The sequence below is a fragment of the Snodgrassella sp. B3088 genome (genome assembly GCF_026535815.1).
Taxonomy (GTDB): Bacteria; Pseudomonadota; Gammaproteobacteria; order Burkholderiales; family Neisseriaceae; genus Snodgrassella; species Snodgrassella alvi_E.
Genome location: NZ_JAFNPG010000037.1, coordinates 1 through 57,671, shown reverse-complemented (window position 1 = coordinate 57,671; position 57,671 = coordinate 1). Strand labels below are relative to the sequence as shown.

The window sequence follows — 57,671 nt, the reverse complement described above, 5'->3', positions numbered from 1 at the left end:
TGTCTGTATCCCATTGAGTGCCTGTTAATCAGGGCGCTTCTGGTTTACAGTAAGTTAATAATTCAAAACGACTTATTCCTGATTTACCCTCTCGCAGTATCTGCCACCCAGTTGGCAGCGTTGGTAATGTATTACTTTCAAGATAGATATGTGCCTGAGGTCTCAGATGCGGGACAAGGGCCTGCATAAGGTCTGGCCACTGCCGCCATTGGTAAGGCGGATCGAGAAATATTATGTCAAACTGCCGGCTGTTAGTTGCGAGAAAATTCTGTGCATCTGTATAAATAAGTTCTACCTGATTGAAATTCAATTGTTCAAGGTTATTTTTTATTGCCTGTGCCACCAGACGATTTTTTTCTATCAGCGTAACGGTTTCAGCCCTTCTTGAAGCTGCTTCCAATCCCATTACGCCACTACCGGCAAATAAATCCAGTACTGCCATACCTGTTAAGTCTTGCCCCAGCCAATTAAACAGACGTTCGCGCACGCTATCTGCCGTAGGACGCAGACCTTCGGCGGTCGGAAATGTTAGTTTACGGCCTCGATGGGTACCGCCAATAATGCGTACCTGATTGCGATGCTGCTGAAGTATTCTGGCCATGTGAATTCATTCCGGTAAAAAAAGACTTTCAGGCATGCTGAAAGTCTTAAGTTTGTTATTTATTTTGAGAAGCCTGCTCTATTCTTTGGGTGCGGGAGATTCTATCTGTTCGGTATAGCCACACTCTTTTTGAGGACAAACTTTTTCGGTTCCGCGCCGTTTGGTGGTTTTGATGGTCAGAACCGGCCAACCGCATTGCGGACAGGGTTCATTAATGGGCGGATTCCACACGGCATAGTCACAATCGGGATAAGTATTGCAACTATAAAACAGTTTGCCATAGCGGCTCTTGCGTTCGATCAGGCTGCCTTTATGACACTTCGGACATTCAATTCCGGTATCTTTAGGTTTTTCCAAAGGTTCGATATATTTACATTTGGGATAATTGGCGCAACCAATGAATTTACCATAACGGCCACGCTTGTATACCAGTTGTCCTTCACATTTGGGACAGCTGCGCCCTTCAACGATGGTAGGTTCTTCTGCAGCTTTGGCAGCCTCTTCAGCAGTTTCATTCACGTTGCGGGTGTAATCGCATTCTGGATAACCGCTACAGGCAATAAAGCGCCCACGTTTGCCAAATTTAATCTGTAGCTGGTGAGCCCCACATTTCGGGCAGATTTCATCCAGATTTTCTGCTGTCAGCTCTGCGCGTGGGATGTCTTCCTTGGCTTTAACCTCTTTGTCAAAACCTTTCCAGAACTGTTGCATTACCGGCTTCCATTCTCGTTTGCCGCCTGCAATATCATCCAGCTGATTTTCCAGTCTGGCGGTGAAGTTGTAATCTACATATTGACCGAAGTGCTCGGTAAGAAATTTATTGACGACTTCACCGGTATCGGTGGGCAGAAACCGTTTTTGTTCTAGTGTGACGTACTCACGTTCTTTCAGTGTGGAAATAATGCTGGCATAGGTTGAAGGACGGCCAATGCCATACTCTTCCAGAGCTTTTACCAAACTGGCTTCAGAATAACGGGGTGGTGGCTGAGTAAAATGCTGTTCGCCAAATATTTTATCTACCGGCAAATCATCTCCTTCCTGCAATGGAGGCAATTTTTTGGCATTTTCATCATCTTCGCTATCGTCGACACCTTCTTCGTAAACGCTTAAAAAACCAGCAAATGTCTGTACCTGTCCAGTTACTCGAAAAACACCTTTTCCTACAACAATATCGACACTGGTGGTATCGAAACGAGCTGGTGCCATCTGGCAGGCCACCGCACGTTGCCAAATCATCTGATACAGGCGAAACTGATCAGAAGTCAGAAAGGGTTTCACTTCTTCTGGTGTACGGTAAACCGAAGTAGGCCGAATAGCTTCATGTGCTTCCTGAGCATTTTTCGATTTGGTTTTGTAGACCTTTGCTGTAGATGGTAAGTAGTCGCTGCCAATTTTGTTATCAATATAATGGCGTATTTCAACAACGGCATCATCTGACAAGCTGACGGAGTCGGTACGCATATAGGTAATCAGCCCCACTGCACCTTGCCCTACGTCTACACCTTCATATAATTGCTGGGCTGTGCGCATGGTACGGTCGGTAGTCATGCCAAGTTTACGCACTGCTTCCTGCTGCATAGTGGAGGTGGTAAATGGCGCAGCTGGATTACGGCTGCGCTTTTTCTTTTCTACCTTGGAAACATGTGCCGGCTGCCCCTGCAGGGCGCTGACTATTTCCTGCTGTTGAGTTTCATCTGGTATATCAAATTGCTCGAGTTTCTGTCCTTGCCAGTGTGTGAGTTTGGCGGTGAATTTGGTACGCGCTTTGTGGCTGTCCAAATGAACTGTCCAATATTCCTGTGCCGTGAAATCACGGATTTCTTGTTCGCGCTCGCAAATCATGCGTAATGCCGGGCTTTGTACGCGGCCAGCAGACAGACCTCGGCGAATTTTTTTCCATAATAAAGGTGACAGATTAAAACCAACCAGATAATCCAGAGCTCGCCGTGTCTGCTGTGCATCCACCAATGTTTGTGACAGCTCACGCGGATGAGCAACCGCATCCAATACGGCTTTTTTGGTTACTTCATGGAATACTACCCGCTTTGGGTGTAGGTTTTTGAGGCCACGCTTAGATTTGAGTATTTCCTGTAAATGCCAGGAAATAGCTTCACCCTCTCTATCCGGGTCGGTTGCCAAATAAAGTGCATCAGCTTCTTTTGCTGCTGACACAATCGCATCCAAATGTTTGGCATTACGGCTGACCAGCTGGTATTTCATGGCAAAGTCATTTTCCGGATCGACGGCACCACTTTTAGGTACCAGATCGCGCACGTGTCCATAGGAAGCGAGAATTTCAAAGTCGCTGCCAAGATATTTTTTCAGCGTTTTCGCTTTTGATGGAGATTCAACAATCAACAGGTTTTTTGCCATTCGCTCAGGCTCACATTCGTAATTTAAATATTTGTGATATGTTGGTAGTTTGTTTTATTCTAATAAATACAATCGGACAAAGCAAAAAGCTTTCAGACGTTCTGACTGAAAGCTTTAATGCCGTTTCGCTGTCAGTAATTTACTGCATCATGGCTTCACCATTAAGCGCAGCCATTAATTCATCACCAATGAGTACTGGCAATTCTGACCGGTGTGCCCACAAGACCAGTAAGGCCAGCACTTTAGCATGATCTACAGTGATGTCGTCATACGGCAAATTCATTAAAGCATTGAGTACGAATTCACGTTGTTCAGGATTGAGTGCACCATTCTGTTCCAGAAAATGTATTAGACCACGAACATCCAACGGGAGTGCATCCAGCTCTTCTTCATTAAAAATTCGGAATCCGGTACTGCTGCGCAAGGTATCGGCCGGAATCAGGGGTTCGAAACGCAGCTCGTCAAGACAAGTTAAGGCATCCCCTATCTCATCATCATTAAAACCCACCTCTTCCAAAAGTGCTCCTAGATCTTTACGTGGAGGAAAAGCATCAACGTCTTGAAAGTGCTCAATCAAAAACGCTATTACATCAATCATCTGCAATCCTTTCAAGATTTAATGCGTTGATAACAACCGCCCGGCAGTGCGGTAATCCAGCCACCTAGTTCCAGTGCCATAAGATTAGCATACACATCTGTAGCAGGGATGCCAAGTGTTGAGACCAGTGTATCTGGATGTACGATACCATAACCTAATCCATCCAGAATTTGTTTCTCCGGCGATGTGAGTGCTGATACAGCTGTTTTGTCTAATAAGATATCTTCAGTCTCTTCAACAAGCAGTACAGGTGTATCTGATTGAATAAATTGTGAAGATTGATGGCTATATGAATGCACTTGCGTTTTTTGCAAGAGGAAAGGGCACTCATGAAGTATATCATCTAGATTTTCAACCAGTTTGGCACCCTGTTTTATCAATGCATGACAACCTTTGCTTAATGGGTTATTAATTGAACCAGGTATTGCCATAACCTCACGCCCCATTTCACCGGCCAATCGCGCAGTAATCAGGGAGCCAGATTCGGTTGCAGCCTCTATCACTAGGGTACCATGGCTGAGGGCTGCAATCAGGCGATTGCGACGAGGGAAATTACCTGCCAAAGAACGTGTGCCTAGTGGAAATTCTGAAATTATACAGCCATGTTCGGCAATTTCAGCGGCCAATGATTTGTTGCGTGCCGGATACACGCGATCTATTCCTGTACCCCAGACGGCAACAGTAGTACCTTTGCCAAGTAAAGCACCTTGATGGGCTGCGGTATCTATACCATCAGCCATGCCTGATATCACAGCAATTTCTTTTTGTGCTAATGCCTTGGCAAAATCACGGGCAATACGCATTGCTTGTGGCGTAGCATGTCGGCTGCCAACAATAGCCAACGAAGGCTGTTGCAGATAGTGGATGTTACCACGAATAAATAATAATGGAGGCGGTGTCAAACCTTCAGAAAGCAGTGGTGGATAATCATTTTCAGCCAGCAATAATAAGCGTGCATTTTCATGCTTTTGCTCCCATTGCAGGGCGGCTTCAGCTGCTTTTTTAGCCTCCTCACTGCGCCAGTATTGACCGGCCCGAGAACGAATCAGGAAAGGTTTAATTTCTGCCACATCTGCGGCCAAAGCGATTTGTGCCGAACCAAAATGTTTTAAGATACGTAAAAATGTTTCACTGCCAATATAAGGTGTTAATGCCAGCTCAATCCAAGCATAGCGCTCGAGCTCATTCATTTACATTTTCTTTACAGTTTGTAATTTATCAATTATGACAAAGGATAATTTATATTACAATTGATTATTTAATGGCATTATTTGAATATTATTCCAATAGAATAATATTATTAAAATAAAAATCATAACATTTTAATTTTGTGTTCTATTTTAATATTCAATATTCTTTTCTGTTTTTTAAAAACATGATTTTGTAAATTTTTATCAAATTTTTATTAATTTATATTTATTTTTGTAAATTATTACTGTATATTTAATTTTGCGAATATCAATGTAGGTTGAGACTGATTAACTTTTTGGATCGAAAGTCTTGGATAATTATATGCCACTATCACTTAAATTTAAGGATTTTCTACATCCGCGTCCAGCACCTTCAGGAATCGATGTTAACTGTAAATTAAAACATTTTGCCATTATTACTTATGCAGTTGATGCACATAGATTTGCAGGATTATTTCCCCCTCGTTTCAAACTGGATACTATCTTTATTGATGGTCAGGAAAAAGGTTTGCTTTCAGTTGTGCCATTTATGGACATGGATTTTACATCAGCAGTTTATCCGTTTCCTGTATTCAGCATGGGACAGACCAATTACCGAATTTATATAATTGATACGACAACCGGCGAACGTTGTGTCTGGTTTTTGGGTACGATATTGGATTCGTGGACCATTATGGTACCTCGTCATATATGGAAACTACCTTGGCATCCGGGCAAAATGCGTTTTATTTGTGACTTTGACCAGCAATCAGGCTGCTATCGACATTATGAAATGCATACAAAGGCAAAGTGGGCGCCGGCTAGAGTACAATTAAAGCAGCAACCTGAACAACAATTTCATTTTCAAGGTTTTGCTGACAACGAAACGGCACTAGTCTATCTGACCCATCCATTGGCTGGTTTTTACTATCGACGTAATGGTAAATTGGGAACTTATCGGGTTTGGCATGATCGATTGGCTGTGAAACCAGCTACACTTGAATCAGCACAATTTGCTTTATTGAGCCGGATGAAACTGGTTCAAGAAGATGAACAACAACAGCCCTACAGTGTATTGCTTCAACCTATTAATGAATTTACCATTTATTTGCCACCCACTGCTTTATAAAATAATTGCAAATAGATAATAAAGTTAGTTGGGCAACGATTTGGAATTTGGCAGTAGATTTAGATTATCAGCTGCTAAATTGTTTATGAATAAATCTGATTGTTTTAATTTAACGAAAACGACCGGATTTAATGGTTAATCCCTGTTGAATTTTCGAAGCCAGACTATAATTGCGTAAGGCATGGGTTAATGCTACTGCTAGGGCATCTGCAGCGTCTGCCTGAGGTGTTCCAGACAGAGACAACATTTGTACCACCATATGCTGCACCTGCTCCTTAGCCGCCTTACCCTGCCCGACGACAGCCTGCTTTACCTGCAGGGCTGTGTATTCGAATACCGGTAGCTCACCTAATGTCAGTGCAGCTATGGCCGCTCCACGTGCCTGACCCAATACCAGTGTGGCCGCTGGATTAACATTGACAAACACCTGTTCGACTGCGGTCTGGGTGGGCTGATATGTGGCGATCACTTCGCGTAAATTCTGTACAATAACTCGGATGCGCTCTGCAAGTGTTGAGCCTACAACGGTTTTTATGCAACCAGAGGCAACATAGATGTGCTGGCGACCGATTACGTCAATTACGCCAAAGCCGGTTACACGGCTGCCGGGGTCGACACCAAGAATACGGATAGTGGATTGTTCAGACTGCTGTATTTGCATGTTTATACTGCTAAATCAAAGTAAATATGCTAAAAATAAGTGACAGACAATATAGCCTGTCAATTAATTTTATCTATTTGAATGAGAATAATGTTACCGTATATAGCCATTGTTTGTGGCTCATTTGCCGTGTCTGGTTTCGAACCATTGATTGGCCTGCTGTAATCTTTCTATTGTTCCTACATCCAGCCAGAAGCCATTGTAATATTCACCACTAACCAGATCATTTTGCATGGCTTTACGCAATAAAGGAGCCAGTTTTGCTCTGTTATGAGCCTGAATACCCTTAAACAAGGCAGGATGATATACACCTACTCCGCTAAAAGTTAATGCTGAAGTATTCGTCTGACGTTCGGTTATTTTTCCTGATGACAACAGATGGAAATCTCCTTCTGGATGATGAGATGGATTATCTACTAGCCATAAGTGAGCCAGATTACCAGATTGTTCTAATTCGTTACTGATTTCTAACGCCCCGACAAAATCAATATCAGTTAGTACATCTCCGTTTATCACCAAAAAAGGTGTATTGCCGAGCATAGGTAAAGCAGTAGCAATTCCACCTGCTGTCTCTAGCCCTCCTTCTTTTTCAGCAGAATAAGAAATTTCCAGACCATAAGCTTGCCCGTTTCCCAAAGAATTTTCAATTTGTTCTCCCAACCAAGCATGATTAATCACAATTTCTCGAAAACCTGCCTTCTGTAGGCGGCGCAAATGATGTTCGATTAATGGTATTCCACCTACTTTTAGTAATGGTTTTGGACAGGTATCTGTCAGTGGACGCATGCGTTCACCGCGTCCTGCGGCAAGAATCATGGCTTTCATGATGATTAAATTCCTTGATATTTTTGCAGCCTATAATACAACAGGCAAAGCGATCAGCTTTGCCTGAAAATTAAGGATGATAATTGATTAATGGGAACAGACAATCTAAATCAGATTGAGCTCAGTACCACTATTAAAGATTGCCGTTCCTTTTTCACCTTGCTCATATAAATTAATCCGCAGGCGCAAATCATTTGGTGAGTCTGATTGGCGTAAAGCTTCTTCAAAATCAATAACGCCATCAACATAAAGCTGAAACAAACACTGATCAAACGTTTGCATACCATCATTACCTGCTTTGGCCATCAGCTCTTTTATCTGCATTAGTTCGCCTTTGTAGATATAGTCCTGAACAGTGGCGGTGTTAATTAACAGGTCAATAACAGCCCGACGGCCTTTACCATCTTTTTTCACAGCCAGCCGCTGGCCGATGATGCAAACGAGATTCAGTGCCAAGTCCATCAGCACTTGCTTATGCTGTTCTTCAGGATAGAAATTCAGAATACGTTCAATTGCCTGATTAGCACTACTGGCGTGCAAAGTAAAGAAACACAAGTGACCGGTCTGCGCTAGTTTCAGTGCATAGGCCATGCTCTCATCACTGCGTACCTCCCCTACGCAAACAACATCTGGTGCTTCACGCAATGCACTTTGCATTGCATTGTCCCAGCTCAGAGTATCCACTCCGACTTCACGGTGGGTAATAATACTTTTCTTGGGTTTATGCACGTATTCTATCGGGTCTTCAATGGTGAGAATATGGCCGGCGGAATTGGCATTACGATAATCCAGCATAGCGGCCATGGTGGTGGATTTACCGCTACCAGTAGGACCAGCAAGAATAATCAGCCCGCGTTTTTTCATCACCAGCTCATCCAGCACTGGTGGTAAAAACAGACTCTGGGTGGTGGGGATATCGGTAGTAATCCGACGCAGCACCATACCCACCCTACCTTGTTCATGATAGGCATTAACCCTGAAACGCACACCATTTTTGGCAATAATGGAATAATTTAAATCCAGTTCTTGCATAAACCGCTGCCGCTGAACGGTTGTCATGGTAGACATGGCAATCTTAGCAGTTTCCTCGCCGGTTAAAGGTTTGGTTGGTGCGGGGGTAATTTTGCCATCGATTTTCCATGATGGTGGAAAACTAGGACTGATAAAAATATCAGCGGCATTCAGACGTACGGCTTCAACAGCCATTTTTTCCAGCACTGGATGAATATGAACTACTTCCCGTTCCAGTGTGACTGGAGCTGGGGTGCTGACGGCTGTAGCTGGAGCCGGTACTGCGGTAGAAGAATCTGTCATTGTTTTATTATGTATAGTTGTCTGGCGTGACTCGACAGTAGATGAAACCGAAGAGACCGGAATCTGTTCGTTTGCTGGTACAGATTTGGTTTCTGTTGCAGCTACAGGTGTTGCCTGCATCATTGCTATGCTTGTTTCTTTATCTGCCGGCCTCGAATCTGGTGTATTTTGTATCGGCATAACCGCTACATTTGCATCTGTTTTTACAGTATTTGCTGACGTTGCTTCTGCCTCGCTGGGAGAAGGTGTAGCTGTGGCTGATGCAGCGGTAGGATGTTGATAGTGGTTAACCATATCTGATAATAAATCAGACAAGCTGGACTCTTTTGAGGCGTCTTTCAGCATATCCATGGCAACACGCTTTCCTGAATAAAAAAACTATAAATTACTATCCTGCCAGCTGATCAGGACTGACCGCTTTAGATCGTGCTACATCTAAACTGATACGATTTTCACGCAGCAATTGTTGTAAACACTGGTCTAAGGTTTGCATACCAAATTTCTGCCCCGTCTGCAAAGTAGAGTTAATCTGAGCAATTTTGTTCTCACGAATCAGGTTGCGCACTGCCGGAGTACTGATCATGATTTCATGAGCTGCAACACGGCCATTGCCATCCTTAGTTTTCAGTAAAGTCTGAGAAATTACTGCCTGAAGACTTTCAGACAACATAGAACGCACCATTTCTTTTTCACCAGCAGGAAATACGTCCACAATACGGTCTACCGTTTTTGCTGCACCAGTAGTATGCAAAGTACCGAACACAAGGTGACCGGTTTCAGCAGCTGTCAGTGCCAGACCTATTGTTTCAGGGTCTCGCATTTCCCCTACCAGAATCACATCAGGGTCTTCGCGCAAAGCTGAACGCAGTGCATTAGCAAAGCTGAGTGTATGCTGATGAAGTTCACGCTGGTTTACCAACGATTTTTTACTCTGATGCACAAACTCAATCGGATCTTCAATGGTTAGAATATGGCCGGCATCGTGATTATTGATGTAATCAATCATTGCAGCCAAAGTGGTTGATTTACCGGAGCCGGTGGGTCCGGTTACCAGCACTAGTCCACGTGGCATTTCAGCAATTTTTTGAAAAATTGCTGGCGCTTTGAGCTCTTCCAGCGTCAGTACCTTACTGGGAATGGTACGCATAACTGCAGCTGGGCCGCGCTCGGTGTTAAAGGCATTGACACGAAACCGAGAGACATTGGGAAGTTCGAACGAAAAGTCAGTTTCCAGATTTTGCTGATAATCTTTACGTTGATAGTCGTTCATAATGGAAGCTATCATTTTACCTACTTCTTCTGCGCTCTGTTCGGGCAGATTAATACGGCGGATATCACCATTAACGCGTATCATAGGAGGAAGACCAGCACTCAGATGCAAGTCGGAAGCTTTGTTTTTAACGCCGAAGGCCAATAAATCGGTTAGCTGCATATTTACTCCGTTATGCTTGCCTGCGATGTGCAGGGACAAATTTCTGCTCTTATTTTAATCAAGTTGTCGAAGCTTTAAAATGAAAATATTTGTGATGCTGGAAAAATTTTTTCAAAGACAGCCGAATTGAATTCAAAAAACTGAAAAAAAACTATGTGATATGAAAAATTCAGATTCTCTGATTACACACTGGCGTGAGGTAATGGCTGAAATAGCCGGCATCCGCCAGCAAACTGAAGCGCCACAAAACGTTCAACTGATTGCGGTGAGCAAAACCTTTCCTGTCAGTGATATAGCCACACTGTATCAAGCTGGTCAGCGTGATTTTGGTGAAAATTACATTCAAGAGTTTAGTGATAAAACCAGCATGCTGTCCGAATACGATATTGTCTGGCATATGATCGGACACATTCAATCAAATAAAAGCCGGATTGTGGCAGAACGGGCACAATGGGTGCATACGATTGACCGTGAAAAAATTGCTTGCCGCTTAAATGAACAGCGGCCAGAGCACTTACCACCCTTGAATGTTTGTATTGAAATAAACATTGCTGCTGAAACAAATAAACACGGTATTAGTGCAAATAGCATGGAATTATTAAAATTGGCTATTTTCATCAACACCTTACCACGTCTAAAACTTCGCGGGCTGATGTGTGTAGCCAAAGCAAACTCTACCAAAACTGAATTACAGCAGCAGTTCGGTATGATGCAGACTTTATTCCAGCACCTGCATCATTCAGGATTCGCGGTTGATGTATTGTCTATGGGAATGAGTGCCGACATGCATACGGCTATTGCCAGTGGAGCTACTCATGTTCGGATAGGTAGTGCTATTTTTGGTCAACGTCACTATACACAGACAAAATATGATTAGTTAGCATTAACATTGATTACAAGACGGCCGGTAAGCTCTGCTCACCGGCCGTTTTTCTACTAAATTATTGTCAGTTTAATCAAGTACTGCTTCAGGCTATTTTTTCTGCCTTAAACCACTGTGACGGATGAGCAATTTCATCCTGAGCGGCTACAATTTGCAATTCATACTGCCGGCGTTTTAAAGTTTCCTGCATAACCGCATAGACAGCTGAAGTTGTATGTTCAAATGCTTCAAGCAAAGATTTACCAGAAAGAAAATCTGCCAGAAAAATTCCACTAGTCATATCACCTACGCCTACCGGTTGACGTTCACCAAAATCCACCAGCGGCCGGTGAATATGCCACGCTGAATCCGGCGTAACCAACAGCATTTCAAAGCGGTCGGTTTGATACCCAGCACGACTTAAATGTTTCACTAGCACAGCACGCGGACCTTTTGTACAAAGAGCCCGAGAGGCAGCAACCGCTTCTTCCACATTATGAATGCGTTGCCTGTTGTTCAACTCTTCAAGTTCAAACAGATTAGGCGCAATCATATCGCTCTGTGGCAGTGCTACATCACATAAGAATTCGGCCACACCTCCGGCAACAATACAGCCTTTTTCTGGATGGCCCATAACTGGGTCACAGAAATAAATGGCCTGCGGATTGGCCTGCTTCACTTTGCGGACAATATCAATAATGGCACTGCCTTGCTCGGCAGAACCCATATATCCACTTAATACAGCATCACAGTTTTTCAGTTCATCAATGGCCGCAATACCATCAACCACATCCAGTAAATGCTGAGCCGGCATCACTGTACCCTGCCACTGCCTGTACTGTGTGTGATTAGAAAATTGGACTGTATTTAATGGCCAAACATTAACGCCCAATCGGCGGATAGGAAATACCGTTGCGCTGTTACCCGCATGACCAAATACCACATGAGACTGAATTGAAAGTATATTTTTCATAATATTGCCATTTTACAATTTGATAATCTAAGAATTATCAAATGTGCTAAAAATCTGCTATGTAAGCAGACATATATAAATTTATGCCGATTATACGCAGATTATGCAAGCAGGAATAAATACTTACCTATCACAACACCTTAAATCACAATTTTTCTTTCTAACAACAATACATACCAATTGCCAACATAAAAATTATATTGTTTGCTTAGACCACCTTAATTTGAATATTTAATCAGGTTTTTCTGATAAATGTGCACTAGCATACATCAGCAGAAAAATACCTACTTTGCCGATTAAACATTAATTATTTAATTAAATTGTAATCGTAATTCCAGCATACTAAAACTTTTTCCTCCGCCGTAGGCAGCGCATTTTGCTTTCATTACCTAATTTGTTATATGCAGCATATATTATTATGCCTGTGAAATGGTTTTTCTTTTTTTAAAACTAAACCATATACAATGAGAACAAAAAACCAGCCGTTATAGCTGGTTTTTAAGAGCCCAAAAGAGATTATTCGTTGAAATCGAATTCACAAACATTGAAAAAGCTGCAAAATAATTCCATTGATTATTAGTGTATGACAAAAATCGTTTGCTTTATTTTTCGTTATCCACTTCATTACTATTTACTTGTTTTCAAGAACAGCAGCTTTTCTGACCAAGCGGACAAACTCATTGCGATAGCCTTGAGGATCGTTACCCTTGGCATTATTTGCCCAGTTAGCAATCTGCTCGTAAGAAGTCTCTGCAAGTTCTGGGTTATGGCGCAGTTTCTGTCCGAATGCTGCCACAGCCGCTAAGAAACGAGTTTCAACCCCTGCCTGCTCAAAAGAACTTCCTAATGCTTTCTTCTCTATTGGGAAAGAAACCATTTCACTTTTTTTACTGTCAGGCTCTTTCCAACGTAATTTGAGAAAAGCAATTTCTCCATTCTGAGCACCGGCAGAATCCGTTTTTTTGCGTTGATAACGCAAAGGATCAATACTTGGTTTGGCTCCGGCAAGAGTAAGCTCGTACAGCACTGTAACCTTTTTACCTGCACCTATATCACCAGCATCCACCTTATCATTATTAAAATCTCCTTGTTTCAACTGCCGTTTTTCATAACCAATTTGACGATACTCCAGTACTTGGCGAGGATTGAATTCAATCTGTGCTTTTGCATCTTTAGCCACAGTAACTAAAGTTGCACTCATTTCTTCCTGTAATACCTTTTGGGCTTCCTGTAAACTATCAATATAGCTATAGTTTCCCTTTCCTGCATCCGCAATCTGCACCATCATTGCATCATTAAAATTATCATCTCCAAAACCCAGTGTTGATAAGGTTATCCCTTTATCTTTTTCAGTGCTCACCAGTGCCTTTAATTCTTCATCATTGTTTATACCAACATTAAAATCGCCATCAGTAGCCAGTAATATGCGATTTATTCCACCTTTTACCTTGGCTTGTTCAGCTATTTTATAAGCCAGCTTCAGTCCTTCACCGCCAGCTGTACTGCCACCAGCCTCAAACTTATCAATTGCAGCCAGTATTTTGGCTTTATTGCTTCCTGATGTTGGTTCCAGCGCCACCCCTGCACTACCTGCATAAGTAACAATAGAGACTCTATCCTGCGGGCGTAATCTGCTCACTAATAATTTTAATGATTTTTTTAATAAATCTAACCTATCCGGCCCTTCCATCGAGCCAGAGGTGTCAACCAAGAATACCAGATTTGATGGCGGTAACTCTTTAAATTGGACGTTTTCAGCCTTGATATTTACCCTCAGCAATACCTTGTTTGGATTCCATGGACTGGGTGTCAGTTCATAAGTCGCAGCAAACGGGGAGCCTAGGAGAGGTTTCAATACTTCATTCGAAACATCCGGAAAATAATTAATAAATTCCTCAACCCGTACAGCATCAGGATGCGGCATTCTTCCATTAGCTATAAACCGCCGACTATTTGCATAGCTGGCCGTATCCATATCCAGACTGAATGTACTTACCGGCTCTGTAATCACTTGTTTTATAGGATTATCTGAATAATTTTTATACCTTGCTGTATCTGACTGATTATGTTCGTACACAGTCTGCATAAATATGCGTGAAGTTTCAGCCCCTTTAAAGCCAATTCTGGATTCATAATTTCCTATCTTAGGCGCTGCATTGACCGCTACCGGAACATCCTGCTTCACCCTACCTTTAGCATCATTTACTGTATGGACTGAACCACAAGCGCTCAATAACCCTACAACCCATGCCACGAGTAGACAACGTCCGGTTTTACTTAGCTGTGAATTTATTATCAACATAAATACCTTTATTTATCATTATTTATCAGATTAGATAATATATTTAACATATAGCTTAAATAAATTCCAACTTATGTAGTAATTTTAAATAGTATTTAGCTTTGAAATTATCAAATAAAATTATATTGTTGGCAAAACTACGCACAACTTTAAGACTGATTATTCAGTCCACAACTCTCTTTAATCATTTACCGGTATCAAGAAATCTTGAATATAATATTGAATTACATATTCAATATTCATTCGCTTCAAGCCTGGAATATTGTTGAATTCAAATTGTTAATATTTATAAATAAAAAGAGGAAATGAAATGAGTATTTATTTTCTGGGTGGCGGTAATATGGCAACAGCCATCGTTGCAGGAATGAGCAAACAAGGCGGCTATGATATCGAAGTGATTGACCGTAATCTGGAAAAACGCCAACATTTGAGCAGCTGTTATCAGGTTAGGTGTAGTGAAAAATTACCTAGCCTGAATGCTGATGACGTACTTGTACTGGCAGTTAAACCACAGGATATGCAGCAGTCAACTGCCGGTATTGAGTTAAACGGTGCTTTAGTGCTGAGTATCGCTGCCGGATTAACCATCAACACATTGAGCCAGTTTCTTCAAAATCACCACCGCATCATCCGCATTATGCCTAATACACCCTGTCAGATTGGCCTAGGTATTTCCGGTTTGTACGCACCATCTAATATTGATACAGCAGATAAAAATCTGGCCGAAAACATTATGCGTACCACTGGAGAAGTGGTTTGGCTGGACGAAGAAAGCGCCATTAACCGTATTGCTGGCATAAGTGGCAGTGGTCCGGCATATGTATTCTATTTTCTTAATGCTTTACAACAGGCTGCCATACAACAAGGATTCAGCACAAAAGAAGCTCATCAATTAAGTCTGGGCACATTCAAAGGTGCAGTTTCACTGGCAGAACAGTCTGGTACTGAATTTGTGCAATTACAGAAAAATGTCACCTCCAAAGGGGGAACCACTTTTGCCGCCACATCAGTATTCGACCAGCATCAGCTGTCACAGGTTGTGGCTGATGGCGTGGCAGCCAGTGTTGCCCGTGCAGAAGAAATGCAACAACAACTAGCTCCTTAAGGTAACTTGTGATCAGTAAAACTATTTTTCTGTTAGCCAGTGCCCTAGCCATCATGTGCTGGGTACGGCTTTTGCTACAGTGGGGAAATTTGCCTTTTTTACATCCGCTGGCGCAATTCAGTGTACGAACAACCAATTGGCTAATACGTCCTTTACGCAGAATCGTGCCACCTCTAGGGAGATGGGATATCGCCTGCGTTGTGGCTACCCTAATTATTTATTTTCTGGCTTCCGTTATTAATCTCATTACCACTTTCGGCTGGACACAGCCAGATATGCGTAGCATAGCAGCCAGTTTATTTTCCAGTGTTCTGTTTTCACTCAGAGCCATGTGTTACGCGTTGTTCATCGGTCTGGTATTACGAATGTTTTTAAGCCTGTGCAAGCCATATTCAGTGCTTTTATTGACCCTACAGCGCATTTTCACCCCTCTTACCCGCCCTTTTGCTGTACTGCGCTTAGGTAAATATGATTTTTCTGCGACAGTGATTCTAATTGTATTATGGCTATGTCTAGATTGGTGGTTACCGCTAGCAGCAAATAAAATTTCATACTGGCTGATTAGTGGATAGTGTTGTCTAATGCAAATTTACGAATAGATTATAAAAACATGCTATCATGCCCGAACTTTTTTAACAGCCTGACAACTGGTTTATGTCGTTCAAAAACAGAGCTAGTTGTCAATTCCTGAGCTAATTGCTTAAATGAGCTACGCAAAAGAAAGACTGTATAATGGCTAAACTCACTGAACAAGACATCCAAGCCTGGAACGGCCCTGAAGAAGAGTACATGAATGAAGAACATCAAGCCTTCTTCCGTGATTTGCTGCTGAAACTTCAGGATGAGCTGATTCACAATGCCAATAATACTGCCGGTCATTTGCAGGAACAATCTACCACTCCAGATCCGGCAGACCGTGCGACACTGGAAGAAGAATATGCTCTGGAGCTGCGTACCCGTGACCGCGAACGCAAACTACTTAGCAAAATTCAAGCCTCTTTACGTCAACTGGATGAAGGGGATTATGGCTTCTGTCAAGATACCGGTGAACCTATCGGCCTGAAACGCTTACTGGCTCGACCGACTGCAACTCTGTCTGTCGAAGCACAGGAAAGGCGTGAGCGAATTAAAAAACAGTTTGTGGACTGATACTGAATTGATAAGCACCAAAAAACGCTTTCTGAAATAGAAAGCGTTTTTTTATTTGCCGCCAGAAATATTGTTCCAACTATTCCGCTTATCAAGCTTGCAATTATAGGCAGTGTCTCAGACTTTTTTTGCCACCAGTAATTCCCATATCACCAGACAAAATCAAACCTAAAAAAATTAGATTTCTACAAAGCATTTACCCTGTAGCAGTAAAGCTTTTACCGGCGCAAAATCCTGACGATGCTGGGGTAATACCCCAAATTGCCGGAGAGCAGCCAAATGTGCGGCCGTACCATAGCCCTTGTGCCGGTCAAAACCATATTGAGGGTATTGCTGGTGCAACGCATACATTTCTGCATCCCGTGCCGTTTTAGCCAGAATCGAAGCTGCCGACACAGCAGCTATTTTCAAATCCCCTTTTACCACAGCTTCTGCCGGCAAGGTTAAATCAGCAGGTATGCGATTGCCATCTATCCAGACTTTGCTAGGAACAGTATGCAAATTCATCACCGCACGAGCCATCGCGCGCATAGTGGCAAACAGAATATTATACTGATGAATTTCACTGACATCGGCTGCGGCTACAGACCATGCAGTTGCCTGCTGTTTAATCTGTATCGCCAGCTCATCACGTTTTTTTTCAGATAATTTTTTGGAATCAGTGAGACCGGGTAAATCATAATTTGCCGGCAGAATCACGGCTGCGGCATAAACACTGCCCACTAAAGGGCCACGTCCAGCTTCGTCCACACCGGCATGAGCGGGTAATACACCTAAATCGAAGCTCATACCTGCCCCATAGCGTGCTGGAGCACAGCCTGTGCAGCTAGTTCGTCAGTGTTCAAACGCAACTGCTGATGCAGTGCCAAAAAATCTGTTCGCAAGCTTTCAATTTGCTGTGGCGATTCATACCATTGGATCACCGCCTGAGCCAGCTTCTGCGGAGTAGCATTTCCCTGTAAAAGCTCCGGCACCACACCTCTGTCTAACAAAATATTAGGCAGCCCAACATAAGGCACTTTAATTTTATGTTTTACATAAGCATAGGTTAATGGCGATATCTTATAACTGATTACCATTGGACACTGGCACAAAGCAACTTCTAGCGTGGCCGTACCACTGGTTACCAGAGTCACATCAGCAGCCTGACATGCCATTTCCGCATGCGCAGACATCAATCGTACTGGCAGTTTTTGCCATGCCGGCTGCGCCAGTAAAGTTTGCATCCGCTGACGCGTTGCTGCAGTAGCCAGTGGCATTAAAAACTCAGCCTGCGGATAGCGCTGGCGGATGATTTCGGCTGCCTGTAAAAACAATGGCGCCATAAAATCAATTTCACTCACCCGACTACCCGGCATTAATACAAATACCGGAGCCTGCTCAGGTAGTTTCAATTGCTGACGTCTGGCCTGACGATCAACCTGCAACGGCAATGTCTGCGCCAGTGGATGACCGACAAAACGCGCTCGCCCGCCTGCTTGTTGATATAATTCCGGCTCCATCGGAAACAAACACAGCACTTCATCAACTTGCCTGACGATTTTTTTTACACGCTTGCGCCGCCAGGCCCACACAGACGGGCTAACATAATGCATAGTGGCAATACCGGCATGTTTTAAACTTTCTGCCACACCCAGATTAAAATCCGGCGCATCTATTCCTACAAACACCTGCGGTCGAATCGTTTTCAGTTCATGAATTAGGCCTCGGCGAATGGCCAGAATTTCCGGAAGTTTTTTTACAACTTCTACAAAACCACGTACCGCCAGCTTTTCCTGATCATATAAACTGCGAATACCTGCAGCAAGCATACGCGGCCCACCGATACCCACAAACTGCACATTTGGATAGCGGGCACGTATGGCATTCATCAGATGGGCGCCAAGCAAGTCACCGGATGCCTCTCCAGCACACAAGGCTATGGTTAACGAGGGCAGTTCAGTTGCAGTTTTATTCATAGCGGGATAGCATAGTGATAAACAGCTCTCAGAGTCAGGCTTTAAAGATTACCAGTTTAACAGGCGATATCTACCTGTAAAAGGATAAGGCTATAAAAGCTAAAAGCCCAAGCAAAGGGCTTGGGCTTTTAATCTGGGGTGGCTGATGGGGCTCGAACCCACGACAACTGGAATCACAATCCAGGGCTCTACCAACTGAGCTACAGCCACCATTAAAACTTTTCAAACTTGGTGCGCCCGACAGGAATCGAACCTGTAACCCCCGGCTTAGAAGGCCGGTGCTCTATCCGGTTGAGCTACGGGCGCGTACTCTCAAATCTATCCGGATAAGGATTCAGTCGATGTGGTCGGGGTGGTGGGATTCGAACTCACGACCCTCTGCTCCCAAAGCAGATGCGCTAACCAGGCTGCGCTACACCCCGACGAGAGAGGCGAACTATACAGCTCTGAAAAACCATCGTCAAGAGGTAAACCTAATTTTTTTGCCATATTTTTGAAATATTGCCGATTTATGGTTGCACACAATCAATAAAAGCAGATGAAAGCAAGGCTAAAAAATGCGACAATGCCATTTTTCTGAGTTTCAGCTGCTGGTTGCCCGCCAACAGCCTCTTTATTTATCTTTCTGTCTGGAATTAGCTAATGACCGCTCAACTCATTGATGGCAAAAAAATTTCCGAACAAATTCTGCAAAAACTCGCGGGTCGTGTGCAGCAGCGGCTGGATAATCAGTTACGCCGTCCTTGCCTAGCGGTCGTACTGGTAGGCGAGGACCCAGCCAGTGCTGTATATGTGCGCAATAAAAAACGTGCCTGCGAAACCATCGGCTTTGAATCACGCAGTTATGAACTACCTACTCAAACCAGTGAATCAGAATTGCTGGCACTCATTGATGAAATGAATGCAGACAAGGGCGTAGATGGTATTCTGGTACAGCTACCTTTACCAAAACATATAAATGGTCAGCTAGTACTAGAGCGGATTGTGCCGCATAAAGATGTCGACGGATTTCATCCGTATAATGTAGGCCGTCTGGCAGTAAAGATGCCGCTAATGCGTCCGTGCACACCGAAAGGTGTAATGACCTTACTGGAAGCTTATCAAATTGATGTAGCCGGTAAAAAAGCTGTAGTAGTAGGTGCATCAAATATCGTTGGCAGACCGCAGGCTTTAGAGCTTCTGTTGGCTCGAGCCACGGTTACAGTTTGTCACAGCGCGACGCAGAATCTGGCACAGGAAGTCGCGGCAGCCGATATTGTTGTAGTGGGTGTAGGCCAGCCGAATTTTGTCAAAGGTGAATGGATTAAACCTGGCGCAATCGTCATAGATGTAGGAATAAATCGGTTGGAAAACGGCCAGTTATGCGGTGATGTAGCATTCGCCAACGCTAGAGAGCGTGCAGCAATGATAACTCCAGTGCCAGGTGGCGTCGGCCCCATGACAATCGCCTCTTTGATGGAAAATACGCTGCAAGCTGCTGAACTACACGATACTCAACTAAACTGAATTTCCTTCAGGTCTGATTCGGAAATCAAATGAGCAGCAAACCTGTACAGACAGCAATCAATTTTGCAAAACTGATCTGAAAACTCAGGTTAGCATTAACATTTTACCAATCAGTCCATTAGCCAACATATCTTCGTATAAACAACAGAATAAAACCAAATGGCGTAAAAAACGCCATCATAACCGGAAAACTCTGCCAAATAGCATGCGAATCCAGACAATGCTGGCACGATTAATGAAATGGCTGTTATGGTTTATTCAACAACATAAAGTGATATTGATTCAATGTATCAGTTTTTCATCGACACTTGGGCTGCACTGCGTATGCAGTTTTACCCTAAAACGCATTATCGTTATTCGCCGTTTGTCTTTATTGCCGTACTCTTGGCATTAGGCCTAATGAGTATTGCGAACATGTCACCCTTTCTCGGACATCAATCGGGTATCAGTGCTTTTATTATGGTATTAACTGTATTGCGCTGGGCGGTTCTGAGTTTTTCCATGCAATCTATTCTTAGCTACTACAACCGGCAGCCCGGACAATGGTATGGTTACATACTGGTCACGGAAGCACTAACTCTGCCCATGGTAGCTATACTGTACTTTCCACACGCATTAGCCATGCCCGGAATGGCGTGGATGATCTGGACCATAGTGGTTCAAGTAGGTGGTTTTGTCCGCATTAGCCAGCAGAATGTATTTAAAGTAGCCTTGGCTTATATTGTCTATTGTTTCATCACTTGTCTAGCCGGCAGTGTAATTCTATTAATTTTCAGCGGCATGGGTTGGTTAGATTTAAACACTATGGCACAGTCTTTCCAGCAAATGGTCACACTGCCTGCTGCCGAAAACGGCTTACGCTGAACAGATGAGGAATTAAGCTGGTTCCGCTATAATAATACATGGTGTTTTTAATGCGAATCAGATAATTGAATTAACCAATTTTGCATTCCAAACTTGAAATTTACCTAATCAGTTTTGTTGATTTGAAAAGGAATAAGCATGACGTTAAAAGTTGCCATTAATGGTTATGGCCGCATCGGCCGCCAGATATTGCGTGCCATCTATGACTATAACCTGCGCAACCAGTTTGAAATTGTCGCGATAAATGCCAGTGGCACATTGGAAACCAGTGCCCATCTGACAAAATTCGATACCGTTCATGGCCGTTTCACCGCAGATGTTTCATTTGATGATGATGCTTTAATTATCAACGGCGACCGCATCCGCTTTTTCGCTACTCGCAATCCGGCAGAACTGCCCTGGGGTGAATTAGGTATTGATCTGGTACTGGAATGTACTGGTGCATTTACCAGCAAAGAAAAAGCTAGCGTCCATATACAGAGCGGTGCTAAGAAAGTTTTGATATCCGCTCCCGGTGGTTCTGATGTAGATGCCACTGTAGTATACGGCGTGAATCATCAGGTACTCACACCAGAAATGACTGTAGTATCCAATGGTTCTTGCACAACTAACTGTCTGGCTCCGGTAGCCAAAGCTATTAATGACGGACTGGGCATGGTGAAAGGTTTGATGACAACCATTCATGCATTTACCAACGATCAGGTTCTGACCGATGTACGGCATAAAGATTTACGTCGTGCCCGTAGTGCAGTGGAAAACCTGATTCCAACCAAAACCGGTGCCGCCAAAGCTTTAGGACTTGTACTGCCGGAATTACAGGGCAAATTCGACGGCTTCTCTGTGCGTGTACCAACTATTAATGTTTCACTGGTAGATTTAACTTTTGAGGCAGCTCGCGACACCAGCATTGAAGAAGTGAATGCCATCGTTAAAGCGGCCAGTGAAGGCAGTATGCAGCATATTCTGGGCTATAATAGCCTACCATTGGTTTCAAGTGATTTCAATCACTTGCCTCAGGCATCTGTATTTGACAGTACCCTCACCAAAGTTACCAACGGCAATATGGTAAAAGTACTGGCATGGTACGATAATGAATGGGGCTTTAGCTGCCAGATGCTGAATACCGCCCGCGCTATGTTCAACATGGAAGTGACACCGTTCGCCTGAGCTACGCTCAGCATAATGGCAGGCTGTCTGAAACCATGTAGTTTTCAGGCAGCCTGAATACATTTATGTATGTCCTAACGCATAAACAAAATCACAAATCTTAGCGTATCACTATCCACGTAATATTAAGATCTGGTCGCTAAACCTGACACTTTTATTAATTTAAATTCCAAGCAAACAAATCGCTGATTCTCCATTTTGCTTCCTTGAGGCACAGATTATGCTTAACTATCATTTGCAACCCCACTCACTGACCCAGCATTTGTGGCATGTTCGTCTCAGTTTCACTCAGCTCGATAATCAGAATTTCACCTTAAGCCTACCCAACTGGCTGCCCGGTAGCTATATGATTCGTGACTTTGCCCGCCATATCGTTACTTTAACGGCCAGTTGCAACAACTCCCCCGCAACAGCAGAGCAGATAAACAAAAATACATGGTCTTGTAAAGGACTGGCAGGTAAATGGGAAATCAGCTATCTGGTTTATGCTTTTGACAGTTCTGTACGTGGATCATTTTTAAATACCGAGCGTGGCTTCTTCGATGGTGCATGCCTGTTTTTACGCCACAATCAACGCCAGCAGGAAGCTTGCCAGTTAATTATCAGCGGTCTGCCGGAAAACTGGGATATTGCTACCACTATGCCCGCGGCTTCATTGCCTCGGGTTTATCAGACTGGCAACTATCGTGCATTGATAGACTATCCGGTTGAAATGGGCTATCTGTTGCGTCTGCCCTTCACTGCGGAAGGCATCGAACATGAGATTGTCATTAGCGGACATTTTTCTCAGTTTGACCAGCAACGTCTCGTCCAAGATGTTGCTAGAATATGCGCCTGTGAAATAGCTATGTTTGACGCACCGCCACCTTTTGAGCGTTACAGCTTTCTATTGCACGTCGGCAATGGCATTTACGGCGGGTTAGAACATAGATCATCATCTGCACTGATGGCCGACCGGCATGATCTGCCGCAGACAAATGGCAAAAACAGCGAAGCTTACATTACTTTATTGGGATTATTCAGCCACGAATATTTCCATGCATGGAATGTAAAATCCATCATTCCAGCTGCATTTGCCAATAATGAATTGAACACCGAAGCCTATACCCATCTCTTATGGGCTTTCGAGGGCATCACTTCCTACTACGATGATTTGTTTCTGGTGCGCAGCGGCGTCATTACACCAGCTCAATATCTGCATTTACTAGCCAAAACTATTACACGAGTGCAGCAGGGAGCGGGACGACTTAAGCAAACTCTGGCTGAATCCAGCCTTACCGCGTGGACCAAATACTACAAACAGAATGAGAACAGTGCCAATGCCATTGTCAGCTATTACCAGAAAGGGGCTTTGGCTGCCATGTGCCTGGATCACCATATTCGCCAGCACACCAACCAGCAGAAAAATCTAGACGACGTGATGCGCGCACTGTATCAAGACTGGCGGCAGCGAGGATTAGGTCTGGCTGAAAATGAGTGGCTCAAAATCGCGCGCGACACAACCGGTATTGATTTAACACAAGTTTATCAGCAGTACATCATGACCACATCTGATTTACCTATGGCTGAAAAATTACATCAGACTGGTGTATCACTGCATTGGGCTGCTCTGCCACTCCAGCATGGGGGCGCTTACATAGAGGAGCCTACAGCCAGCGAACAGACTTGTGCCGATTTAGGTGCACGGTTTAAGCCTGCAACACTCGGAATCACCATGCAACAAGTATTCAATCAGGGTAGTGCAGAAAATGCTGGCCTGAGTGCCGGTGATCAGCTCATCGCACTCAATGATGAAATCATTACGGACTTTAGCACGCAGTGGGCACGTATCCATATTGGCGAAACGGTACGAATTCACTTTATCCGAGATGGCCTGCTGCGACAATCCAGCTTATTGGCTCAACCGGCAATAAACGATACAGCCCTGCTGAGTATTGACAATACACAGCTGTTACAACAATGGTTGCAGCCACAACGCCGAAAATAACCGCCAGACTGAAACAATAATTTTATTTTTACAAATATCCTAGATTTAATGCAAGCTGATTTACATCTGACTCTTGTCCTGCCCGGTTTACTGTGGCCGCATCAGGATATTATCGTGCCGGTAGTACCATTACCGGCATTGGATAAGTTACGCCGTTGGGGTCAATTTTCCGCAAAAACCTCTAGTAGAAGCCAGCTTTTCCGTCAGTACCTGTGGCAAGGTTCATGGGTACAACAGGTATGTGGGCAGTATAACCTTGATTCGAGTGGTGACAGCCTAATTGCCACACCCATCAGCCAGATAGCCGGAATGCATCAACTGCAATATATTGATGGAAAATCTCTTTCTTTATCCATAGAAGAAGCAAGCGCTTTCTGTAGTGTATTGAATAAATGGTTACAGGCAGAAAATTGGCAGTTTCATCCGGTAAAAGCCAATTTGTGGCTGTTGACCTCCTCACAAAGAATGGCATTTAGCGTGCCATCGATACTGGATCTCGGTGGCAGCATTAACTCAGAAGTAAAACCAACTGGTACCGATGCACCCTTAATTTTACAACGACAGACCGAACTGCAAATGCTGCTGTATCAGCACCCGATCAATCAGCAACGCAGTGCCCGCGGCCTGCCTACCATCAACAGCTTATGGTTTGAGCCAGACAGCGCAGGCACAGCAGACAACAAAATTCCGTTGTATACCAATAGCTCTTGGGCAGTTAATACACATGAGCTACCCGCTAATTATGCTGCATTAGCAGATACCGTGTTTGGCAAAGATAAAAATAAAATTGTGTTGTTTAATGATGTATTATGCACAGCCGTCAATCAGGGCGATGTATACCTTTATACCCAGATACTGCAACAATGGGAGCAGGACTGGTGGCAACCCTTGTTAAACGCACTGCAAAACAAGCAACTTCGGCAGCTAAATATTCATTGCGAAAACGGCCTGCTTCAAATACGTAAACCCTGGCTAAACTTTTTCCGGCATAAAGCCAAACCATTTAACGGATTAAGTCTATGAAGCCCGCCTGCATTGTTACCCGTCCGGTAGATACCCATGCCGAACAAACCCTACTAGCACAGGGCGTTGAACCCTTACTGGCAAGATTGTATGCCACACGCGCCATTAAAAATAAACTTGAAACGGAATCCAGCCTGTCTGCCCTGCTGCCATTTCATAATCTAAAGAATATTCATGCTGCCAGTGAACGCTTGGCACAAGCAATCACACGACAAGAAAAAATTCTGATTGTGGCTGATTATGATGCCGATGGCGCTACTGCCTGTGCTCTGGCTATGCGAGGCTTACAGGCCATGGGCGCCATAACTGACTTTTTCGTACCAAATCGTTTTGAGCATGGATACGGACTGACAGCAGAAATTGCTGAGCTTGCTGCTCAGGCCGGCGCCGATTTGCTGCTAACAGTGGACAATGGTATAGCCAGTGTAGATGGTGTACAGCGTGCACACCAACTGGGTATGGATGTATTGATTACCGACCATCACTTACCCGCCGAGCAATTGCCTGAATGCATTATTGTTAATCCTAACCAGCCCGGTGATGAATTTCCCAGCAAAGCACTGGCCGGTGTCGGCGTGATGTTTTACGTACTGATGGCCTTGCGTCACCATTTGCGTCAGCACAACCAGTTCAGCCAAGTTCCCGAACCAAATCTGGCACAATGGCTTGATCTAGTTGCATTAGGTACCGTTGCCGATGTCGTCCCCCTTGATCAGAATAACCGTATTCTGGTCGCACAGGGGCTCAAGCGCATGCGTGCCGATAAAATGCAACCCGGTATACGCGCCCTATTTCAGGTAGCCAAACGTAAAATACATCAGGCTCAGGCATTCGATCTGGGCTTTGCCATTGGTCCGCGGCTAAATGCTGCCGGCCGGCTGGATGATATGAGTTTAGGCATAGCCTGCCTTTTATCAGATGATATACACAACGCAGCAAACTTAGCGGAACAACTGAACGATTTAAACCAGGAGCGCCGGCAAATACAACGCAGCATGCAAGATGAGGCCAATTTGCAGCTAGCAGACATTAATACCGAAAGTAGTTTCAGTATTGTCGCCTATCACAACAGCTGGCATCAGGGCGTCACCGGCATTGTTGCCGGCCGTTTGCGCGAAACCTTTCATCGACCGAGCATTGTGTTTGCACAAGCTGAAAACGGCATACTGCGCGGATCTGGTCGCTCCATCTCTGGTCTGCATTTGCGTGATGCTTTAGATATGGTCAGCAAAAGACAACCGGAAATCATCCAGAAATTCGGCGGACATGCCATGGCTGCTGGATTAAGCATTGCCGAAACACAATTACCCGCTTTCCGGCGTGAATTTGAAACAGTATGCCGGCAACTTATCCAGCCAGCCGATCTGAATCAAACATACCAGACCGATGGTTCATTAGAACCCCAGCATCTGAATTTAGCCACAGCCCAGCAACTGGCAGCGTTGGTGTGGGGGCAAAGCTTTCCCCCTCCCTCTTTCTGCGACGAATTCAACGTTGTCAGCCAGCAATTTGTTGGCACTGGTCACGTAAAGGCAGTGTTACGCAAGAGCAACTGCGAATGTGAAGCCATGTTTTTTCGGTGCAACGTCACTTTGCCTGAACGTATTCGCGTGGTTTATCGGCTTATTGCCAATGAATGGCGCCAGCAACTTGAATTACAGCTATATGCAGATTACTGGGAAAATTGTACCTGAAGAGATATTGAGGCTGTTTAAATACATAAATTCACTTATAATTAGCACAATCAAACATTAACATGGCTTTTTTTGCGCTCCTGTATCTGTAATTGGCCATTACGCCACAAACAGATAGGCTAAAAGGAAGAGCAGCCAGATAAATGCACCATTAACTAAGTGTAAACTTAAAAAGAGATAAAGACAGGAATTAACTGGTATGAGTGTAGGATTGATTCGAGTTTTATATAAGCACCAGATTATCGATGCAGAAAAAGCTGAAAAACTGCGTCAGGAGCTTGAGCAGAAACGTCCAGTTATACCGATGCTGTTGCAGTCTGGTGTCATCGATGCTGACAAACTGGCCACCTTCCTGTCCAAGGTATTCAGTATTCCTTACCTCAATCTGGAACTATATAACCAAAGCCTTGTACCGCAGGACTTAATCAATCTGAAAATCATGCAGCAATATATCTGCGTGCCCATTTTCAAACGTGGCAATCGTCTGTTTCTGGCTGTATCTGACCCCACTTCCATTCAGCATTATCAGAAAATTGCCACAGATGCCGGCTGCATCCTGAATCTGGTTATTGTACGCGATGATCAGCTGCGTCAGATACTAGAGAATCTCGGACAGGAATCCACCAGCCTACTAGAAGGAATGGACACAGTTGGTGATGCTGAAGCAACAGGCAATAATGCCATGTCTGCCGATGATGAGGACGGTGAAAACGGACCTGTGGCCAGATTTGTCTTCAAAGTATTGAATGATGCACTCAACAGCGGCGCCTCAGATATTCACTTTGAATTTTACGAAGAAATGGCAAGAGTACGTTTTCGTATTGACGGGCAGCTACGGGAAGTAGTGCGTATGCCACTGAATATTAGAAACCAGATTGCCTCCCGTATTAAAGTGATGGCTAAACTGGACATTTCAGAAAAACGTATACCTCAGGATGGCCGAATACAGATTCAATTCCGCAAAGGTGCCAAACCGATTGATTTTCGTGTCAGCACCCTTCCGACCCTGTTTGGTGAAAAAATTGTGATGCGTATTCTGAATTCGGATGCTGCTACTCTGAATATCGAACAGCTCGGCTTCGAACCATTTCAGAAAGAATTACTGCTGGAGGCCATTCACCGGCCGTATGGTATGGTACTGGTTACTGGCCCAACCGGTTCCGGTAAAACTGTATCCCTTTACACCTGCCTGAATATTCTGAATACCGACAGTGTGAACATTTCTACTGCAGAAGATCCTGCGGAAATTAATTTACCCGGTATCAATCAGGTAAATGTAAATGATAAACAGGGACTGACATTTGCCGCAGCCCTAAAATCTTTCCTACGTCAGGATCCAGACATCATCATGGTGGGGGAAATCCGGGATTTAGAAACGGCCGATATTGCCATCAAAGCAGCACAAACCGGTCATATGGTATTTTCTACCCTGCACACCAATAATGCGCCTGCCACCTTATCACGTATGCTGAATATGGGGGTTGCTCCATTCAACATCGCAAGTTCAGTGAATCTGATTATGGCACAGCGTCTGGTTCGACGTTTATGCACCTGCAAAGCACCAGCCGAACGGCCACCAGAATTCGCACTCAAAAAAGCCGGTTTCTCTGATGAAGATCTAGCTAAAGAATGGACATTTTATCGGCCGGTAGGCTGTGAGCGCTGTAAAGGCAAAGGTTACAAGGGGCGCGCTGGTGTTTATGAAGTAATGCCTATCAGTGATGAAATGCAGCGAATCATCATGAACAATGGTAATGAAGTCGATATCAGTAAGCAGGCGCATAAAGAAGGACTGGTCGATTTGCGTCATGCTGGTCTGCTTAAAGTTATGGAAGGCATCACTTCGCTTGACGAAATTCTAGCCACCACCAACGATTAAATCCATCGCCTATTTATCTAATTAATACAATACTGTGAGAAAAACCATGAACAAACCAGTAGCAGTATCCAAAGCTAAATCTACCGGCATCAGCTACAGCTTTGAAGGAAAAAACATCAAAACTGAGCAGATTGTACGCGGCGAAGTAGTGGCAAAAGATGAGGCAGAAGCCCGTGCCAAACTTAACCGAAGACAGATTCGTGTAATTCAGATTAACAAAGTCAAAAAACAGCGTCAGAAAAAAATCAGTCCGGCGGATATAACAGTCTTTACTCGACAATTATCAACCATGATGAAATCCGGTTTACCGATGATGCAGGCTTTTGATATCGCAGCCAAAGGCCACTCAAACCCTGCTATGACCCAAATGCTGATGCAAATCCGTTCTGATGTTGAGCAGGGTACATCATTAGCTGATTCTTTTGCCAAATATCCAAAGTATTTTGATCGATTTTATTGCAATCTGGTACGTGCAGGCGAAACAGGCGGTGTATTGGAAGCCATATTAGATAAACTGGCCGTATACAAAGAAAAAACTCAAGGAATCAAGAAAAAGGTTAAAAGTGCTTTGACCTATCCGGTAGTAGTGGTAGTTGTCGCAATTGCACTGGTAATCGTCATGATGATGTTCGTTTTACCATCATTCGGTAAAGTTTACGAAGGTATGGGCGTTCCTCTGCCAGGACTTACACAATTCATGATGAATATTTCTAATTTCTTTGTCCACTTTGGTGTATTTATTATCATTGCACTCATTGCAGGTGTAATTGGACTAATAAAATGGTATCAGAACTCAGATGATTTGAAAAAACGTTTTGATTATATGTTATTGAAAATGCCCATTTTTGGCCAAATCGTACGTAAAGCCACAATTGCCCGCTGGGCGCGCACAACAGCAACCTTGTTTGCTGCCGGCGTCCCCTTAGTAGAAGTACTTGACTCAGTTGCCGGAGCAGCGGGCAATATCAAATATGAAGAAGCGACACAGGAAATTCGGGCCAAGGTTAATCAGGGTATCTCCCTCACCTCTGCCATGCAGGCTACTGAATTATTTCCCAATATGGTAATGCAAATGGCCTCTATTGGCGAAGAGTCCGGATCACTTGATGATATGTTAAATAAATCAGCCGAATTTTATGAAGAAGATGTAGATACTGCTGTTTCACAGCTATCATCTTTGATGGAACCCATTATCATGGTAGTACTGGGTTTGATCGTCGGTGTTATTCTGGTTGCTATGTATTTACCACTCTTCAACATCGGTAATGCAGTAGGTTAAGATCAGATGTTATCAGATACACTGTTTTTCTCCATCATCGCATTAATAACAGGTTTAGCTGTAGGCAGCTTTCTGAACGTAGTCATCTACCGTCTGCCGATCATGATGGAACGCAGCTGGCAGGCTGAAGCACGAATGGCATTGCAATTACCGGCAGAAAATTTTGCCCGTTTCAATCTTTGCGTACCCCCGTCAGCCTGCCCTCATTGCCAGCATAAAATTCGCTGGTGGCAAAATATACCATTGATAAGCTATCTTATCTTACATGGTCGTTGTGCTGCTTGTGCAAAACCGATTAGCTCTCGCTATTTCTGTGTTGAACTGCTTACCGGACTAGCGTTTGCCGCAGTAGTATGGCGCTATGATGTAACACCAGTTGCCGCCGGTGGTCTGGTTTTGACAGCTGCGTTGATAACATTAACATTTATCGATGCTGATACTCAGCTCTTGCCAGATCAGATTACTTTACCATTACTGTGGCTGGGATTACTGTTTAATTGGTATAGTGAATTTGTATCCTTATCTGCAGCTATATGGGGAGCAGTAGCAGGCTATATGAGCTTGTGGTCACTGTTTTGGCTATTCAAGCTCATAACCGGAAAAGATGGCATGGGTTATGGTGATTTTAAACTGCTGGCTGCTCTAGGCGCATGGATGGGTGCTGCTGCATTGCCATTAATTGTATTTATAGCTGCTATTGTTGGCATCATTGCCTCTTTGATACTCAAAGTTGCCCGCAGTCAGCCAATGGCTTTTGGCCCGGCTCTAGCCATCTCCGGCTGGATTGTTTGGATGGCCAACAGCCAAATTAGCCAGCTCATTCACTGGTGGTTGCAACTTTCTGGATTCGATGCATGACAATCTGGGTTGGACTAAGCGGTGGAATTGGTAGCGGTAAAACCACTGTAGCCAGTTGTTTTGCTAGCTTAGGTATACCAGTAATAAATGCCGATGAAATAGCCCATCAGCTTACTGCACCACATGGTTTGGCATTACCTGAAATCAAAAAACAATGTGGCAGCCAGCTATTTCTGGCAGACGGCAGTCTGGATCGGAACCAACTGCGTAACTGGGTATTTGCTGATTCAACTCATCGCCAACGACTGGAAAACATTCTTCATCCGCTCATCTGGCAAGGGTTGCAACAGGCCAAACAGCAAATTTCTCCAGACAAACAATATGGCATTATTGAAATACCACTACTGGCGGAAAAACCCGAATTTCAAAAACTGGTGCAGCGTATACTTATCATCGAAGCTCCTGTTAATCTTTGTATACAAAGAGTTCAGCTACGTAGTGGTCTAGACGAATCCGCAATACGTGCTATTATGGCGCAACAGGCTGACAGCAAGAGCAGAAAAGTTATTGCTGATGACACAATTACTAATGATGGCAACCGGCCACAACTTGAGCAGGAAGTCCTGAAGCTCCATCACTTCTATCAGGCTTTACCACCATCCACGTTATGACAGATATAATCCATTTCGAACATCCCTTGTCCGAGCGCGTGCGGAATTTTTTACGTATCGCCTACTTGTTCAGGCACTTTCATGAAGTCGTAGTACGCAAGGAAGTCTGGGCACATCACTGTGCATTGTTTTCACTGTTTGAAATCATGGAAGCTGCCGCGCGTGCCGAGCTCAAATTGGATATTCTACAGGAACTGGAACGTCAAAAAGGTCTGGCACGACAACGGGGTGAAGATGGTAAGGATGCACTGGAAACCATTCAGACGGCAATATCTAATCTACAGAATGTTCAACAGAAATTTGGACAACATCTGCGCGAAAATGAATGGCTGATGGCCATCAAACAAAGAATATTTGTACCTGGCGGTACCAGCCCATATGATTTACCCTCATATTATTACTGGCAGCAGAAAAATCCAGAAGAACGCGAAAGCCAGCTACGACAATGGATTCAAAGCCTGCTCCCAACTTATGAAGCCATCAGCCTACTACTGGAAATCCTGCGTCACAATAGTCTGTCGGTAGAGTGTGTAGCAAATGCAGGCAGCTATCAGCACAACAGTTTGGGGCAAAATATCCACTTGCTTGGTATTAATGTTGCCCAGCATGAAACAGCTTTGCCAGAAGTTTCTGCTAATAAATATTTCACCCATATTCGCTTTTTACAAGCATCACAACAACAGGCACGCGGATTAGTACTGACCACCGACATTCCGTTCACGCTCGTAATGTGTAGCTTCGATGCAGTAATCAAATAATGACTGAAAAAATCATCACCGTTACTTGTCCTACTTGTGGCCAAAACGTCGCCTGGATTACAGCAAACCGTTTCCGGCCGTTCTGTTGCGAACGCTGTAAAATGATTGATTTGGGAGCATGGGCCAGTGAAGGCTATAACTTGCCGGCAGATGAAGATCAACCTCTGAGCGAAGAACTCAAACCATCAAAGCATTAACCTATATTGATTACATTATCCCAAACACTTACAGATATTCATTCAACCTATGACATCCCCCGCTCTTAGCATTCATCAGGCAGTCAAAACCTACTCCAACGGTTTTACCGCCCTGAAAGGCGTCAGTTTCAGCGTTCAATCAGGTGAGTTTTTTGGCCTTCTTGGCCCTAATGGTGCCGGCAAAACCACCCTTATCTCTGCAATGGCAGGACTCAGCCGTCTGACTTCCGGTCACATCAGCATTTGCGGCCACGATGTACAACGTGAACCCAATACCACCCGTAAACTTCTTGGTGTTGTACCTCAGGAGCTGGTTTTTGATCCATTTTTCAGCGTGCGCGAAGCATTACTGTTTCAATCCGGTTATTTCGGCTTACATAAAAATGATGAATGGATTGATGAAATCATTACCAATCTTGGCTTGGCAGATAAAGCCAACACCAATACCCGTAACCTTTCCGGTGGCATGAAACGCCGTGTTATGGTGGCACTGGCACTGGTACACCGCCCACCCGTTATTGTACTGGATGAACCCACCGCTGGCGTCGACGTAGAATTACGCCAAAACCTGTGGCAATTCATTACCAGACTAAACAAAGCCGGCCATACCATCATTCTAACCACACATTATCTTGAAGAAGCACAATCATTGTGTAATCGGATCGCCATGCTGAAACATGGTGAAATTGTGGCATTAGATAGTACCCAGAATCTGCTGCACGCAGAAACCGATAAACAACTGGCCTTAACACTTGATCAAAAATTACCAGAAAATCTGCGTCAGCAAATTATCAAGGAAGATGGCTACAACTACCTTCTGAAACTTGCAGACTACAGCCAATTGGCCACTATGCTACAAAGCCTGCAAAACCAAAATATAAATGTCAGAAACCTACAAATACTAGAGAATGATCTTGAAAATGTTTTCCTGCGCCTCACCAGCGACCACATGAAAGATGAAAAATGAATATCACTGGTTGCTACACATTATTAAAAAAAGAAGTCTTGCGCTTCTGGAAAGTAGGGTTTCAAACCCTATCTGCACCTATTTTGACCGCTTTACTTTATCAGCTGATATTTGCACAAGTCATGAAAGGACGCCCAGATATCCTGCCTGGAGTTAGCTATACGGCCTTTCTGATACCGGGTTTGGCCATGATGTCCATGCTACAGAATGCCTTTGCCAACTCCTCCTCAAGCCTAATTCAGTCACGTATTACCGGTAATCTTATATTTATCTTATTACCACCTCTGGGTACAGCGGCATTCTTCTGCGCTTATGTTGGCGCCTCAATTTTGCGCGGATTAATGGTTGGCATCGGAGTAATTGCTGTCACTGCCTTTTTCGGTTTACCCATTCCACACCATCTTGGTTGGATAATCATCTTCGCCTTACTGGGCTGCGCCATCATGGGCATGTTTGGTCTGTTAGCAGGCATAGTCGCAGAAAAATTTGACCAATTAGCTGCTTTCCAAAACTTCCTGATTATGCCTTTAACATTTCTTTCAGGTGTATTTTATTCCATTAATAGCCTACCGTCATTCTGGCGAACCCTCAGCCATTTCAATCCGGTTTTTTACATGATTGATGGCTTCAGATATGGCTTTTTTGGCCAGAGTGACTCCTCACCATGGCTAGCACTTACCGTAGTGAGCAGCTTTGCCATTATTCTGTGTATTCTTGTCTGTGCCATCCTAAAATCTGGCTGGAAATTACGCAATTAGACAAACTAAAACGCTATAATAGCCGCCATTTATCACTAGCTTTTCTGGAGCCCGTCATGTTAACACCTGAAGAGGTAAAAACCATGATTGCCAATCTGTTACCGTGCGAATATCTCGAAGTAGAAGGAGATGGACACCATTTCTTTGCTCGGATTGTGTCTGGTGCCTTTACCGGAAAAAACCGTCTGGCTCGTCATCGCATGATAAAAGATGGTCTCGCACAACAAATTGCCAGTAATGAATTACATGCACTTTCCATCACCACAGCTGCAACACCGTCTGAATGGGCAGAAAAACAGCAATAAACAATATAGAAAAACCTATTTCTGCCAAATCTAGAGAATTAATATGGAAAAATTAAAAATCCGCGCTAATGGCGCATTAAACGGCGAAATCTTTATCTCCGGCGCCAAAAATGCAGCACTTCCCCTGCTGTGCGCGTCTTTACTGACAAGCGAAACACTGCATTTGACCAACGTACCAATGTTGCGCGATGTTAAAACTACCCAAAAGCTATTACAAGGCATGGGGGCACGTGTACTGACCGACAATATAGAGGAATTTGAAATCAACTGTAGCGGTATAAATAATACCTGTGCACCCTACGAATTGGTCAAAACCATGCGCGCCTCCATTTTGGTATTAGGGCCAACACTGGCACACTTTGGTGAAGCTCAAGTCAGCTTGCCGGGCGGATGCGCCATTGGTTCAAGACCAGTAGATCAGCATTTAAAAGGGCTCGAAGCCATGGGTGCCGAAATTACTATTGAACACGGATACGTCAAAGCTCGTGCCCAAAAATTAAAAGGTGCTCATATCGTCATGGATATGGTGACCGTCACTGGTACTGAAAACCTGCTGATGGCAGCCACCCTTGCAGAGGGTACTACCATTCTAGAAAATGCAGCTATGGAGCCTGAAGTCACAGACCTTGCCGATTGTCTCGTAAAAATGGGCGCCAACATTCAAGGCATCGGTACACCTACTCTGACCATTACCGGAGTGGAAAAACTGCATGGTTGCACACACCGCGTTGTGCCTGACCGCATTGAAGCCGGAACATTTTTATGTGCTGTAGCCATGACCGGCGGTAAAGTCGTACTACGAAACGCTGCCCCTAAAACCATGCAGGCGATTCTGGAAAAACTGAGTGAAGCTGGAGCCATTATAGAAGCCGGTGATGATTGGATCAGCATCGATATGCAACAGCCCCCCCGCGCAGTTGATATCCGTACCCTTCCTTATCCCGCATTTCCCACCGATATGCAGGCACAGTTTATGGTTATGAATACCATAGCCAACGGTAACAGCAAAGTGGTGGAAACCATTTTTGAAAACCGATTCATGCACGTACCTGAACTCAATCGCATGGGTGCCAGAATATCCGCTGAAGGCAACACAGCCATTGTAGAAGGTGTTGAGCAGCTATCCGGCACCACCGTTATGGCTACCGACCTGCGCGCATCAGCCAGTCTGGTATTAGCCGGACTGGTGGCCAGTGGTGAAACCATTGTAGAGCGTATTTACCATCTGGATCGCGGTTATGAAAATATCGAACAAAAACTGGGTGGAGTAGGCGCGATTATTGAGCGCGTCAGCGATTAAAAATTCACGAATATTAAAAGGGTGTACGGAAATTTTCGCACACCCTTTTTGTTTTTATTCGAATCGTTAAATAGCTCAATTACACCAGATTAATATTCATACTCTATAAAATATTTATAGAGTAAGCTTTTCATCAGATATTACAGGAACTAATTATCTGTATTTATAGCATGTTAAGAGAATTATAAAATATTGAGTTTGAGACTTCTGATTAATGCTAATTAAGAAATAAATCATACTGATACAGATAAATATCCTATTTTCATAAAATTTTCAGCAGTGATACACCAAATATCTGTCTTAAATCAAATAAGTAAAATGAAAACGATTTATCAGCCAACACAATAAAATTAGGATAGGAATGGAGGAAATCATATTTTAATCACTGCACATTTGAATCAACGGTTATAAGTTTTATCCCGCTACCTGTGCAGGATACTTCTGGTTATATCATGGTTGATTTGAATGTCGTGCAAGCTTTAAATCATGAAATCCACCATTTCTGGCAGTCTAAACATGGTTAAGCGTAGCGGTTTAAACCAGACTATCTGTTCTGGTTGCAAATTCAGTGTACGGAATTCAGCCGGAGAAAGCCACACTTGAACTCGCTGTTTATTATTATAACGGCACAGCCATAATCTTATTTGTGCACCAATAATATGTATTTCCTCCACTATAGCTGAATCTATGACATTACTTTGGTTTTCCGTTAATATTTGTATTTCTTGCGGACGCACATAGACAGTCACATTCTGGCGTGTCCGCTCACCAGTGGTGACAGGTTCACGATAGTGCCCTAGACACAATTGCCCCTGTTCGATACAAGCATCTTCAAATACATTTACTTCACCCAAAAACTCCGTCACAAAAACATTTTCAGGATGATCATACAAAGAAGCTGCTGCACCGCTTTGCTCGATTTTGCCCTGATTCATCACCACAATCTGATCGGCCATTTCCAGCGCCTCTTCCTGATCATGAGTCACCAGCACACTGGTGATACCCAATTGATGATGTATTTCTACCAGCCACTGGCGCAATTCCTTACGTACCTTAGCATCCAGTGCACCAAAAGGTTCATCTAGCAACAGCAATTTTGGTTTGGTAGCCAGAGCACGTGCCAGTGCAATACGTTGACGTTGGCCGCCGGATAATTGCTGCGGGTACACTTTGGCTAGCCATTCCAGCTGTACTAGCTTTAATAACTCTTCCACTCGTGCTGCTATTTCATCTTTATCGGGGCGTATACGTCGGGGCATTACTTTCAATCCGAAAGCAACATTTTCAAACACGGTCATATGGCGAAACAGCGCATAATGCTGAAACATAAAGCCTACTCGCCGTTCCCGTACATGCAGATTGCTGACCTCCTCATCCCCAAAAAAAAGTTCACCGGAATCTGCATATTCCAACCCCGCAATGATACGCAGCAACGTGGTTTTGCCACAACCTGAAGGTCCCAGTAAAGCGGTTAATGAACCATTAGGCACCTGTAGATTGATATCCTGTAATGCAGGATATTCGCCATAAGATTTATTCAAATGCTGGATACGGATACTCATAATCGCTACTCAATGCTATGTACCTGACTGTTTAATTGGTTACTGCTATACGTGCACGTTGTGCATCCCTATACATACGTGTCTGGCGCCAGTCGAGATACTTTTGCAACAGTAGTGTACATAAGGCCAGTAAGGCCAAAAGGCTGGATACAGCAAACGCACCTACCATGTTGTATTCGTTGTACATCATCTCTACCAGCAGCGGCATAGTATTGGTTTCGCCACGAATATGACCGGAAACCATACTTACCGCGCCGAATTCTCCCATTGCACGAGCATTTGTCAGGATAATGCCGTATACCAGCGCCCATTTCAGATTCGGTAAGGTGACATGCCAAAACATCTGCCAACCACTGGCACCAAGTATCAGTGCTGCCTGCTCTTCACTACTACCCTGAGCCTGCATTAATGGAATTAACTCCCGCGCCACAAACGGAAAAGTGACGAACAAAGTAGCCAATATCATGCCGGGAATAGCAAAGATAACTTGCACACCATGCGCTTCCAGCCAGCTTCCAAGCCAGCTATTGCTGCCAAACAACAATACAAACATCAGACCAGCCACAACTGGAGAAACAGCGAATGGTAGATCCAGTAATGTTGTCCACAACTGCTTACCCCGAAATGTAAAATGGGTTAACAGCCATGCCATAGCCACACCCAATACCACATTAATCGGTACCACAATCAGGGTAATCAACAGTGACAAACGCATGGCAGCCAGAGCTTCATCATCCAGCAAAGCAGCCATATATAGTTCCCAGCCCTTTGCCAGCGCATAACTAAATACGGATAATAAGGGTAGAAACAGCAATACACTCAGACACAAGAAAGTTATGCCAATAAGTAAATAACGCAACCATTTTGGCTCAGTGAGCAATGCATTGGTCTTCACGATACTCATCAGTAGCGCCCCTGTGTACGACTGCTTAAACGCCATTGCCATAAATTTAGTGTTAATAAAATAACAAAAGATATTATCAACATAAATAGCGCCACAGCCGCTGCGGCCGGTAAATCAAAAAGCTCAAATTTACTAACAATAATGAGAGGCAGAATTTCTGATTTAAACGGTACATTACCTGCGATAAAAATGACAGAACCATATTCCCCCGTTGCCCTTGCAAATGCCATTCCTGCCCCCATCACCAGTGCTGGCAATACTTCCGGCAATAATACCCGAAACACTATAGTGAATCTGGATGCGCCTAGAATTGCTGCGGCCTCTTCATATTCGCCCGATAATTCAGCCAGCACAGGCTGTACTGCTCGTACCACAAACGGCAAGCTAACCAGCAATAAAGCCAGCCAAATACCTGTGGGGGTAAAAGCTACCTGTAAGCCCATATTGGTAAATATTCTGCCTATCCAGCCTGTAGGAGCATATAAAGTAGCCAGCGCCACCCCCGTTACTGCTGTTGGTAAAGCAAAAGGCAAATCGACTAATGCATTAACCATATCCTTGCCCCAGAACTGATAGCGTACCAGTACCCAAGCAACTAAAGTTCCTAGCAGCACACTGGCTAGCATAGCCAGTAATGACATTTTCAGAGTGAGCCACACAGCTGCAAGTGTGCGTGGCTCAGAAATCACTCGTATAAAGCCAGACCAGCCCAAATCAGTCACAGTCCACACCAGCATGGCAAAAGGCAATAACACCAATAATGACAGCGATAGTACACTTACACCCAGACTAAGAGAGAATCCGGGCAATACAGATGGCTGTTTCATTAACAGCATAATTTTTCTCCCATATGCCCGACTGCTGTAAACATTACCGGCAACATTAAAGAAAAATATACCGGTAAATTGAAATCAGTCCTATTTAGGCTAAATACCTACAATAACGTGGCTAAAAATGACAAACAGAACAAAACAACAAAGACTACCGCATTCTGCTCTGCAATAGGCAGCCAACAATATAAAAGGCCGTACAGACAAATGAGAAAGAATATATTTTTGTAACTTAATAAGTCACAGTTATAACCCATTATCAGAAAAGCAGTATTGCTGACACCTGCACCACGTAATATCATGCAGACAGTTATTCAACATAAACATATCAATCTACAATAGCGAGAACACAATGCCAGCTTCTCTTCTGGATGAACAAAAAGATGCACCCTTGTCGGCTGACATCAGCTTTCTGATCCAAGCATTATTGAATATGCTGGCTCACGAAACCACCGTAGCCGTACAAACAGTACTAGGCGAGCTTATCGACGGCAAAGAACCGCAGATAACCATCCAGCAAGCTCTGCCATCGCTTGACTTACGGCAGCAGCAAGATCTCATCCGCGCATGTAGTCTGTTTGCACAGGTATTGAATATTGCAGAAGATGTACATCATGAACGGCGGCGTCAAACATATGAACAAAACAGTGAGCATTTTGGACGTACCAGCTTTAATCATGTCATCCGGCAGATTCAACAGCAAAAAATATCTACCACAGAATTGGAAACAACCTTACAACAGACCAGTATCAGTGCTGTACTAACTGCCCACCCTACCGAAGTACAGCGACAATGTATTTTGTGCTTTCACCGCCATATCCGCAGCATTCTCAATGAACGCAACCATCCACAACATCCACACAGCAAAGAACTGCAACAGCAGGCTGAAGCCATTATGCTGGCTCTTTGGCAAACCGACGAAACCCGTCATTTTCAGATCAGCGTAAGCGATGAAATTTACAACAGTATCAACTATTTTCCATTAAGTTTTTTTAAAGCCGTACCCGCACTTTACCGTAAACTACAATGCCAGCTTACCAGTATCTATCCGGATGTCAGCCTTCCTAATGTAATCACCATTGGTGGCTGGGTAGGAGGTGATCGCGATGGCAATCCATATGTCAATGCAGATACATTACAGGAAGCATTTTCCTTTCAGGCCAAAGCTTTATTTCAACATTACCACCAGTGTCTGGATGAACTCCATCAGCTATTGCCACTATCTTCCCGCCGTGTTCAGGTAAACAGCAGCGTACTACACATGGCAGAACTGTCACCAGATACCGCAACCGCCCACAAGGAAGAGCCGTATCGTCGCGCCATCGCTTACATACAGACTCGCCTTAGTGCTACCGGGCAACAACTTGGTTTACAACCGTACAATCAGCATTACTGCTTACCATTCTATCGACAGTCAGAGGAATTTCTGCAAGAGCTTAATCATCTCGCCAGATCCTTACAGGAAAATGGCAGTGCCCTGCTCAGTGAGGGCAAACTGGCAGATCTGATTCGTTCAGTTTCTTTATTTGGCTTTCATTTGATGTCTGTAGACCTGCGTCAGCATGCGGCCAAACACACAGAGGTAGTGACTGAATTATTTGCTCATGCTGATTTGGAAGATTTTAAAACACTGAGTGAAGCAGCCAAACAACGAGTATTACTACGCGAACTGAGCACTCAACGCCCGCTGTACAGTCCTTACATTCAGTACAGCAACGATGCCATGCGTGAACTGACTGTTTTTCAAACGGCTGCCCGCATCAAAAATGATTACGGTGAAACGGCCATTAATCAATGCATCATTTCGAATGCGGAAAGTGTCAGCGACATACTCGTAGTTGCCTTACTGCTGAAAGAAACTGGTCTGTTGAGCATCAACAATGAAAAACCCAGCAGCCGCATCAACATCGTTCCCTTATTTGAAACCATTGATGCCTTGCAGAAAAGCGTAGATATTATGGACAAACTGTTTAGCCTGCCCTGGTATCGCGCATTTCTACACAGCCGCAACAATTTGCAGGAAATCATGCTCGGATATTCCGACAGCAACAAAGATGGCGGTTACGTGACCAGTCAGTGGTCCCTGTATCTGGCGGAGTCCCAGCTAGTCAAACTGTTTGCTCACCATCATATCCGCCTACGTCTATTTCATGGTCGCGGTGGCAGCGTAGGTCGTGGCGGCGGCCCTTCTTTCGACGCCATCATGGCTCAGCCTGCAGGCAGCGTAGCCGGACAAATACGCATTACCGAGCAAGGAGAGGTGATTACCGCCAAATATGCTGATCCCACCAATGCCGAACGCAATCTGGAAGCGCTGGTTGCCGCCACACTTGAAGCCACCCTACTGCCCCCTCAGAACAGCGAGCCGGATAACCAAATCATGGATACCTTATCGGCTAGTGCATTCAGACACTATCGCAAACTAATTACCTGCCCCGGTTTCATAGAATATTTTTTACAAACAAGCCCAATACAAGAAATTGCCAGCCTCAATATCGGCAGCCGTCCTGCCAGCCGTAAAACACTGGCAAGAATTCAGGATTTACGCGCCATTCCATGGGTATTCTCATGGACACAGAATCGCCTCATGCTACCAGCATGGTATGGATTCGGCAGCGCGGTCACCGAACTAATTAATCAGGACAGCGCCAATCTGCAACGATTGCAACAGCAAGCACAACACAGCCCTTTTTTCCAGACCATGCTTTCCAACATGGATCAAGTAATGGCCAAAGCCGACCTCACCATTGCCCGGGCTTATGTTAATCTGGCTAGCAATCAAGAAGCTGCCCACACTATTTACAGCATGCTGGCTGATGAATTTGAGCGTAGCAAACAAGCACTACTTAGCATTCTGCAACGCCAGCGTTACTTAAGTGACAACCGAACACTCGCACGCTCACTTGCCTTGCGTATCCCCTACCTAAACGCCCTAAATTGGCTTCAGATACATCTGTTGCAACAACTACGTCATCAACCAGATAACAGCGAGCTACTCCAGCTCATCCACCTAACCATTAACGGCATTGCTCAGGGATTACGGAATACAGGCTGAAGCAAAAACCTGCGCAAACAATACACCTTTGTCTTGATTACTATTCAGCTTTATAAATATTCAGCATCGGTATTTCCTTAGTTTGCATTTCTGAGCTGAATAAGGTATTTAAATAAATAATTGGAAAAACAAAAGGCAACATAGATTACAAAACAGCAATATAGCCAACTCAGAGCAAAATCCGTCATAACCTAGTACTACTGGCTTGAAATAGCAGCATCACGACCCAATTTAATTAAATAATTCACCTTTTTGCAGAGGAAAAAATATGCAACCGGAAAACAACACCGAAAACGAAACTCAGGTAAACGAGAACACCGAAAACACCGAACCAATTATTGCGCCAGAGGCCACCATTGAAGATTTGCAAGAACGCATCAACGAGCTAGAAGGCCAGCTTAAAGATGAACAACTGCGTTCATTGGCCACTGAGCAGAATCTGCGCCGGCGCCATCAGGAAGAATTGGAAAGTGCCCATAAATTTGCCGGTCAGAAATTTGCCACTGCAATGCTGCCCGTTAAAGACTATCTGGAAATGGCTCTGCAAGATCAGAGCGGCAACTTTGATGCTCTTAAAATGGGTGTACAAATGACCCTTACCGAATTGCAAAAAGCTTTTGATCAATCCAATGTCAAAGAAATCGATCCCAAAGCTGGCGACAAACTTGACCCGCATCGTCATCAGGCTTTGCAAAGCGTTGAAAGTGAACAGGAACCCAATACTGTAGTTTCTGTAATGAAAAAAGGATATACCCTATCAGACCGCGTATTGCGTCCAGCTATGGTAACAGTAGCCAAAGCCGCCGACTCAGAATAAATCATCCGAATAAAAACCGTCTGACAGAAATTAATCAGACGGTTTTTATTGAAAAAATATCTGATATTATCTAGTTTTTTCTTATTATCTCCCTTTATTCTTTTCTCACTAATAAAAATTAAATAGATTCATTCATTATTGCTACAATTTGATTTTGCCAAATAAGCTATGAATATAATATAAACAAATCCTCTTAAATATATTCATTATTTTAGAAAGAGGAAAAACATGCGTTTAAAATGTTTTACAAGTCTGGTCATTCTAGCCATCACCAAAACTGCTCTAGCTCAAGAAATTCAATTACCACTTACTTTCATCAAAGATATTAATATTCCCGAAGTTGTATTAAAAATCAACGGCAAATCAGAAAAATTTATTCTTGATACAGGCTCTCAGACGGCACTGCATTTACCACTCAACACTTTAAAACAGCTTCCAGAAACAATCCAAATACCATCTACAAACAAAAGCTTGGATTTAAGCGGAAAAATTAAAGAATCAGATCAATTTCTGATCAAACATCTGAATATTAACGGACTCAAATTCCAAAACATTGAAGCGATTGAATTAAAGCCTTGGGGTTGGAATTATTCCAGCAATCCAGAACAGAAAAAACCGCCTGTGCCAGATGAAAGCATCCCTGTAGTTGGGTTAACACTTTTTCAAGATCACATCCTGACACTGGATATAGCTCACAGAAAAATAATTATTGATGATAGAAACAACCCAAACCGATTAAGCCACCAATGGACAGTTTTTCCTTATAAAATACATCCGAAAGAAGGCATAATTATCAAATTTACCGACCAGAAAAAGACATATAACCTGATTCTTGATACCGGAGCATCAATGTCTTTTCTTAAAGGCACATCAAGGTCGGACAAACTCAGTAATAGCAAAAAAATAACCACTGACAATACGGAAAAAACAACTCTGCGTTTGAATAAACGTGGTTATCCCATAACAGTTAAAATCTACCCAGACAACCCAACCATCCGAAAAATTCCTGTTCGTGCCGCCATCATGGATGGCATGCCGGCAGAATTCGAATCCGACGGCTTGCTTGGCATAGATTTTCTGCAAAAATACAGTGTCCGAATAGATCAAAAAAATCATCAGTTATGGATCAAACCAGCTATTTAAACACTAGGCTCGGTGTATAATTTTTTATCAGCTTAGGAGAGCTAATCAATTCATTTTTAATAAAAACACATTACAAGTATTAAACTTACAATGTGTTTTTATTTGTTAAATTTATTATCCACTCAATCCATTTTTTTACCGTTGAAGAGCGTCGTTTAAAAGTATTAAATGAATCTATTTCATAAAGATTGGATATTCGCATAATATCTATAATTTCTTTTTTTGAAGGCAATGTTTTATTATTTTTTAGAAATATTTCAAAAACTAATCTATATACTTTATGCTGAAAAATTAAGTTACAAAATGCTAACTGTCGTTCTTTGTAACTTAAACTCATTATTGACCTTCCTTTTTTAGTTAACCTATACGTAATCATCCTACTATTATCTATTTCATCCAAACTACAATATTTACAAATAAGTCCTAAATATATTGCTGCATTAGTATAATAACCCGTTTGACGTCCAGTAAATGCATAGTTAGCTGTAATTTCATTAAAACTCAGGTCTTTTGTGACCAATAACTCACAAATATTAATTACTCTTTCAAATTTATCGGCCTGAGGAAAAGGAAGTTTTGGTTCATCGAGTAAGGCTGTTTTTTGCATTATTGTTTCAATATCAGCAAAACTTATATCTGTACTCTCAATTGAATATTTTTTAAATTTAATCAACTTCAAAGAATTATAATACTCGGTATTCTGGAAAATATATTCATACAGATAATATATACCATTAGAATATACAAAAAATATAGAACGAATCGGTTTGCAAATACAGTTTTTCCATACCCTGTAAGGATAATATAATTGCCTGATTAAAAAATCATCCGATAAATCCAGTTTTGCTTCAATTAAAGATAGTGAATCTTTCCCCTCATAACCAGCATCAATTTCAATTTGTGATTTACTCACAAAAATTCTTTGAATTGAATGGCATTTATTTGTGTTATCTTTATCTATATCAATGATGAAATTAAATGATCCCGAGCCTGATCTTCCTGATACAGACGGAATAATATTATCTTCTTTCAAAAAATCCGCAATTATTCCAGATGCATAAGCACAACTCAATGCGGCCGCCTCACTTGTAATTCTCGAAGAATTAATACTTTGCAAATACTCTGGCAAATACATTCTTTGTATAGAGACATTATCTACATCTGACTCTATAGTATGATAGGTCATAAAATGACCAATAATATAGCTACCCCGAGTAATCGGTAAGATAGAAAGAGCGTTATCTGAAAAAATTTTGGGTAAATTAGCAAAATGATCAAATTTAGCCATTAAACGTGGTTCTTTTACAGTTCTTATTTGGTTTGCTTCTATCTTCCAAAAACCTTCTTTTTCTATTTTATTTAATATGTCATGTCGTTCAAATAGTATTTCCCATGCTTTACTAATACTTAGCTTATCAGATTTATCCATAGTTCCTGACAATAACCTCCTCCGTTTCCCCTCGCTTTGAAGCATCTGCACCAATCAAACGCCTAGCTGATATAATATCTATATTATATTTAGCATATTGTTTACAGATAAACTCCGTTGCAGAATTTGACAACATAAACTTAATACCTCGTTCATCCAGCTTATCACAATATTGACGCAGCTTTATTTGTGCTTCACGAGAGAATCCACCTTTAACATAACTGGTAAAACTAGCTGTTTCAGATACCGGATCATAAGGTGGATCTAGATAAACAAATGCATTTTCTGGAAGTTTATTTAAAATTTCGGCATAATCACCAGTGCAAATCTCTATTTCAGCTTCATTCAAATAACCACTTACCGCTCTTAGTAATGGCTCATTAACAATATTTGGATTTACATAACTGCCGTATGGGACATTGAATTCTCCTAAACGATTTACTCTAAACAACCCATTAAAACAAGTTCTGTTTAAATATATAATGCGTGCCGCTTTTTCAATATCGGATAAAAGCATATAGGTATTTTGATTTCTGTCCCATCTGCGTACCTGATAAAAATGGTCTTTATTATTTTGAAATTTCCTTAACCGTTCAATTAATGCATCAACATTATTTTTAATAACAGAATAGACTCGCATCAGATCATGGTTAACATCATTAATGCAGGCAAAATGCGGCTGCAAAGCAAAAAACAACGCGCCACCGCCAAAAAATGGTTCACAATAAATAGAATACTCTTCAGGTAATAAAGGAATTAAAGTATTGAGTAATTGACGTTTACCACCAGCCCATTTTAAAACAGGTAATATTAAGCTGTTATTAACGCTTTTCATATCCAATAACTTTCTATTTAATGTCGATTTATTTTGAACCTGGTTAAACAAAATGACATACCGTATCCGGTATGAACTAAAACTCCAATTCACACTTACTTACTATCTCATCTAATACACAATTTATATAATCAACAAGAAACTAAAGTAAAATATTGAATAAAATAGAAATTCAGAAATTTTATTTACAAGCTAATAAAATATTGGTACTTATTTCAACATCGAGCTTAAAAACGCCTGTGTCCTTGCATGTTGGGGATTAGCGAAAAAGCTGCTGGCTTCACCAGACTCTACAATTACACCTTTGTCCATAAACAGCACTTGGTTAGCTACTTCCCGCGCAAAACCCATTTCATGGGTGACCACCACCATAGTCATTTTGTCTTCAGCCAGCTGCTGCATGGTTTTTAAAACTTCACCGGTTAATTCAGGATCAAGCGCTGAGGTTGGTTCATCAAACAGCATAATTTGTGGCTGCATCGCCAGTGCACGGGCAATGGCCACACGCTGTTTTTGCCCACCCGATAACTGTGACGGATAACAATCCTGTTTGTTTTCTAAACCTACTTTACGCAACAGTTCTTGTGCCAATGGCACAATTTCGTCACGTTTCAATTTTTTCACCGTAACCGGTGCTTCAATCACGTTCTGTAACACCGTCATGTGCGGAAAAAGATTAAACTGCTGAAACACCATTCCCATACGAGCACAGATATTTTTTATTGTACGTTCAGGCGCATAATGAGCACGGTTGTGAATATTATTCTGTACTAGAAAATCATTTTCAATAGCAATGCTACCAGCATCGATTTTTTCCAGATAATTCAGACATCTAAGCAAAGTAGATTTACCCGAACCAGAAGAACCGATGATAGCCACCACTTCTGAACGTGCCACCTGTATATCCACACCTTTAAGCACTTCTACATTTCCAAAGGCTTTATAGATGCCTCGCGCGTCTATCATCAAATCAGTCATCGTAGCGTGCATAGCGTTTCTCCGCTTTCTGGAATCCCCAGGTCAGAATCAGGGTCATAATCAGATAGAATGCAGCCGCTACAAAAAACGGCATCAGATTAAATTCACGCTGTACCAGCTGATAAGTAACCCGCATTACATCCTGTAATGCCAACACATACACCAGCGAAGTATCCTTAACCAACGTAATGGTTTCATTACTCAGTGGCGGTAAGATTTTTTTCCACATCTGCGGCAACACAATGCGGCGCATGGTCTGGCCATAACTCATACCCAATGTTTTTGCCGCCTCATACTGCCCTTTACCTACACCCTGAATACCGGCACGGAAAATCTCGGCAAAATAAGCTGCATAGTTCAGCACAAATGCAACAATCGCAGTGGTGTAGGCAGGCAGCAAAATATTGACAGCCGGCAGAGCAAAATAAATAAAGAAGATTTGCAACATCAACGGCGTGCCACGCATCACCCAGATGTAAAAATTAACAAGGTAATCCAGCACCTTGACACCGGATAAGCGCAATAGCGCCAATACCAGCCCCAATGGAATAGACAGCAACAGGGTAATAGCAAACAGACTCAGGGTAATTTTTGCCCCAGTCCATAATTCAGGCAACATATTGAACACATAGTTCATGTGTATTCCTTAAAACAACAATAACGCTGCCTGAACAAACTCTATTCAGGCAGCGTTGATTCCAAGGCAAAGACAACATTTATTTGACGATGTCTTTACCGAACCATTTAGTTGCAATTTTAGCAGATGTACCATCGACTTTCATACTATCCAAGGCACTCTGAATTTTCTGTTCCAATGCCTGATCATTTTTTCGGAAAGCCACTGCGTATTGCTCTGTGCCAAAGTTATCACTCAGCACTTTGTATTCATTAGGCTTTTTGGATACATAATAACGGCCAACCACTTCATCCACCACCAAAGCATCTACTCTTTTGGCTGAAACATCCATTAAAGCTGTCACATTATCCGCATATTTTTTCAATTCTTTGAATGATTTGGCTACATTCGGTTCTGCTTCTACAGCGTCAACCGCACTGCTGCCGTCCTGTACGCCAACAATTTTGCCTGATAGATCAGCTTTGGTATTAATACCACCATCAGGGCGAACCACAATAATCTGATGATTATCCATATACGGCTTAGACAATAATAACTGCTGCTGCCGCTGTGGAGTAATAGTCAACCCATTCCATAACATATCTACACGCTTACTATTGAGCTCAGATTCTTTGGCACTCCAGTCAATCGGTTTCAGCTCTACAGTCAGACCGGCACGTTTGGCTGCTTCACGTGCCATATCAATATCAAAACCCACTAGCTCATTTTTTTCGTTACGGAAACCCATAGGCGGAAAGCTATCATCCAGTCCCATAACCACTGTTTTACCATTGCGCTCAGTTGAGTCAGAAGCTGTACCGGAAGCGGATTCTCCACCACAGGCAGCAAGCGCCACCGCAACCACAGAGCCCAGTAAAAATTTACGCATGGCGTTGTGCATATAATATTCCTGATTCAATATAAATAGATATTTGTGTCATACACTATACCGGAATTTCTTTACACTTTCATCAGTACGTGATAAATGTATTCTCTACGGCAAAACCACCTTAGGCTAATACACCAACCTTAAAAATTAACCAAATGAATAATATATATAATTTTTTAAATTATAGCTACTTCAAAACTCTTTTAATCCAAATCAAATAATTTTTTTCACTCAAAAGATTCAAGTAGTTAGACAAACAGCATTTATATTTAATATGCTTTTTTAGAGAATCATTCTACAGTCATATTGAATGTATTCATCCTAGCTGAAGCTGTTCATAACCTTCTATGAATTTTCCATATCAATATCTTTTTCTTTTCTCAAACAAATGATTTAAAAAAATTTTTCCAAACCAAAAACAACCTTTATGTAATCAAGCAGTTCAGAGCATGATTTAATTTTCTGTTTCTAAAAAAGTTAAAATAAGATTTATTGTTCTCAGGCAGCGGCTGATTGCACCGGATGATGTGCCATACGGAAAAACATTTTCCCTTCTTCTTCGATGCGGCGGATCGGCCATTGATACACCTCACTGAGTATATCGGACTGCATCACATTTTCAGGTGTACCTGAAACCACTATCTGGCCTTCATTCATCAGCACAATATAGTCTGAATGATTTGCAGCCATCGTCAGATCGTGCAACACCATTACCACCGAAAAATCGGCATGATGCTCGCGCAGATAATGCATTAAACGGTGCTGATGACGAATATCCAGATGATTACACGGTTCATCTAGTAATAATACCGGTGCATTTTGTAGTAATGCTCGTACCACATTGGCACGCTGCTGTTCTCCGCCAGATAAGCTGCCAATCCGTTGCTGCGCCAGTGCCCGCAAATCGAATACCTCTAGCAAATGATGTAATTTTTCAACCGGTGCCTGAGCTTTTTTAAACCAGCCACTGTGTGGATAACAACCAAGCTGAACATATTCTGTGACCGTCAGCGGCAAACTATATTGTCCATGCTGACCTACCCATGCAATCTGGCCACGTTTTAAATGACTGCTTACGGACTCACCGTGTACAGCTACTCCTGCTCCATGCAAACCTAACAATGCGCGCAACAGTGTAGATTTACCTGCACCATTTGGCCCAATAATGCTGGTATGTCGATTTGCCGGTATATCCAGATGTGGTACTGATAAAATGCAGCGGCCGCGTGGCTGCACCTGCACATTACGCACAGTAAACAAATTTTCCATATTTTGTTCCTAACGCCGTAACGGCTGTAAAAACAGCCACAGGAAAAACGGTCCGCCCAGTAAAGCAATCACAATACCTACAGGTAAATCCACCGGATAACTTAGCCATCGAGCGACACTGTCTACCAATAATAAAAATATGGCACCCAACCAAGCTGACAACATCATAATCCGACGTCTACTGCCACCGCGGCTGCGGGCCACCACATTTGGCACCATCATACCCAGAAAGCCAATAATACCGGCCAGTGAGACTGCGGCTCCTGTTAGTAGTGCGGCGCCGACCACAGTCCACATGCGGGTACTGCCTACCGCCACCCCCATACTAATAGCAGTTTCTTCGCCCAGCATTAAAATATCCAGCCGGCGCCCGACCACCACCAGTAAGCCCAAACCCAGCACCATCACTGCCAGCGCATACCAAGGTGAAGTAAACCCCGATTCAGCCAAACTGCCGGCCAGCCAGTTAGTAGCACTACGTAACACCATATCATCCGACATAAACAAAATTAGGCTCACCAGCGCGCCGCAAAAAGCACTGATTACAAAACCCATTACCAGCAAACCCAACGTACCGCCGCCAAGCAGACGATGTACCGTCAGTATCAGCAAGCATACCAAAAGTGCACCGATAAAAGCCGCTAAAGGTACCGTTACTGCACCCCAACCAAAAGCCAACACGGCTATTACCCCGAGTGCGGCACCGCCTGAAGTACCAATCAGACTTGGATCTGCCAGCGGATTATCAAATAAGGCCTGTAATGCTGCGCCGGAAGCAGACAATGCGGCACCTACAATCAGCGCCACCAGAACCCGCGGCAGTCGGATTCCAAGAGTGGTTTCATCCAGAGATTGTGGCCATTGCCAGCCGCCCATGCCTAGCCCGAGGCAAAACCAGCTCAGAAGCAGGCTGAATGTCACAGCAGCGATAAACCAAACTAATTTAGGCCAGAACACATCCCTGACAATCATCGAGTCAGGTGTGCTGGCCGTTTGCTGCACTTGCATCATAATTATTGTGCCAGTTGATAAAGTTTAGGAATCACTTGCGGCGTATTCAGACCGTAACGAAAAAGGTCATTAGAAGGCAGGAAAAAGATTTTCTGCTTTTTAGCTGCGGGAGAAGCTGCAATTTCCGGCCGTTTAGTTAATCCCTGTACTCCACCAACCAGTTTCTGATTACGGTCTGCAATCAAAATAATATCCGGTTTTGCTGCTAGCCAAGCTTCTCGCGACATCGGCTTCATACCTTCAATCGCCGCTGCTGCATTCACTCCCCCAGCTCTTTTAATCAGCTCATCTGCTGCGGTATTACGTCCAGACACAAAGCGTCCGTCGTAGCTTATCAGATAGCGTTTACCGGTTTTTGGCATCTGCTTTACCTGACTCAGCCAGCGGTCAGCCAAAGCGTTAGCTTCTTTGTTTTTTCCAATCAGCTGGCCAATCTGCCGAATACCAGCAGCATAGCCGTTTAAATCATCTTTGGGCGCAACGTTGATTGCTTTAACCCCTACTCGATTTAAATTGGCATAAATACTGGCGGGCTGAGCCATCCATGAACCCAGAACGAGTGTAGGTTTTTTGGCTACAATTGGCTCCACGCTCAGCCCGTGAAACAAACCGATACTAGGTACATTTTTTAAGGCCGGATTGGTTGAGGCCATTTCTCTGCCGACTATTTCCTTAGCTCCGCCCAATTCAACCACAACATCGGCTACGTCCGGGGTCAGTGTCACTATACGGGCAGCAAATGCAAACGGAAAAGCAGCGCACAGTGCCGCTGCCAACAGTAATTTTTTCATGATTTACCCTTCTGATTACAAGCAGTACATGGGCAGGTAAACTTATTTCTGTATATGGATTGATTCATACTCATATTTAATGCCTGCCTGCCCGAGCAATTTATTAGCCAGCTAGCAGACTATCCATAAGCTGATGCCAAGATTGCATTTCATCATTACCCTCTTCGCGGCGGCCGAAAATCTGTACCACTGTCTGACGATTTTTATCGAAACCTTCAATGCAGGTTACATAACCTTCACTAATCGGGCGACGCACTACCCATGTTTCCACAATATCTGTATCACGCAGATGTAAATCAAAACCTTCTTCCGGTACTTTAGCATCCAGTACATTCAGATACCCATGTGAACGCACCACATTATGCAATTTACCGGTCTGAATTTGTACCAGTCCACGGTTACCAACAAAAATCATAACTTCCTGTTTACTGGCCTGCACATGATTCAGAACCTGTTCCCAGACACTGCGATCGACCAGTTTAGTACATCCGGCTGGCGCATGACGATAAGACTGTTGCCGGTCTATTTTGAATGTTTCCAGTAAACCGCCAAAATGATGGACATCTTTCAGTTCATTCCAGCGCTCCTGAAAAGCCAGCTCCCGTTCTGGAGATAACGGTTCGGGTACGGTAACATTCACTTCTGGTGCAGGTAAAAATTCGGGCTTACCACTGGTTTTAAATTCATCAATCAAAGCCTGCCATGCGGCCAATCTAGTATCATCCCGCATAAATACCTTTTCGATATTCATGCCATATTCATCATAAAACTGAATAGAGCGCATGGTTTTGTCACCGATAGTCACAGTAGTGGCTAGGGCATGATGCCAGTTGTGCAGGAAAAAACGCAAATCCAGACCACCCACATTCAAAGCCAGCCCGCTACGCGCCGTAAGCGTAACATGCTCATATACGCCGATTTTTTCATGTACAGCAGCATCGTTACGCACCACGCTCAATACTTTGCCTAAAGTTTCCAGCTTCAGTACCAGTTCACGAATCTGGTTACCCAGATAAATTGAATCAGGCGCATCCGCCATTAAAGCACCTTCACTTACACCCAAATCAGCAGCAGCCTGACGCGGGAAATACATTCCTCCCTCGATGGTTGCTTTCTTATCCTGATATTGTTGCCATAAGCTCATGTTCGTTCCTTTACAAAGTTTTTATTGGTAGTAATGATTTAAAACGTGTAGCGCAATCCAACATTAAATGTCCGTCCTGGAGCTGAATAGAAATCTGCATTATCTTTGGTCAATTTGCTGGCATTACCATCACTCTGACCGGAAGTACCAGACTGGCTGTTGACATTTGGCATCATGTAGGCGATATCTGCCCAGTTCCAGTATTTCTTATTAAAGACATTGTTTATACCGGCATGGAAACTCAAGTGCTTAGTAGGTTTCCAGAAGCCGCCCAGATCAACCAATGCATAATTTCTGGATGGGTTGTAATAGCTTGTTCCTTTGGGTACGTCTTGTATATCGCTATTATCTTTTTTGGCTACATAAGTGAAATCCACATTAGCACCCCAGATTTCCTTATCATAGGCCAGACCCAGCTTCAGCTTAACCGGCATTACCGAATTCAGTGGTTGATCCACACCTTCCTGCCGGATAGACCCACGCGAATACGCCAATGATCCATTTACCTTCCAGTCTGGAGCAAATTTCCAACGTGCATAAGCCTCACCACCATAAATATGCGCTTTACTAAAGTTCTGCGCCTGCAATACTAGCATCTGTGTACTGCCAGGGCGGCTCCATACTGCATCAGCTGGGATTTTTACCTGTCCAGAGATATTCACGTAATCAATGAAGTTTTTATAGTGATTATCAAATCCCGCAATGCCATATTCAAACACATCATTTTTACCGCGCAACCCCAGCTCAAAATTATTAGCGGTTTCAGCCTTTAGATTCGGATTACCCCATGAGCTATAGCTGCCTGGGTTCCATGAAGAAGCCAATTGCTGTGAAGAAGGAGCGTTAAAGCCACGAGCATACTGGAAATAGGGTACCAATAGTGGATCAAAGCGGTAAGCAATGCCCAGACGCGGAGTCAGCGCACTTTGATGTTTTTTTCGTAATTCACCAATTTCATTGTTGATACCGGTAACAAATCCCTTTGAATCGGGTTTCATATGATAGTAAGACGCAGATAATCCCGGGCTAACAATCAGGTTACCCCATTGCAGATCTCCGTCTACATAAATACTGGCTCGTATGGTTTTGTTATCTGCATTAGGTTTTGAACGAGCATAATAGCCTTGCCAGTCGCTGGTCAGTTCATGATGAGCCACATTCAAACCATAGCGCCAGTCCTGCATCAGCTGAGCGCCATCAAAATGTGATGACCAGTCACTTGTCAGCCCCCATACTTTATCTTTATTGGTAAAGTCGAATACACAGCGATTATTCTGGTCAGGAATCATGCTGGTACAGCCTTTAACATAATCTCGATGCGTAGTGGAGTCGGTTTTAGTCTGCTGCCAGTAAATCTGCGTTTTACCTGAATGAATCAGCCCGTTATCACTGTGATATTCATGCCCGAGTGAAAATCGAGTTTTCTTATTATCATCTACACCCCGTACATCTGTATAGGAGCTATTCGCCTGTGATAAAGAATCAGTCCACTGATTGCGGTTTAGGTACTCTGCCGTAAAACTCAAGGTGTTTTTATCATTGATATCAAATTCATGCTTAGTCAAGAAATAGCGGCTATTGTGATCAACTGGGTCAGATTTGGTACGTAGTGCGCCACGGCCACCGACATTACCACGGTTATCCACCTCATCACCTTTTCGATAAGTGCCCAACACCATGCCGCGCCAGTTGCCACTTCTCAGCGCACCGGCTCCCGTCACTGCCGTAGATTTATCGACACTGTTATACTGAGTATCAATATAGCCGCCCTTATCCTCACCCTGTAAAATTTCTCCCGGTGTCAAAGTATGCATGGCTACAGCACCTCCTAAACCAAATCCACGGGCATTTTTACTGATATCCACACTACTGAGTGCAGAAACATCCATAAAATTACCCCGCCCGAAAATAGCATATTGTCCTGTATGCTTCATTTCATTCGCTTCAGGCAAATCAATACCGTCAATCGTCATACTGATCCGGTTGCCACTTAGCCCGCGAATATTCACGCTGTCATTTCCTTGCCGCGTACCCTGCGCATCTAGTACCTCCACTCCGGGTATGTCTTTCAGTGCCGTTTTTAAATCTACCGCTCCATGTTTTTCAATGGTTTCAGCCTTAACGGTCGTATCCTTAAACACACTGGGAGTAGCCCGTTTAGCCTCAACATTAATCGTGGGCAAATGAGCCTCGCCCTCCGCATAAACAGCTGCAGGGAAGCCGATACAGGTTACAGCTAGCGCAATTATCTTGGGTGAGCGACACATATAAAGTTAACCCCTTTTGACAAAAATTAATGCAAAGATGGCGCATTGTAATCAATAATGATTCTTTTATACAAGTGGTAATGGGAATTATTCTTATTAATTTACAGTCATATTAACACACGTCTTGGTGGAGATCATGTTGCATAATGCTGCATATAGCGGTTTCACACCTAAATACAGCTAAGCATGCTTTAATATAAGCAATTGAAAAATAGATGATTAAATAAAACCATTGTATATTTTTGTAATATTAATCTTTCTTTGGCGCTAAGTATACGACCACACCGGTATCTGCGTTTTGGGTTAGGCAAGATTCATTTTCATGCACAGAGAAACCATTATGCATAATATCACTTTATACTTTTTCCTAAGCCACTGGCATACATTCGATATTCAAGCCGACAACAAGAGTGCAGCTAAGATTATAAAATTTGAAATAATAAATTAAATATAACACTATTGACTAAACATACAGCTATTAATTGTTACAATGTGAATTTTAAAGTAAAATAATCCAATCGGAGTTAGCATAATCTAATATTAATGCTAACAATCTATCTTGCTATCAAATTGACATATGGTGACTTCATTGGAACATAGCACTGATTCACCCAAATTTTCGCTTAGACAAAAAATTGGTCTTTTTTTTTAATTATTTTATTACCTCTTATCAGTATTCGCCTAAGCCTATATTTGTATCCTTCCGCGCATGAACTGAACAACCTTGAGCAACAAAATATACAACTTTCGTTGCAGCAGCTAGAAATAGATAATCAGCCTGAAGGCCAAGAAAAAAAGAGTAAAATATGTAAAATCAGCCAACAAATTAAGAAAAATAATTTTTCACTTAAATATGACAGACTGTTTGCCCTAGGCGGTATGCTAAGCGGGGGCATATGTTTGTTTAGTGGTATATTAGCTTTATTTACCATTCAACGTCTGGGCAGGCAAGCCGGCAAATCGGCAAAACAGCTGCACGCTAATTTCAGCAAAGTTTCAAAAAAGATGCGGCTGATTTTTTTAGTATTGCCAACTTCCCTAATCTTGTCTTTTTCATGCAGTCTGTTTATTTTTACAGGTGGGGAAAGAACAATTCATATCATTGGTGCTCTGGTTATATGTATTGGATTATTCATCTCAGACTTGAATAGAAATCTTACAAAACATGATAATGAAATTTCTGAACTAAAAGGCATCCTTGTCACACCAGAAACCAATCCCAGAATCTGGAAGATTGTAACGCAAATTGCACATAAGCTTGAGATAAATACCATACCAAACAATATTGTGTTATGCATCGGTGGCGGTATAAGAGTCAGTGAAAAAGAAACTTATCTCTATCCAGAAGAAATACAATTAAACGGTTATACCTTATATTTAGATAGTACCTATATCAATTATTTTACGTTACCAGAATTGTGTAGTGTGATTGCTCATGAATTAAACCACATTGCTAATAATGATTTGACGTTGTCAGAAGACATCAGCCAACAAGTTAACAAATTAATCGGAACCATCACCACTTTATCCGATTCTAAAATTTTATTTCCGGCGTACTTATTATCAAATTATTTCTATTATTCATTCAGCAAAGCAATTAGAAAATGGAATTACTCTTTAATATACAAAGGTGATTTACAAGCTATCAAAGTGATACCTAAAGAGCATTTAGCTTTAGCCATAAGTAAAATCTACCTTTTACGAACACAAATTGATCAGGCTTTGAAAAATTATTCCTATAAAGCATACTCAACTGACTTACCTTTAGATTACGTAAATCAGTATGTTTCACAAACACAAACACCTCTGCTCAGGCAACTACTGGAGAAACCATCTTCTGCGTGTCAAGCCCAACCGAGTTTAGCGCGAAGACTTTCATGCATTAAATATCGTGAGTTAAACCACCTGAGTGGCCTGCTTGTTAGCATCAGCCCAACCACACTTTTGCGGGACCTTTTTAATCATGAATTGAATGAATTACAAACGGCATATAAGGTATATGTACCAAAAAAAGCTGAAGAAAACATCAATCAATTGAAAAACATTGCTAATCAGCATCAGAAAATCATTACCATTAAACAAGGCGGAATAATCAGATTAATACTGAGAATATTAATTGCCAGTATATTTATTATTATAACTTATGCCTTTTATAAAGGTATAAGTAATGATGCAGATCGGCTAAAGGCAGTAATTACTTTTTCTGCATTCAGTCTGTACTTTTTATATCGTTGCTACATTATGTACAGATATATTGGTTCAGTATTACTTACTTTAAAACCTCAGGGATTAGCCTTGCCCTGTTTTGATAAAATCATTCCTTGGGAACAAATATCTTTGTATTATGTAAAGAGTAATTATCACACACAGCTCGAACTTTTTCTCTCCCCAAATTATCAAATAGGTAAAATCAAACCTTGCTATGCAGATATAATATATAACCCCCAAAAAAAAAACATCAAGATAACAGCTTATGAAATCAGAGGTAAAATAAAACTAGCAGATTGCTTCCAGTTAATCACGGAGT

General features: G+C 43.0%; 50 protein-coding genes and 3 tRNA genes. 25 read left to right on the top strand and 28 right to left on the bottom strand.

Features of this window, described 5'->3' with window-relative positions; genetic code table 11:
- Positions 1 to 28: 28 nt before the first annotated feature.
- From rsmD to dprA, 4 genes are all read right to left on the bottom strand, one after another.
- Positions 29 to 601, bottom strand: a complete 573-nt coding sequence (gene rsmD, locus J3U75_RS10360; protein WP_267392029.1) for a 16S rRNA (guanine(966)-N(2))-methyltransferase RsmD — start codon at positions 599 to 601, stop codon at positions 29 to 31.
- Between the two features lie 78 nt (positions 602 to 679).
- Positions 680 to 2,974, bottom strand: a complete 2,295-nt coding sequence (gene topA, locus J3U75_RS10355) for a type I DNA topoisomerase (RefSeq protein WP_267392028.1) — start codon at positions 2,972 to 2,974, stop codon at positions 680 to 682.
- Positions 2,975 to 3,113: 139 nt separating this feature from the next.
- The gene (locus tag J3U75_RS10350) at positions 3,114 to 3,572 is read right to left on the bottom strand and encodes a DUF494 family protein (protein ID WP_267392027.1); all 459 of its coding nucleotides are present in this window, start codon (positions 3,570 to 3,572) and stop codon (positions 3,114 to 3,116) included.
- Positions 3,573 to 3,583: 11 nt separating this feature from the next.
- Entirely contained in the window at positions 3,584 to 4,762 is a 1,179-nt protein-coding gene (gene dprA / locus J3U75_RS10345) for a DNA-processing protein DprA (RefSeq protein WP_267392026.1), read from the bottom strand.
- A gap of 322 nt (positions 4,763 to 5,084) precedes the next feature.
- Here dprA and J3U75_RS10340 point away from each other — a divergent pair, with 322 nt between their 5' ends.
- Entirely contained in the window at positions 5,085 to 5,870 is a 786-nt protein-coding gene (locus tag J3U75_RS10340; RefSeq protein WP_267392025.1) for a DUF2071 domain-containing protein, read from the top strand.
- A gap of 109 nt (positions 5,871 to 5,979) precedes the next feature.
- On the opposite strand, the gene ruvC is transcribed toward J3U75_RS10340, so the two are convergent.
- The 4 genes from ruvC to J3U75_RS10320 form a co-directional block, all read right to left on the bottom strand.
- Positions 5,980 to 6,531 carry a crossover junction endodeoxyribonuclease RuvC gene (ruvC, locus tag J3U75_RS10335; RefSeq protein ID WP_267392024.1) on the bottom strand — a complete coding sequence of 184 codons (552 nt, stop codon included), beginning with the start codon at positions 6,529 to 6,531 and terminating at the stop codon, positions 5,980 to 5,982.
- Positions 6,532 to 6,651: 120 nt separating this feature from the next.
- The gene (murU, locus tag J3U75_RS10330) at positions 6,652 to 7,356 is read right to left on the bottom strand and encodes an N-acetylmuramate alpha-1-phosphate uridylyltransferase MurU (protein WP_267392022.1); all 705 of its coding nucleotides are present in this window, start codon (positions 7,354 to 7,356) and stop codon (positions 6,652 to 6,654) included.
- A gap of 105 nt (positions 7,357 to 7,461) precedes the next feature.
- Positions 7,462 to 8,670, bottom strand: a complete 1,209-nt coding sequence (locus J3U75_RS10325) for a PilT/PilU family type 4a pilus ATPase (protein WP_370387142.1) — start codon at positions 8,668 to 8,670, stop codon at positions 7,462 to 7,464.
- 388 nt (positions 8,671 to 9,058) lie between these two features.
- Positions 9,059 to 10,102, bottom strand: coding sequence for a type IV pilus twitching motility protein PilT (locus J3U75_RS10320; RefSeq protein ID WP_267392020.1), 1,044 nt, complete (start codon positions 10,100 to 10,102; stop codon positions 9,059 to 9,061).
- A 160-nt stretch (positions 10,103 to 10,262) separates the two neighbouring features.
- On the opposite strand from J3U75_RS10320, the gene J3U75_RS10315 reads away from it, so the two are divergent.
- Positions 10,263 to 10,979, top strand: a complete 717-nt coding sequence (locus J3U75_RS10315; RefSeq protein ID WP_267392019.1) for a YggS family pyridoxal phosphate-dependent enzyme — start codon at positions 10,263 to 10,265, stop codon at positions 10,977 to 10,979.
- A gap of 91 nt (positions 10,980 to 11,070) precedes the next feature.
- Here the strand turns inward: J3U75_RS10315 and pdxY are convergent, their stop codons facing one another.
- The gene (gene pdxY / locus J3U75_RS10310) at positions 11,071 to 11,937 is read right to left on the bottom strand and encodes a pyridoxal kinase PdxY (RefSeq protein WP_267392018.1); all 867 of its coding nucleotides are present in this window, start codon (positions 11,935 to 11,937) and stop codon (positions 11,071 to 11,073) included.
- 631 nt (positions 11,938 to 12,568) lie between these two features.
- The gene (locus tag J3U75_RS10305) at positions 12,569 to 14,239 is read right to left on the bottom strand and encodes a vWA domain-containing protein (RefSeq protein ID WP_267392017.1); all 1,671 of its coding nucleotides are present in this window, start codon (positions 14,237 to 14,239) and stop codon (positions 12,569 to 12,571) included.
- Between the two features lie 310 nt (positions 14,240 to 14,549).
- Here J3U75_RS10305 and proC point away from each other — a divergent pair, with 310 nt between their 5' ends.
- The 3 genes from proC (at position 14,550) to dksA (ending at position 16,493) form a co-directional block, all read left to right on the top strand.
- Positions 14,550 to 15,344: a pyrroline-5-carboxylate reductase gene (proC, locus tag J3U75_RS10300; RefSeq protein WP_267392016.1), complete on the top strand. Its 795-nt coding sequence runs from the start codon at positions 14,550 to 14,552 to the stop codon at positions 15,342 to 15,344.
- 8 nt (positions 15,345 to 15,352) lie between these two features.
- Positions 15,353 to 15,916 (top strand): YggT family protein, encoded by a 564-nt coding sequence (locus J3U75_RS10295; protein WP_267392015.1) that lies wholly within the window; start codon positions 15,353 to 15,355, stop codon positions 15,914 to 15,916.
- A gap of 160 nt (positions 15,917 to 16,076) precedes the next feature.
- Positions 16,077 to 16,493, top strand: coding sequence for an RNA polymerase-binding protein DksA (gene dksA, locus J3U75_RS10290; protein WP_100140828.1), 417 nt, complete (start codon positions 16,077 to 16,079; stop codon positions 16,491 to 16,493).
- A 177-nt stretch (positions 16,494 to 16,670) separates the two neighbouring features.
- On the opposite strand, the gene rnhB is transcribed toward dksA, so the two are convergent.
- From rnhB to J3U75_RS10265, 5 genes are all read right to left on the bottom strand, one after another.
- Positions 16,671 to 17,282 (bottom strand): ribonuclease HII, encoded by a 612-nt coding sequence (gene rnhB, locus J3U75_RS10285; RefSeq protein WP_100151381.1) that lies wholly within the window; start codon positions 17,280 to 17,282, stop codon positions 16,671 to 16,673.
- Entirely contained in the window at positions 17,279 to 18,451 is a 1,173-nt protein-coding gene (gene lpxB / locus J3U75_RS10280; RefSeq protein WP_267392014.1) for a lipid-A-disaccharide synthase, read from the bottom strand. The genes rnhB and lpxB overlap by 4 nt, the downstream gene beginning before the upstream one ends.
- A 134-nt stretch (positions 18,452 to 18,585) precedes the next feature.
- Positions 18,586 to 18,661: transfer RNA gene (locus J3U75_RS10275), tRNA-His, on the bottom strand.
- A 19-nt stretch (positions 18,662 to 18,680) separates the two neighbouring features.
- Positions 18,681 to 18,757, bottom strand: a tRNA-Arg gene (locus J3U75_RS10270).
- Between the two features lie 38 nt (positions 18,758 to 18,795).
- Positions 18,796 to 18,873: transfer RNA gene (locus J3U75_RS10265), tRNA-Pro, on the bottom strand.
- 220 nt (positions 18,874 to 19,093) lie between these two features.
- Between J3U75_RS10265 and folD the strand changes: the two genes are divergently transcribed.
- The 16 genes from folD (at position 19,094) to murA (ending at position 35,604) form a co-directional block, all read left to right on the top strand.
- Positions 19,094 to 19,957 carry a bifunctional methylenetetrahydrofolate dehydrogenase/methenyltetrahydrofolate cyclohydrolase FolD gene (gene folD / locus J3U75_RS10260; protein ID WP_267392013.1) on the top strand — a complete coding sequence of 288 codons (864 nt, stop codon included), beginning with the start codon at positions 19,094 to 19,096 and terminating at the stop codon, positions 19,955 to 19,957.
- A gap of 285 nt (positions 19,958 to 20,242) precedes the next feature.
- Complete coding sequence (locus J3U75_RS10255) at positions 20,243 to 20,821, top strand: hypothetical protein (protein WP_267392012.1); 579 nt, start codon at positions 20,243 to 20,245, stop codon at positions 20,819 to 20,821.
- A gap of 138 nt (positions 20,822 to 20,959) precedes the next feature.
- A complete protein-coding gene (gap, locus tag J3U75_RS10250; RefSeq protein ID WP_100151384.1) occupies positions 20,960 to 21,988 on the top strand; it encodes a type I glyceraldehyde-3-phosphate dehydrogenase in 1,029 nt (342 codons plus the stop codon).
- A 220-nt stretch (positions 21,989 to 22,208) separates the two neighbouring features.
- Positions 22,209 to 23,975, top strand: coding sequence for a M61 family metallopeptidase (locus tag J3U75_RS10245; protein ID WP_267392011.1), 1,767 nt, complete (start codon positions 22,209 to 22,211; stop codon positions 23,973 to 23,975).
- A gap of 48 nt (positions 23,976 to 24,023) precedes the next feature.
- A complete protein-coding gene (locus J3U75_RS10240; protein ID WP_267392010.1) occupies positions 24,024 to 24,998 on the top strand; it encodes a hypothetical protein in 975 nt (324 codons plus the stop codon).
- On the top strand, positions 24,995 to 26,692 hold the full coding sequence (gene recJ / locus J3U75_RS10235) for a single-stranded-DNA-specific exonuclease RecJ (RefSeq protein WP_267392009.1): 1,698 nt from the start codon (positions 24,995 to 24,997) through the stop codon (positions 26,690 to 26,692). Before J3U75_RS10240 ends, recJ begins: the two co-directional genes overlap by 4 nt.
- Positions 26,693 to 26,891: 199 nt before the next feature.
- The gene (gene pilB / locus J3U75_RS10230; RefSeq protein ID WP_267392008.1) at positions 26,892 to 28,571 is read left to right on the top strand and encodes a type IV-A pilus assembly ATPase PilB; all 1,680 of its coding nucleotides are present in this window, start codon (positions 26,892 to 26,894) and stop codon (positions 28,569 to 28,571) included.
- 46 nt (positions 28,572 to 28,617) lie between these two features.
- On the top strand, positions 28,618 to 29,850 hold the full coding sequence (locus J3U75_RS10225; protein WP_100156468.1) for a type II secretion system F family protein: 1,233 nt from the start codon (positions 28,618 to 28,620) through the stop codon (positions 29,848 to 29,850).
- Between the two features lie 6 nt (positions 29,851 to 29,856).
- Positions 29,857 to 30,708 carry a prepilin peptidase gene (locus tag J3U75_RS10220; protein WP_267392007.1) on the top strand — a complete coding sequence of 284 codons (852 nt, stop codon included), beginning with the start codon at positions 29,857 to 29,859 and terminating at the stop codon, positions 30,706 to 30,708.
- Complete coding sequence (coaE, locus tag J3U75_RS10215; RefSeq protein ID WP_267392006.1) at positions 30,705 to 31,319, top strand: dephospho-CoA kinase; 615 nt, start codon at positions 30,705 to 30,707, stop codon at positions 31,317 to 31,319. The genes J3U75_RS10220 and coaE overlap by 4 nt, the downstream gene beginning before the upstream one ends.
- A 5-nt stretch (positions 31,320 to 31,324) precedes the next feature.
- Complete coding sequence (gene zapD, locus J3U75_RS10210) at positions 31,325 to 32,077, top strand: cell division protein ZapD (protein WP_100140881.1); 753 nt, start codon at positions 31,325 to 31,327, stop codon at positions 32,075 to 32,077.
- Positions 32,077 to 32,274 carry a DNA gyrase inhibitor YacG gene (gene yacG, locus J3U75_RS10205; RefSeq protein WP_267392005.1) on the top strand — a complete coding sequence of 66 codons (198 nt, stop codon included), beginning with the start codon at positions 32,077 to 32,079 and terminating at the stop codon, positions 32,272 to 32,274. Before zapD ends, yacG begins: the two co-directional genes overlap by 1 nt.
- Before the next feature lie 49 nt (positions 32,275 to 32,323).
- Entirely contained in the window at positions 32,324 to 33,241 is a 918-nt protein-coding gene (locus J3U75_RS10200; RefSeq protein ID WP_100140842.1) for an ABC transporter ATP-binding protein, read from the top strand.
- A gap of 2 nt (positions 33,242 to 33,243) precedes the next feature.
- Positions 33,244 to 33,999: an ABC transporter permease gene (locus J3U75_RS10195; RefSeq protein ID WP_100140882.1), complete on the top strand. Its 756-nt coding sequence runs from the start codon at positions 33,244 to 33,246 to the stop codon at positions 33,997 to 33,999.
- 56 nt (positions 34,000 to 34,055) lie between these two features.
- A complete protein-coding gene (locus J3U75_RS10190) occupies positions 34,056 to 34,304 on the top strand; it encodes a BolA family protein (RefSeq protein WP_267392004.1) in 249 nt (82 codons plus the stop codon).
- A 43-nt stretch (positions 34,305 to 34,347) separates the two neighbouring features.
- On the top strand, positions 34,348 to 35,604 hold the full coding sequence (gene murA / locus J3U75_RS10185; RefSeq protein WP_267392003.1) for a UDP-N-acetylglucosamine 1-carboxyvinyltransferase: 1,257 nt from the start codon (positions 34,348 to 34,350) through the stop codon (positions 35,602 to 35,604).
- Between the two features lie 479 nt (positions 35,605 to 36,083).
- On the opposite strand, the gene J3U75_RS10180 is transcribed toward murA, so the two are convergent.
- Genes J3U75_RS10180 through cysT form a run of 3 tightly spaced genes read right to left on the bottom strand, consistent with a single transcriptional unit; the run spans position 36,084 to position 38,906 of the window.
- Complete coding sequence (locus tag J3U75_RS10180; protein ID WP_267392002.1) at positions 36,084 to 37,166, bottom strand: sulfate/molybdate ABC transporter ATP-binding protein; 1,083 nt, start codon at positions 37,164 to 37,166, stop codon at positions 36,084 to 36,086.
- 31 nt (positions 37,167 to 37,197) lie between these two features.
- Entirely contained in the window at positions 37,198 to 38,070 is an 873-nt protein-coding gene (cysW, locus tag J3U75_RS10175; RefSeq protein WP_267392001.1) for a sulfate ABC transporter permease subunit CysW, read from the bottom strand.
- On the bottom strand, positions 38,070 to 38,906 hold the full coding sequence (gene cysT, locus J3U75_RS10170; protein ID WP_267392000.1) for a sulfate ABC transporter permease subunit CysT: 837 nt from the start codon (positions 38,904 to 38,906) through the stop codon (positions 38,070 to 38,072). Before cysT ends, cysW begins: the two co-directional genes overlap by 1 nt.
- Before the next feature lie 346 nt (positions 38,907 to 39,252).
- Here cysT and ppc point away from each other — a divergent pair, with 346 nt between their 5' ends.
- The 3 genes from ppc (at position 39,253) to J3U75_RS10155 (ending at position 43,915) form a co-directional block, all read left to right on the top strand.
- Positions 39,253 to 41,955, top strand: coding sequence for a phosphoenolpyruvate carboxylase (gene ppc, locus J3U75_RS10165; protein WP_267391999.1), 2,703 nt, complete (start codon positions 39,253 to 39,255; stop codon positions 41,953 to 41,955).
- 268 nt (positions 41,956 to 42,223) lie between these two features.
- A complete protein-coding gene (gene grpE / locus J3U75_RS10160) occupies positions 42,224 to 42,772 on the top strand; it encodes a nucleotide exchange factor GrpE (protein ID WP_100140849.1) in 549 nt (182 codons plus the stop codon).
- A 228-nt stretch (positions 42,773 to 43,000) separates the two neighbouring features.
- Positions 43,001 to 43,915: a hypothetical protein gene (locus tag J3U75_RS10155; protein ID WP_267391998.1), complete on the top strand. Its 915-nt coding sequence runs from the start codon at positions 43,001 to 43,003 to the stop codon at positions 43,913 to 43,915.
- 85 nt (positions 43,916 to 44,000) lie between these two features.
- Here the strand turns inward: J3U75_RS10155 and J3U75_RS10150 are convergent, their stop codons facing one another.
- The 10 genes from J3U75_RS10150 to J3U75_RS10105 all read right to left on the bottom strand — a co-directional run bounded on the left by J3U75_RS10150 (position 44,001) and on the right by J3U75_RS10105 (position 55,144).
- A complete protein-coding gene (locus J3U75_RS10150; protein ID WP_267391997.1) occupies positions 44,001 to 45,344 on the bottom strand; it encodes a type II restriction enzyme in 1,344 nt (447 codons plus the stop codon).
- On the bottom strand, positions 45,337 to 46,179 hold the full coding sequence (locus J3U75_RS10145) for a DNA adenine methylase (protein WP_267391996.1): 843 nt from the start codon (positions 46,177 to 46,179) through the stop codon (positions 45,337 to 45,339). The genes J3U75_RS10150 and J3U75_RS10145 overlap by 8 nt, the downstream gene beginning before the upstream one ends.
- A 210-nt stretch (positions 46,180 to 46,389) precedes the next feature.
- Positions 46,390 to 47,145 (bottom strand): amino acid ABC transporter ATP-binding protein, encoded by a 756-nt coding sequence (locus J3U75_RS10140; RefSeq protein WP_100151409.1) that lies wholly within the window; start codon positions 47,143 to 47,145, stop codon positions 46,390 to 46,392.
- A 4-nt stretch (positions 47,146 to 47,149) separates the two neighbouring features.
- Entirely contained in the window at positions 47,150 to 47,794 is a 645-nt protein-coding gene (locus J3U75_RS10135; protein WP_100140851.1) for an amino acid ABC transporter permease, read from the bottom strand.
- Between the two features lie 79 nt (positions 47,795 to 47,873).
- The gene (locus J3U75_RS10130) at positions 47,874 to 48,674 is read right to left on the bottom strand and encodes an amino acid ABC transporter substrate-binding protein (protein WP_218966221.1); all 801 of its coding nucleotides are present in this window, start codon (positions 48,672 to 48,674) and stop codon (positions 47,874 to 47,876) included.
- Between the two features lie 486 nt (positions 48,675 to 49,160).
- Positions 49,161 to 49,931, bottom strand: a complete 771-nt coding sequence (locus tag J3U75_RS10125; protein WP_267391995.1) for an ABC transporter ATP-binding protein — start codon at positions 49,929 to 49,931, stop codon at positions 49,161 to 49,163.
- A 9-nt stretch (positions 49,932 to 49,940) separates the two neighbouring features.
- Positions 49,941 to 50,903: a FecCD family ABC transporter permease gene (locus J3U75_RS10120; protein WP_267392046.1), complete on the bottom strand. Its 963-nt coding sequence runs from the start codon at positions 50,901 to 50,903 to the stop codon at positions 49,941 to 49,943.
- 41 nt (positions 50,904 to 50,944) lie between these two features.
- The gene (locus tag J3U75_RS10115; protein ID WP_267391994.1) at positions 50,945 to 51,733 is read right to left on the bottom strand and encodes a heme/hemin ABC transporter substrate-binding protein; all 789 of its coding nucleotides are present in this window, start codon (positions 51,731 to 51,733) and stop codon (positions 50,945 to 50,947) included.
- Between the two features lie 103 nt (positions 51,734 to 51,836).
- Complete coding sequence (locus tag J3U75_RS10110) at positions 51,837 to 52,877, bottom strand: ChuX/HutX family heme-like substrate-binding protein (protein WP_267391993.1); 1,041 nt, start codon at positions 52,875 to 52,877, stop codon at positions 51,837 to 51,839.
- Positions 52,878 to 52,915: 38 nt separating this feature from the next.
- Positions 52,916 to 55,144 (bottom strand): TonB-dependent hemoglobin/transferrin/lactoferrin family receptor, encoded by a 2,229-nt coding sequence (locus tag J3U75_RS10105; protein WP_267391992.1) that lies wholly within the window; start codon positions 55,142 to 55,144, stop codon positions 52,916 to 52,918.
- A 693-nt stretch (positions 55,145 to 55,837) separates the two neighbouring features.
- Here J3U75_RS10105 and J3U75_RS10100 point away from each other — a divergent pair.
- Positions 55,838 to 57,671, top strand: a 1,834-nt coding sequence (locus J3U75_RS10100) for a hypothetical protein (RefSeq protein WP_267391991.1), incomplete at its 3' end; no start/stop codon positions are given.

Coding starts and splice junctions, on each gene's coding strand:
- rsmD (WP_267392029.1), bottom strand. CDS start 601: ATGGCCAGAATACTTCAGCAGCATCGCAATCAGGTACGCATTATTGGC.
- topA (WP_267392028.1), bottom strand. CDS start 2,974: ATGGCAAAAAACCTGTTGATTGTTGAATCTCCATCAAAAGCGAAAACG.
- J3U75_RS10350 (WP_267392027.1), bottom strand. CDS start 3,572: ATGATTGATGTAATAGCGTTTTTGATTGAGCACTTTCAAGACGTTGAT.
- dprA (WP_267392026.1), bottom strand. CDS start 4,762: ATGAATGAGCTCGAGCGCTATGCTTGGATTGAGCTGGCATTAACACCT.
- J3U75_RS10340 (WP_267392025.1), top strand. CDS start 5,085: ATGCCACTATCACTTAAATTTAAGGATTTTCTACATCCGCGTCCAGCA.
- ruvC (WP_267392024.1), bottom strand. CDS start 6,531: ATGCAAATACAGCAGTCTGAACAATCCACTATCCGTATTCTTGGTGTC.
- murU (WP_267392022.1), bottom strand. CDS start 7,356: ATGAAAGCCATGATTCTTGCCGCAGGACGCGGTGAACGCATGCGTCCA.
- J3U75_RS10325 (WP_370387142.1), bottom strand. CDS start 8,670: ATGACAGATTCTTCTACCGCAGTACCGGCTCCAGCTACAGCCGTCAGC.
- J3U75_RS10320 (WP_267392020.1), bottom strand. CDS start 10,102: ATGCAGCTAACCGATTTATTGGCCTTCGGCGTTAAAAACAAAGCTTCC.
- J3U75_RS10315 (WP_267392019.1), top strand. CDS start 10,263: ATGAAAAATTCAGATTCTCTGATTACACACTGGCGTGAGGTAATGGCT.
- pdxY (WP_267392018.1), bottom strand. CDS start 11,937: ATGAAAAATATACTTTCAATTCAGTCTCATGTGGTATTTGGTCATGCG.
- J3U75_RS10305 (WP_267392017.1), bottom strand. CDS start 14,239: ATGTTGATAATAAATTCACAGCTAAGTAAAACCGGACGTTGTCTACTC.
- proC (WP_267392016.1), top strand. CDS start 14,550: ATGAGTATTTATTTTCTGGGTGGCGGTAATATGGCAACAGCCATCGTT.
- dksA (WP_100140828.1), top strand. CDS start 16,077: ATGGCTAAACTCACTGAACAAGACATCCAAGCCTGGAACGGCCCTGAA.
- rnhB (WP_100151381.1), bottom strand. CDS start 17,282: ATGAGCTTCGATTTAGGTGTATTACCCGCTCATGCCGGTGTGGACGAA.
- lpxB (WP_267392014.1), bottom strand. CDS start 18,451: ATGAATAAAACTGCAACTGAACTGCCCTCGTTAACCATAGCCTTGTGT.
- folD (WP_267392013.1), top strand. CDS start 19,094: ATGACCGCTCAACTCATTGATGGCAAAAAAATTTCCGAACAAATTCTG.
- J3U75_RS10255 (WP_267392012.1), top strand. CDS start 20,243: ATGTATCAGTTTTTCATCGACACTTGGGCTGCACTGCGTATGCAGTTT.
- gap (WP_100151384.1), top strand. CDS start 20,960: ATGACGTTAAAAGTTGCCATTAATGGTTATGGCCGCATCGGCCGCCAG.
- J3U75_RS10245 (WP_267392011.1), top strand. CDS start 22,209: ATGCTTAACTATCATTTGCAACCCCACTCACTGACCCAGCATTTGTGG.
- J3U75_RS10240 (WP_267392010.1), top strand. CDS start 24,024: ATGCAAGCTGATTTACATCTGACTCTTGTCCTGCCCGGTTTACTGTGG.
- recJ (WP_267392009.1), top strand. CDS start 24,995: ATGAAGCCCGCCTGCATTGTTACCCGTCCGGTAGATACCCATGCCGAA.
- pilB (WP_267392008.1), top strand. CDS start 26,892: ATGAGTGTAGGATTGATTCGAGTTTTATATAAGCACCAGATTATCGAT.
- J3U75_RS10225 (WP_100156468.1), top strand. CDS start 28,618: ATGAACAAACCAGTAGCAGTATCCAAAGCTAAATCTACCGGCATCAGC.
- J3U75_RS10220 (WP_267392007.1), top strand. CDS start 29,857: ATGTTATCAGATACACTGTTTTTCTCCATCATCGCATTAATAACAGGT.
- coaE (WP_267392006.1), top strand. CDS start 30,705: ATGACAATCTGGGTTGGACTAAGCGGTGGAATTGGTAGCGGTAAAACC.
- yacG (WP_267392005.1), top strand. CDS start 32,077: ATGACTGAAAAAATCATCACCGTTACTTGTCCTACTTGTGGCCAAAAC.
- J3U75_RS10200 (WP_100140842.1), top strand. CDS start 32,324: ATGACATCCCCCGCTCTTAGCATTCATCAGGCAGTCAAAACCTACTCC.
- J3U75_RS10190 (WP_267392004.1), top strand. CDS start 34,056: ATGTTAACACCTGAAGAGGTAAAAACCATGATTGCCAATCTGTTACCG.
- murA (WP_267392003.1), top strand. CDS start 34,348: ATGGAAAAATTAAAAATCCGCGCTAATGGCGCATTAAACGGCGAAATC.
- J3U75_RS10180 (WP_267392002.1), bottom strand. CDS start 37,166: ATGAGTATCCGTATCCAGCATTTGAATAAATCTTATGGCGAATATCCT.
- cysW (WP_267392001.1), bottom strand. CDS start 38,070: ATGAGTATCGTGAAGACCAATGCATTGCTCACTGAGCCAAAATGGTTG.
- cysT (WP_267392000.1), bottom strand. CDS start 38,906: ATGCTGTTAATGAAACAGCCATCTGTATTGCCCGGATTCTCTCTTAGT.
- ppc (WP_267391999.1), top strand. CDS start 39,253: ATGCCAGCTTCTCTTCTGGATGAACAAAAAGATGCACCCTTGTCGGCT.
- grpE (WP_100140849.1), top strand. CDS start 42,224: ATGCAACCGGAAAACAACACCGAAAACGAAACTCAGGTAAACGAGAAC.
- J3U75_RS10155 (WP_267391998.1), top strand. CDS start 43,001: ATGCGTTTAAAATGTTTTACAAGTCTGGTCATTCTAGCCATCACCAAA.
- J3U75_RS10150 (WP_267391997.1), bottom strand. CDS start 45,344: ATGGATAAATCTGATAAGCTAAGTATTAGTAAAGCATGGGAAATACTA.
- J3U75_RS10145 (WP_267391996.1), bottom strand. CDS start 46,179: ATGAAAAGCGTTAATAACAGCTTAATATTACCTGTTTTAAAATGGGCT.
- J3U75_RS10140 (WP_100151409.1), bottom strand. CDS start 47,145: ATGATAGACGCGCGAGGCATCTATAAAGCCTTTGGAAATGTAGAAGTG.
- J3U75_RS10135 (WP_100140851.1), bottom strand. CDS start 47,794: ATGAACTATGTGTTCAATATGTTGCCTGAATTATGGACTGGGGCAAAA.
- J3U75_RS10130 (WP_218966221.1), bottom strand. CDS start 48,674: ATGCACAACGCCATGCGTAAATTTTTACTGGGCTCTGTGGTTGCGGTG.
- J3U75_RS10125 (WP_267391995.1), bottom strand. CDS start 49,931: ATGGAAAATTTGTTTACTGTGCGTAATGTGCAGGTGCAGCCACGCGGC.
- J3U75_RS10120 (WP_267392046.1), bottom strand. CDS start 50,903: ATGATTGTCAGGGATGTGTTCTGGCCTAAATTAGTTTGGTTTATCGCT.
- J3U75_RS10115 (WP_267391994.1), bottom strand. CDS start 51,733: ATGAAAAAATTACTGTTGGCAGCGGCACTGTGCGCTGCTTTTCCGTTT.
- J3U75_RS10110 (WP_267391993.1), bottom strand. CDS start 52,877: ATGAGCTTATGGCAACAATATCAGGATAAGAAAGCAACCATCGAGGGA.
- J3U75_RS10105 (WP_267391992.1), bottom strand. CDS start 55,144: ATGTGTCGCTCACCCAAGATAATTGCGCTAGCTGTAACCTGTATCGGC.